Raw genomic sequence first — 57,671 nt, 5'->3', positions numbered from 1 at the left:
TTGCGCTATTTTAATACAGGAAAACCATCGCTAATGGATCAGCCCCTTTCCATCGACTATCGCCTTTTGGTGGATAACCTGACCACTGCTGTCATGCTGATTGATAGCAACCTGAATATCTATTATTTGAATACTGCCTGCGAGGCCATGTTCGATATCAGCTTGTTACGCGCATTTGGCACACCGGTATTAAATATACTGCAAGCCCCTACAGATGAGTTCAATACTGAAGAGTCGCTGTATAACACCCTGCATACTGGACAACCTTATACCCGCCGTGAAGCGACCATTATTGTCAATTTTAAGGACATTCATGTGGATTACACGGTTTCGCTACTGAATGCAGGCAAACCACATCACCCCTTATTACTGATTGAGCTGAATCAGCGTGACCGTATGCTGAAAATCTCGCGTGAAGAAAACTACATTCAGCAACATCAGGTGGCTCGCCAGCTGATCCGTGGTGTAGCACATGAGATCAAGAACCCTCTTGGCGGTATTCGTGGTGCAACTCAGCTTCTCGCACGTAGCCTGGATGATCCGAAATACAAAGAATTTACAGATATTATTATTAGTGAAGTGGATCGCCTGAGAAATCTGGCAGATAGTATGCTGGGTTCACGTCAATTGCCAAGCTATGAAATGGTCAACGTGCATGAGCCTTTAGAACGTGTCCGCTCACTGATTGTAAATCAGACCAAAAAGAAAATTAAAATTACCCGGGACTATGACCTGTCCCTGCCAGAAGTTTTAGCAGACCGCGATCAGCTGATTCAGGTCATGCTGAATATCTGTGTGAATGCGGTTCAGGCGATGACTGAAAACAAAGACTTCTTTGTCGAGCATCAGCCTGAACTGATTTTAAGAACCCGTATTCAGCGTCTATATACTATTAATGGTGTGATTCATCGTTCAGTGGTACGCATCGACATTGAAGATAATGGTCCGGGTGTACCAGACGATATTATTGAAGCCGTTTTCTACCCGCTTGTGACCAGCCGTGCCAAAGGAACCGGCCTGGGCCTCAGTATTGCTCAAAATATAATGCACCAACATAACGGAATGATTGAATGCCAGTCAGTTCCAGGAAAAACCGTATTTAGCTTATTTTTACCTTGGGAGTCAGATCATGTCGCGAAATAAAATATGGGTGATTGATGACGATCGTGCCATGCGTTGGGTACTCGAAAAAACATTCAAAGAAGAAGGTTTCGACGTTACCAGTTTTGAAGAAGCCCAGTCAGCACTTGATCAGCTGAATGTGGATGTACCAGATGTGATCCTGACCGATATCCGAATGCCGGGTATTGATGGTTTAACCTTTTTAGGTAAGGTCAAGAATACTAATCCTGATCTGCCTGTCATCATTATGACGGCGCACTCGGATCTGGAATCTGCAGTATCAAGTTATCAGACCGGTGCCTTCGAGTATCTGCCAAAGCCATTTGATATTGATGAAGCGCTGGCATTGGTGAATCGTGCCATCCTGCACATCACCAAGTTACAGCAACAGGAATCTGCAAAAGCGGCTCCAACAATTCAATCGACTGAAATTATCGGTGAATCTCCTGCAATGCAGGAAGTATTCCGCGCTATTGGCCGTCTATCTCAGTCGCATATTACCGTTTTGATTAATGGTGAATCCGGCACAGGTAAAGAATTGGTAGCACATGCTTTGCACCGCCATTCACCACGTAGTAATAAGCCATTTATCGCCCTGAACATGGCAGCGATTCCAAAAGACCTGATTGAGACTGAATTGTTCGGTCATGAAAAAGGTGCGTTTACGGGTGCCAATACTCAACGTCAAGGCCGTTTCGAACAGGCTAACGGCGGTACATTGTTCCTAGACGAAATTGGAGACATGCCATTTGAAACCCAGACCCGTTTACTCCGTGTTCTGGCAGATGGTGAATTTTACCGTGTAGGTGGTCATATTCCAGTTAAGGTCGATGTGCGTATCGTGGCAGCAACTCACCAGGATCTGGAAAAACTGGTACACGATGGCCGCTTCCGTGAAGACTTGTATCACCGTTTGAATGTAATTCGTATTCATATTCCTAAACTGGCACACCGTTCTGAAGATATTCCAATGCTGGCACAGCATTTCCTGGCACGTGCAGGCAAAGAGCTTGGTGTCAATCCGAAGATTCTGCGTCCTGAAACTCAGGAATATATGCAAAAGCTGCCTTGGCAAGGGAACGTGCGTCAGCTGGAAAATACCTGTCGCTGGTTAACAGTTATGATCACAGGTCGTGAAGTTTATCCAGAAGACTTGCCACCTGAACTGAAACAGATTCCTATCCAGCAGGACAACGGCGCACCAATTCCAAATCTGAATCAGGTTGCTCCGCACCATTGGGATGAATTACTGAACCAATGGGCAATTCAAAAGCTAAAAAATGGTGAGATGAAGATTCTCGACATCGCAACACCAATGTTTGAACGCACGCTGATTAATGCAGCCCTTCAGCAAACTCGTGGCCGTAAACGCCATGCTGCTGAGCTTTTAGGTTGGGGTCGAAATACATTGACGCGCAAACTTAAAGAGCTGGGTATGGACAGTGCAGATGATGATGTTGAAGAAGAAGTTGAAGGTTAATTTTTAAAGTTAGCCACAAAAAAGCGCCAATTGATTTGGCGCTTTTTTTCATTCTGAGATTTAAGCGGTAAGGCCAATATAACGTGAATAACCTTCCACACCCAGATCCGATTTTAAAATTATAAATTCCGGATAAGTACTAGTAGTCAACTCTGCGAACATATTGACCTGATCATCATTAGCATGTAAATCATCCACAGTATGTTGCATGGTCTGCTCAAACTCATCGGTAATGTATTCAAAACCAATATCCATGGCAATAAACAGAGTATGTTCACAAGGCTGGACATATTGCTCTTCTTGCCAGTTAATAATCTGTTGCTGGCAATGTAGGCAGGCAATATTGTCGGTCGCGTCTATATCCAGCTCAATTAACTGATAGCTCATATCTCAATTTCGTTTTTTAGTTCAACTTATATTAACAAAAATTACCTGCGAAATAATCTGTCTAGGGCCTGTCATCAATTAGCTTGAGAAAATCTAATCTGTCCTCATTATTTTTTCATGACTAAACGCTATGCATTAAGAGATGATCAGTGGGAATGGATCAAGGATCTGTTGCCTGGACGGCCGGGTACTGTTGGAGTAACCGCCAAAGACAACCGATTATTTGTTGAGGCAATACTCTATCGTTATCGTTCAGGTATTCCGTGGCGAGACTTACCCGAACGGTTCGGTGATTTTAGAGTCGTACATACCCGTTTTAGCCGTTGGGCTAAAACAGGCGTGTGGCAGAGAGTTTTTGAAGTGCTATCACATGACAGTGATAATGAATATGCCATGCTGGACTCAACCATTGTGCGCGCTCATCAACACAGTGCCGGAAAAAAAAGAACAGGCGATCGGACGCAGTAAAGGTCGCTTAAGTACCAAAATTCATGCCCGTACTGATGCTTTAGGCAACCCAACAGGATTTTATCTCACTGCCGGGCAGGCCCATGACTTGAACGGTGCCGATGTGTTACTGGACTTATCCTTAAGCCAAACATGGCTTATGGATAAAGCCTACAATTCCAGGGATCGAGTGATTGATCCGATTCATAAGATCAATGGTCAAGTCGTGATGCCATCCAAAAGTAACGCGATTGATCAGCGTGATTATGACCAACATCTTTATAAGGCAAGACATCTGATCGAGAATTTCTTCGCCAAGCTCAAGCAGTATCGAGGTATTGCTACGCGCTATGATAAATTGGCTCAAAACTTCCTGTCAGCGATCTACCTTGCCTCAATCATGATATGGCTTAATTGATGACACGCCCTAAATATCTTCAAATAAAAAAAAGCCGGCCATCAGACCGACTTTTTTCATAGATAGATTACTTAAATTAGTGCTTGTTTTGTGTCTTATAACGGGACAAAGCAGTGACTGCCACAGCAGAAATCACCACAGCCGGCAAGCTGGCCCACAGAATACCTGTTGTTCCTAAGCCCAATGCCAGAATCTTGCCAGATAATAGTGGACCAGTCATGGCGCCCAAACGCCCGAGTGAAATTGCACTTCCCACTCCCGTAACTTTACCTGCCCCTGAGTAGAAGATTGGAGAAATACCATACAGGATAGATTGGCCACCGGTAGAGAAAATTCCACCCATTAAACCGGCCAAGATCAGCAATGGAATTACTTTACTGGTAAAGAGTAAAATCAATGCAATTGCCAGGCCTACATAAATGATAGCAGCCACTTGCCAGAGTTTCAGGCGATCTAATAAATAACCTAGCCCTAAAGTACCAATTACAGCACCAACCTGGAAGATCAGCATGATACTAAAAGCTTCCTGCTTGGAAAGCCCTTGTTCCATTAGTAAATTTGGTAACCAGCTGATCAGGATATAGTTAATCATTAAGGTAAAGAAAAAGCCGAACCACAATGGCACAGTACGTTTATATTGTTCCTGTTTAAACAGTACTTCAGCCATATTGGGTACTGCGATCTGTTGCTCAGTCGTTTGAACTTTAACAGCACGCGGTTTGTCTTTTAAAATCATAGCCATGAAAGGCAGCAGAACCAAGGGGGTCAAACCACCGATCAGGAATAATGTTTGCCAGCTAATATCCTTAAAATAGATTGCCAGCCCGGCAACAAAAATCGCACCTACAGGCAAACCACAATACATTAAGCTGTTCAGCTTACCTCGATTACGTTCAGTCGCCTCATCCCCCACCACTGAAATCATGGTGGGCATTGCAGCCCCCAAACCCAAACCCGTCAGGAAACGTGCCGCATATAAAATTTCAATACTTGGCGCGATCGCCGTAAGTGCAAAGAACACCCCAAAAATAGCCACCGATAGCATTAAGACTCGTTTCTGACCTAAATAGTCCGCGATACGCCCACCAAAGAAAGCACCGAATAACATCCCAAAAACGCCGAGGCTAAATACATAGCCCATTTGCACCTGATCAAGTGCAAACGTTTCTGCAATACCTTTGGCAGCAATTCCAGGGGCTTGTAAATCAAAGCCTTCAAAAAATGCGACCCAGAAACACAAAAATAACACCAGAAATTTTTGTATTTTTTCCTTTTGTGTCAACATCATGATTCATCTTCCTCAATTCCAGGCTTTTTTTGGCTTAGCCCACTGCCTAATTGTTAATCTAATCCTTTCGAATAAATAGCACTACAATGGTAGGATTTGAAATGTAAGAGTTTGCTTTTTCACCTCCAAATAAGACTTAAAAACAATGACAGTGATTCTATTTTTAGATGAAAAATTATAAATATTATTATTTTTCAATTATTTATTTTATTATTAGCTTTTAACTATGGAATCATTCATCTAGGTGATTATTAACTTTTATTTATAAAAAAACCCGCATTTTGCGGGTTTTTTAACATCAAATCTTAGGCAGATTTTTTTGTTTGTGCATTCTTGCGAATCGTGATCATTACCAGTTGAACTGCAGCAGGGGTTACACCCGGAATACGGCTTGCTTGTGCAAGTGTTTCCGGACGAACATCTTTTAACTTCAAGGTAATTTCACGAGAAAGACCTGAAACGATGTCATAGTTAAAATCAGCAGGAATCTTGGTTTCTTCCAAACGCTTCATTTGCGCGACATCTTGATGCTGACGGTTAATATAGCCTTCGTATTTCACCGCAATCTCAATCTGGTCACCCACTTGAGCAGATACTTCAGAACCTGTCAGTTCTGCAATTTGAGCAAAGCTAATGTTCGGACGTTTTAACAAATCAATCGCAGAACATTCTTTAGAAAGGTCTGCACCTGTCATCTCAACGAATTTTTTACCCATTGGATTGTTTGGTGCTGCCCAAAGGTGTTGCAAACGACCTGTCTCACGCTCAACCGCTTCCATTTTCTCGCAGTAAGCCGCCCAACGCTCATCATCCACCAGACCCATTTCACGACCGATTGGTGTTAAACGTTGGTCTGCGTTGTCTTCACGCAGCATCAAACGATATTCCGCACGTGAAGTGAACATACGGTACGGTTCTTTGGTACCTAAAGTGATCAAGTCATCAACCAATACACCCATGTACGCTTCATCACGTTTTGGTGTCCATTGCTCTTGATCCCACGCACGACGTGCTGCGTTCAAACCTGCAAGTAAACCTTGCGCACCTGCTTCTTCATAACCTGTTGTACCGTTGATTTGACCTGCAAAGTACAAGTTATTAATCGCTTTGGTTTCCAAAGTGAATTTCAACGCTTGCGGGTTGAAGTAATCGTATTCAATCGCATACCCTGGACGCAGAATATGTGCATTCTCCATACCACGGATTGAGCGCACCAATTCAAACTGCACATCAAATGGCAGTGAAGTTGAAATACCGTTTGGATACAACTCATGCGTATCCAAACCTTCAGGCTCCAAGAACACTTGGTGAGAGTCTTTATCGGCAAAACGGTGAATCTTGTCTTCAATCGATGGGCAGTAACGTGGACCGACACCTTCAATCACACCCGTATACATCGGTGAACGATCTAAACCTCCACGGATAATGTCATGGGTTTTTTCATTGGTATGTGTAATCCAGCAGTTCACTTGTTCAGGGTGCATAGATGCATCACCCATGAATGACATGGTCGGAGATGGGAAATCACCCGGCTGTGGTGTCATCACAGAGAAGTCTACTGAACGTGCATCAATACGTGGTGGTGTACCTGTTTTTAGACGACCAACAGGAAGTTGAAGTTCACGTAAACGATGCGCCAATGAAATTGATGGTGGATCGCCTGCACGACCACCGCTTGATTTCTCAAGACCGACGTGAATCACACCACCTAAGAATGTACCTGCAGTTAACACCACAGTTTTCGCATCAAAGCGAATACCCATTTGGGTTACTACACCTTTAACGGTATCGCCTTCAACAATCAGGTCATCCGCTGCTTGTTGGAAAATATCAAGATTCGCTTGGTTTTCTAATGTTTCACGAATCGCAGCTTTATAACGTACACGGTCAGCCTGCGCGCGCGTCGCACGAACCGCAGCACCTTTACGTGAGTTTAAAATTCGGAATTGGATACCGCCTTTGTCAGCAGCAAGTGCCATTGCACCGCCCAAGGCATCAATTTCACGCACCAAATGCGATTTACCAATACCACCGATGGCTGGGTTACAGCTCATCTGCCCTAAAGTCTCAATATTGTGAGTTAAGAGTAAAGTCTGTCGACCCATACGCGCCGCAGCCAATGCTGCTTCCGTACCTGCGTGACCGCCACCGATCACAATGACATCGTATACTTTAGGATAGTGCATAGTGGTATTTGAGAGATTAAAAAAGGATAGCCGAAGATTATAGCAAAAATTGCAGAATAGTTGACAAATTCAGTGGAATTAATTCAAGGTCACCCTATCGTATTTTTATAAACCTTCTTAATTGTCACTTAATCTTTCATTTTTTAGCAAAACACCGATAAATCAATACATAGAGCTTGTATTTGTTACCTGATCGCAATTGTATGCAGCTGAGTATTTTCTAAGATGTAAATTTGACGCCACACGAAGAAAAAAGGTGAAATAAATGGATAAGAAAATATTATTTTCAATAATGCTCGGTGCACTATCAGTAACAGGTATGGCCACTGCAAATGATAAGGTTGCTAAAGTTTACAATCCAGATTTGTATCAGAAAGTCTGTAAAGGCAAATCAGCTGGTGATGCCGTAACTTTTGCTCATCGTGGCATTATCTGGAACGGAACCTGTGAACCACAGTTTTTTTCCAACTCCAAAACAGCCTTAATGGGTGATGAAGCTGAAATTTACAGTGCTTGCCAAGACGCTTCTGGAAACACCACAACCACCGTTAATGGTCAGGAAATTAGTGGTAAATGTGCCTTGGGCTTCACTCCTCCTCGACCTAAATAAAGCTCTTTAAAGTTATAAAAGAATAAATGGGCAAAATTGAGGTTTTGCCCATTTTCTATTGATTATTTAATAATTTACGTTAAACTGAATTTAAAAATGAAGATCCAATAATAAAAAGGACATTCTATGGATTCGGTATTTTTTGTTTTTTTATTGCCGGTACTGCTGGCAATTTTGATGATGGGGTTAGGACTTGAATTACGCGTCAAGGATTTTATTCGTGTACTCAACTATCCTAAGGTCATTTTTATTGCCTTATTTATCCAGCTGATCCTGTTGACCAGTCTGGCTTTTCTGATCTGTATCATATTGGATTTGCCGCCGCTACTGGCTGTGGGTTTAATGCTGCTGGCAGCCTCTCCGGGTGGACCAACGGCCAATCTGTTCAGCTACCTATATAAAGGTGATTTGGCACTTAACTTCACCCTGACTACAATTAATACTTTTATATCGATCTTCACCCTGCCTTTTATTATTAATTTATCCTTACATTTTTTCCTGGGCAGTGACGATACCATTACCATGCCAGCCATGAAGATGGTTCAGGTATTTTTTATCATATTACTTCCTGTTATCTTCGGTATGGCATTACGGGCTAAATTCCCAAGGCTCACAATCACTGTTAATCGCTCAATGCGTATTTTCGCAATTGGCTTCCTCATTGCATTATTTGTATTTGCAGTCGTACGCGAACGCCATAATCTGATGGAATATTTCAATAGCATCGGAATTGCGACCGTAATTTTTGGCTTTTCCAGCCTGTTTATTGGTTATTGCCTACCTTTACTGCTTGGTATTCCAGACCGTCAGGCACGTGCTTGTACCTTTGAGGTGGGCATTCATAATACCGCTGTTGCCATGACTATCGCTATTACCGTATTAGGCAATAATACTATTGCCATCCCTGCGGGTATCTATACTATTGTCATGTACACTCTTGCCACCTTTTTTGGCATTATCCTGAGCCGTCAACGCATCATTTATCAGAAATCCAAGCATCGTTTATCAGATTTGTAAACACACTATATAAACCATAATTTCCTCTGTATGCTGGACTTAAAAATAGATAAAAAAGACATTTAAATAAGGAGCATACAGATGGATTCTGGCTTTATTACCATATTGTTACCACTGGCTTTAGCGATCATTATGATGGGGCTTGGACTTGAACTTACCCCACGTGACTTTAGCCGAGTGACCCGCCATCCCAAAGCTGTACTCATCGCACTTTTCTGTCAGCTGATTATCCTGGTGGGAATCGCCTTTGTACTATGTAAACTACTAGCTTTACCACCACTGTTATCAGTCGGTTTGATGCTCTTGGCTGCTTCTCCAGGCGGTGCCACAGCCAACCTGTTTAGCTACCTATTCAAAGGTGATCTGGCGCTGAATATTACTTTGACAGCAATCAACTCAGTCATTGCTGCAATTACCCTTCCTTTAATTATTAACTTCTCGATCTTGCACTTCATGCAGGATAGCCAGCAAGTTGGCCTGCAATTTGGCAAAATTCTGCAGGTCTTTGCGATTATTCTGATTCCAGTTGGGATTGGCATGCTGATTCGTCATTATGCACCAGGTGTGACAGCAAAATTGAATCGACCACTGCGGATTTTTGCTATTACTTTTCTGGTTCTTATTATTGTCGCAACCATTGTGAAGGAACGTGCCAATATAAGTGAATATCTGACTCAAGTCGGACTGGCAACTGCCTTATTCTGTATCCTGAGCCTTGGCATCGGCTATCTGGTTCCACGACTCCTTAACATTAATAGCGCTCAAGCCCGCGCCAGTGCTTTTGAAATCGGCATTCATAACAGCACTCTTGCCATGACCATTGCCCTGACCGTGATTGGCAGCTCAGCAGTAGCAATGCCAGCGGCAGTTTATTCTATTTTTATGTATATATTTGCTGCAATTTTTGGCACTTTACTGAATCGACTTGCACCGCTTCAGGTACAAAAACCCCTGACAAATCTAGATTAGATAAAGTCTAAAACCTTCAGAAGGATGTCTCAGGCATCCTTTTTTTATTTACACCTGCACAGCAATCTAGCCGCACAAAAACCGGAACTTCCGTTACAATAGCTTTTTGAAAAGATATACATAAGGTTATTTCTGTGAAGTGGTTACAAATTCATATTACGGTTGATCAGGCTCAGGTTGATTTCACTGAAACATTACTCAGCTCGCTGGGTGCGGTGAGCGTGACGCTGGATGATGCTGAAAATCAGGATTTACTTGAACCACTTCCAGGTGAAACACCGTTGTGGAATAAAGTGATTGTTACCGGTATTTATGCACAAGAAGAAGGCGAAGAAATCGATGTCGATGCACTCGAAACCTTTATTCGTGCACAAATGCCTGAAGCGCCTATCCGTCATGAATTTCTGGAAGATCAAGCTTGGGAACGCACCTGGATGGATGCTTATGAACCAATTCAGATTTCTGACAAGTTCTGGATTGTGCCAGAATGGATGGAACCACCTGAAGCAGATGCAGTAAATATCAAGCTCGATCCTGGTCTGGCTTTTGGTACAGGCAATCATGCTTCTACTTTCCTCTGCCTGCAATGGCTGGGAAAAACAAATCTCAAAGACAAAATCGTCATCGACTATGGCTGTGGTTCAGGCATTTTGGCTGTTGCTGCCCTGCTACTTGGCGCGAAAAAAGCATATGCAACCGATATTGATCCACAAGCAGTCTTGGCCACCCAACAAAATGCTGAACTCAATGGTGTACTTGATCGGCTTTATGTAGGCTTACCGGAAGAATTTAACGAAGAGCTTGGTGCAATAAAGGCAGATGTTTTCGTTGCTAATATCTTGGCAGGTCCACTGATGATGCTTGAACCGCACTTTGCAGAATTGGTAAAAGCTGAGGGTGAATTCGCACTTGCGGGTGTTATTGAAGAACAAGTTACTGATGTTACTAGCATTTACTCTAATCATTTTGATATATTAGAAGTAGCGAAGCGTGATGAATACTGGTGTCGAATTTCTGGTAAACGCCATAAAAATTAAATAAGCGTGAATGTATGAGTGATAAACGAACCCTCTGCCCGACTTGTTCCACAATCTACAAAGTAACGGTTGCTCAGTTAACCATTGCTCAGGGTATGGTTTGTTGTCCCAAATGCACCACCTCATTTAATGCACTTTCTCATCTGGTGACCGAACCTCAGCCTTCGGCCACTGACCCCTCCCCTGAAGCTAATGTTGAGTCTCTTAGTCCAGCTCAAGCTGCATCACAATTTGATGCAGACTTATATAACAGCAAGATTTCTTCTCGCCTCAACAATCTTCTACATATTTTTGATGAAAAAGTTGAAAACTCGAATATTGATCTCAAAACCTATTTGAATAATCTGAACTATTTTAGTACCGAGCCCATTAGTGCCCTTCCAGCCATGAACTGGGAAGAAGATACAGATGAAAGAAGTCAGCGCTCTATCTTGCAATATATTGGCTGGACAGCAATAAATGTATTATTACTCGGCATATTGGTTTTTCAGTTCTTTTGGTTTAATCCACAGTACTTAAAGAATAGTCATGTGATGGGTACAGCGTTTAATGCTGTTTGTGATGTATTCAATTGTTCAAATATGGAAGAGCATTACGACCTGATTAATACCAGGAATGTTAAAGTCAGGGCATCAGATTCGAAGCAAACCCGATTTACAGGTGAGCTGATCAATTATCATGACCGTAGCCTGGCCATGCCAGTTTTGCGTCTCGACTTAAAAGATAATGGGGTGATTACTGCTTCCTATACGCTTTCACCTTCAGAATACCTGATTGAAAGTTTAGTGAGCATCCAGCGTATTCCAAAAAATAGTCCTTTTAAATTCGACTTTCAGGTTCCAGTCAAGCGAAAAAGTTTCGATAGCTATAGTTTAGAAATAATTCGTCCTTGATATTGAAAAAAACTATCAAAAAAGATAAAAAAACTAAAAAAAAATGCAGTTTTCTTGCTCACTTTTTTGTAGACAATGGTATTATACGCGCCACGAAAGCTATGTGCTGCCAACTCTTCGCTAATTTTTCACAACAAATACAGTCTTGCTAATGCGCTCTAACACTTATTGCGTATCGTGCAGATTTTTTTGTTTGATTTTTGGTCGGTAACAAAAATTTAACAATTGTTACGCTTATATTTCGACCAACTGGCTGAGATGTGTCAAGCTACATGCTCAATGTAATGACCATGTTTTAGAGCTTCTGTTTTAGGATCTAAAACAGAAGCTCATTTAATTTATAGACCACTTTTATATATCACTTTACCCAAGTGGTATTTGATTTTTCGGATTAATTCGCATGAATAGCAAATCTCCTATTTTTACTGCACAATCTGATGTCGCTCTTCGTATTCACGTAGATCGCGCAGTTCGCCACTATTTTGCACAACTGCAAGGCGAGCAACCTTCTCAGGTGTATGACATGGTGCTGGCAGAAATGGAGAAGCCTCTTCTATCTGTAGTTCTAGAATATACGCGTGGTAACCAGACCCGCGCTGCTGAAATTCTCGGCTTAAACCGCGGTACTTTGCGTAAAAAGTTAAAAGCACACGGTTTAATGAGTGAATAAATGATAAAATGCTTGCGTTAATCGCAGGCATTTTTTTTGACTGTAAATTAGCTATTTAGATTTAATCTGTTCCTTGGTAACTGTGACGAAGATCATGACTATTAAACGCGCTTTAATCTCTGTTTCCGACAAAACCGGTATTGTTGAGTTTGCACAAAACCTTGCTGCTCTAGGGGTAGAAATTTTATCTACTGGCGGTACATATAAATTGTTGAAAGACAATAATGTCGCTGTAGTTGAAGTTTCAGAGCACACTGGTTTCCCAGAGATGATGGACGGCCGTGTTAAAACACTACATCCAAAAATTCATGGCGGCATTCTGGCCCGTCGTGGTCTAGACGAAGCAGTGATGGCTGAACACAACATCGATGCGATCGATCTTGTTGTTGTTAACCTGTATCCATTTGCTGCGACTGTAGCAAAACCAAACTGTTCACTTGCTGATGCGATCGAAAATATCGACATCGGTGGTCCAACTATGGTTCGTGCTGCTGCAAAAAACCATGCTTCTGTCGGTATCGTAGTGAATGCATCTGACTACGCAACGGTAATTGCTGAGCTTAAAGCTGAGGGTGCTTTATCTTATGCAACCCGTTTTGACCTGGCAGTGAAAGCATTTGAACATACTGCGCAATACGACGGTATGATCGCATCTTACTTAGGCGCGCGCGTAGGTAAAGAAGAAGGCGAAGCTGACAATTTTGCTCGTACTTTCAATACACAATTGAACAAAGCTCAAGACTTACGTTACGGTGAAAATCCGCATCAGTCTGCTGCATTCTATGTAGATCCAGCTGCAACTGAAGCTTCTGTTTCAACTGCAAAACAGTTACAAGGTAAAGAACTCTCTTATAACAACATTGCGGACACAGACGCTGCACTTGAATGTGTTAAATCATTTGCGAAGCCTGCTTGTGTCATCGTTAAACATGCCAACCCATGTGGCGTTGCAGTATCTTTAGACGGTATCAAAACTGCCTATGACTTGGCTTATGCAACTGACCCCGAATCTGCATTCGGTGGCATTATTGCATTCAACCGTGAATTAGATGTTGAAACTGCTCAAGCAATTGTTGACCGTCAATTTGTTGAAGTAATCATCGCTCCTAGCGTTGCTGAAGGCGTGCTTGAAGTCACTGGTGCGAAGAAGAATGTACGCGTACTAGTATGTGGCGAACTTCCGAAGATTGACGAACGTGCTGCACAACTTGACTACAAACGCGTAAACGGCGGTTTGTTAGTTCAAGATCAAGACTTAGGCATGATTACGAAAGATGATCTTAAAGTTGTGACGAAGCGTGCACCAACTGAACAAGAAATTGACGACATGATCTTTGCCTGGAAAGTAGCGAAATACGTAAAGTCTAATGCAATTGTTTATGCGAAAAACCGTCAAACGATCGGTGTAGGCGCTGGCCAAATGAGCCGTGTGAACTCTGCTCGTATTGCTGTTATCAAAGCTGAACATGCAGGTTTAGTAGTTGAAGGTGCAGTCATGGCATCTGATGCATTCTTCCCATTCCGTGATGGGATCGATAACGCGGCTAAAGCCGGCATCAAATGCATTATCCAACCAGGTGGTTCAATGCGTGACGAAGAAACAATTGCAGCAGCTGATGAAGCTGGTATTGCAATGGTGTTCACTGGCATGCGTCATTTCCGCCACTAATTAACTAAATTAATTAGAAGTCGTATTTATTAATCCCCCTAAATCCCCCTTTGTAAAAAGGGGGACTTTTCGCATCATAGAACTGTGTTTTTATTTGCGATACCCCTCCCTTTTTAAAGGGAGGTTGGGAGGGATTCTATTCTTTGAGGGATTTTTAGATGAACATTTTAGTTTTGGGTAGTGGCGGTCGTGAGCATGCATTGGCGTGGAAAATCGCACAAGACGATCAAGTTACAAAAGTTTTTGTAGCGCCAGGTAATGCCGGTACTGCAACTGAAAATAAATGTGAAAATGTCGCTTTAGACATTCTCGACAACCCTGCCATTATTGATTTTGCCAAAAATAATGCAGTTGAACTGATTATAGTGGGTCCAGAAGCACCGCTTGTAAATGGTGTTGTGGATGCTTGTCGTGAAGCGGGTGTAAAAATTTGGGGTCCAACGCAATTTGCTGCACAACTGGAAGGCTCTAAAGCATTTGCGAAGCACTTCTTAAAACGCCACAACATTCCAACTGCTTTCTATGACGTGTTCACGGAAGTCGATGCGGCTAAAGCATTTGTCGAGAAAAATGGTGCGCCAATCGTAATCAAGGCTGACGGTCTTGCTGCAGGTAAAGGCGTAATTGTTGCCATGACCAATCAAGAAGCATTTGATGCGATTGATGACATGTTGGCTGGCAACAAATTTGGTGATGCAGGTTCTCGTGTTGTGATTGAGGAATTCCTTGCAGGTGAAGAGGCGTCATTCATTTGTATGATTGATGGCGACAACATTTTGCCAATGGCAACATCTCAAGACCACAAGCGTATTTTTGAAGGCGACCAAGGTCCAAACACTGGCGGTATGGGTGCTTACTCTCCTGCGCCTGTGGTGACTGCAGATGTATTTGAAAAAACCATGAATGAAGTGATGCGTCCTACCGTTGAAGGTATGAAAAAAGACGGTCACGTATATACAGGTTTCTTATACGCAGGCTTGATGATTGATGAACAAGGCCAACCAAAAGTGATCGAGTTTAACTGTCGTTTTGGCGACCCAGAAACCCAGCCGATTATGATGCGTTTAAAATCATCTTTGGTGGATTTGGTTCAAGCAGGCATCGAAGGTAACTTACCTGCTGAAGCTGAATGGGATGAGCGCAAAACTGTAGGGATCGTGCTTGCGTCACGTGGCTACCCTGAAACGTCTAGCAATGGCGATGTGATTTCAGGTTTAGACACTGAAATGGCAGATGCGAAAGTGTTCCATGCAGGTACGAAAGCACTTGAGAATGGTGACATCGTGACTGCTGGTGGTCGTGTACTTTGCGTAACTGCACTGGGTGATACGATTGGTGAAGCGCAAGCGAAAGCGTTAGAACTTTGCGAAAAAGTAACGTTTGATGGTGTGCAATACCGTAAAGATATTGGTTACCGTGCGATCGCTCGTGAAAATGCTTAATTCAGTTTGAGCATAAAAAACCCCGCTATGTGCGGGGTTTTTATTTCAGTAGCTAAATACAGATAATTGATGATGAAATTCTGGAAATTCAACTTTAAAAATTTGATTAATTTGGTTTGCTATTTCTGCCTCTCTATCATCATGCTTCCATAGCCCTAAATAATATTTTGCATCCAAAAACTCATGATATACAATCCACTCACCTGTTAATTGACCTCTTTCTCTTCTTAATTCATAATCATCGATAGTATGCTTTTTAAGAACGCTCCATACCAAGCTTAAATCACTATCACCTTTTTTCTTCGTCTTTTCTAAAGCCCGACATTCTTGCATCATTTTTTTCCACTTTTTATCCTTAATTAAAGGATCTAAATACATTATTTTTATGTTTTTTAAGTTGCCTAGATGAAAATGTTTATGCCAAAGACCTTTTAACGGTTCATATTTAAATTGAGTTTGTGTCTTGGTAAGTGTTGTATAAACTATAGACTCTTCTAAGCATTCAATTTCATTGATTATCTCAGCTACAAATTCATTCTTTATTTTTAATTTTACTAATCCTTCAATAAAATACCAATTGTATCTACATCCAACCAATTCACTCCATTTTCTTCTCTTTAAAAGCACTTGCACATCGTAAAAAGCTTTCTCAGTCTGCTTACACCCCAAATATCTAGGATTGACCAACAAACAAAAATCTTCAAATTCTAAGTTATAAATGTTAAGTTTTTGAATATTTGTCATTTTAATAGTCTTCTTCCTATACTTGAGCAATTAATTCAATAAAGGTGGAATTAATGAGAATATAATGAATAGAGCCGTACCGCCTACTGAATATTAAATACTAAACAAAATTCACTTTTCTTCAAACAATCAATTCAAAACCCTTCTATTATGACTATTCCTCTCCAAACCCCTCGCTTGATCCTCCGCCAATGGCAAGATTCCGACACTGCCCCATTTATCCAAATGTGCGCGGACGATGACGTCATGCGCTATTTCCTTAAAAAACTCGATGCTTCTGAAGCCACTGCATTTATGAATCGCCTACGTGATGCCATCGAAAAACGTGTTTGGGGTTTATACGCTGTCGAACTTAAAAGCACAGGTGAATTTATTGGCTTTATTGGACTGCACGTCCATCCACCTGAATTTGATATGGCAGATGCCCCTGAAATAGGCTGGCGCTTACTTCCGCAATATTGGAATCAAGGCTATGCCAGCGAAGCTGCAAAAGCTTTACTGAAATATGCCTTTAGAACCCTGCGTCTAGAGAAAGTCATTTCTTTTACTGCCTGCATCAACACGCCATCAGAACGTGTCATGCAAAACATTGGTTTAGAAAAAGTAGGAGAGTTTGATCATCCGCTTGTATCTGCCGATCATATCTTGTGTAGACATGTACTCTATGAAAAACAGCGTTCGGATTATCTGCATATCCCCTTCTGTTAAAACATGCTTGCAGTATCATGAACTAAGAAAACCAAGATCAGATCCTGCATCGCCTAGTGAGCATGAAGGAAAGATTTATCTTGTTAAGATAGAATTTTCTTAATTTCCCAAGAATTAGATATTTTTCTTATATTTATCTATATGCATTTTTATGCTTAATATCGGCAAAAATATTATAAAGATCATCTTTTCATCAAAATGAATATTAAATTCATTTAAAGTAAAAATAATATATTGTAATTATTAATATTTTTATGAATTAGCTATTCACTTAATCAGATAAGCAATCATTTTTTATTCACTATATTGAATAAACAATAATTGGTATGATTGCGCCCATCCAGAGCATCATTTACGACTATATCTTTAAATAATCTCTATTTACTTTCTCCAGATAGAAAAAGTATATAGCGTTTGGTGAACTCTAAACCGATCAAACTAATGTGAACTATTGCAGTACATTTGCATTTTCCCTGCCGAAGTCAAATGCAATATTGATCCAAAGTCTGAGGAAGAGATCATAAAACTCCTCTTTCACATGACCTTAAAATGCATATACTTTAGGCAACACGAGAATTAGGACATCTTTATGAAAAAGCTACTTGGCGTTTTACTCAGTGCATCTGTATTGACTTTAACAGCATGCGGAAAACAAGAAGCCCCTGCAACGGATGCAGCACAAAACAAAGATTCAGGTGAACTGCAAACAGTGACTATGGCTTCTACAGGTTCAGATGCAGATATCTGGCGCTACATTGCCACTTTACCTGAAACCGAGCAGGCCGGCATCAAGCTGGATGTAAAAAACTTCACCGACTATGTGTCGATGAACACTGCTGTTGCCAATAAAGAAATTGATGTTAACGCATTCCAGTCTTATGCCTATATGGTGGCTTATAATGACGCCAATACACAAAAGATTGCTCCGCTTTCTACCACTTATCTTGAGCCAATGGGGATTTACTCAAGCAAAGTGAAAAAAGTTGAAGAGTTTAAGCAAGGTGCAACAATTGCGATTCCTAACGACGGCGCGAATGAATCACGTGCATTGTTACTTTTACAATCCGCGGGTCTAGTAAAACTTAAACCAAACTTTGACTTGGTAAAAGGTACTCCTGCTGACATTACTGAAAACGCGAAACAGATCGTCATCAAGCCAATTCAAATGGCAACAGCAGTACGTGTAAAAGACGAAGTCGATGCGATTGTTCTGGGTAATACCCTGGCAATGGAAGGTGGTCTGAACGTACTGAAAGATGCGATTTACTATGAAGCCATTGATCAAAGCACCAAAATGAACGTGAACGTTTTAGCCGTTGCAGCCGATCGTCAAAATGATCCTGTACTTCAAAAAGTTGGCCAGTTGTATCATACTCCTGCTGTGAAAGCCTATGTTGATGAACACTTTGGCGGTACAAAGGTTGCGGTAAACAAACCGGTAACTTATTTGACCGAAGCAAAGTAATACAATAATCAATACTCAAAACAGGCAAGGATAACTTGCCTGTTTTTTTATTCGTGATGCAGTATTTGACACTATGATTGAATTTAAAGACATCTCCAAACAGTACGAGCTGAAAGGCCTGACCTTACATGCCCTGAACCGGATCAACCTGCAGATTCCGACTGGCAGTATCTTTGGCATTATTGGCTATAGTGGTGCCGGTAAAAGCACCCTGATTCGCCTGATTAACCTGCTGGAACGACCAACTTCGGGCCGGGTAATAATTAATGGTACAGATTTTACTGCTTTGGATGCCAAATCATTGCGTCAGGAACGTACCCAGATCGGCATGATTTTCCAGCATTTTAATTTGATGCAGACCAAAACTGTGGCTGCCAATATTGAAATGCCAATGAAACTGCTCGGCTGGAGTAAAGCTGAACGGGAAAAGCGTCTTGAAGAATTGCTGGACTTTATTGATTTAAAACATAAACGCAATGCTTTTCCAGATGAACTTTCTGGCGGTCAGAAGCAGCGTGTCGGGATTGCCCGTGCCTTAGCGAATCATCCAAAGATCTTGTTATGTGATGAAGCAACCTCAGCACTCGATCCGCAAACGACTAAATCTGTACTGCAACTGCTGAAACGCATTAATCAGGAACAAGGCATTACGATTGTGATGGTCACCCATGAAATGGATGTGATTGAAACTGTGTGTGATTATGTGGCAGTCATGGAAAAAGGTGATGTGATTGAAACTGGCTCTACCTTACAGATTTTCAGTCAGCCTCAGCATCCGACCACGAAAAACTTTATTCAAACCGTACTACAGCAAAACTTGCCCGTAAATATTCTGACGAATCTGGAAAATCAGAATCACCACAGTATTTATTGTTTAAAGTTCCTGGGTAGCTCAGCGCAGGAAACTGTGATTCAGGGCGTGATTAAACAGTTTGATATCAGTTTGAATATCCTGTTTGCCAATATGACTGAAATTAATGGTTCGGTGATTGGACAGATGTTTATCCAGCTTCTCGGTGATCCTGCACAAATTACAGCTGCAATACAATATCTCAGAGATCACGGCGTACAGGTAGATCAGGCAGGAGTACAGGAATGAGAGACTTATTTGTACAGTGGCTTACTACGATCACTGCGCCTTTCTGGAAAAGCTCGCTGTCGATGGACCAGTTCGTGACCGCACTGCAAGAAACTTTCCATATGGTGTTCTTCGCGATGCTGTTTGGTTGTATCTGGGGTTTTATTCAGGCGATTACTCTATTAGTTACTCGTCCAAATGGAATTTTGCCAAACCGGGTGATTTATCATGGTCTAAATCCGATTGTAAATGCACTGCGTTCCCTGCCATTCATTATCTTGTTGATCGCAGTGATTCCACTGACTAAATTTCTGGTCGGAACATCAATTGGTACTTGGGCAGCAATTGTGCCTTTGACCATTTATGTGGGGCCTTATATCGGCCGCTTGGTAGAAACCTCTCTGCTGGAAGTAAATGAGGGCATTATCGAATCTGCCCAAGCCATGGGTGCAACGCCAATGCAGATTATCTTTAAGTTTATTTTACCTGAAGCACGCAGTTCACTCATTCTAAACTTGACTACTGCTACCATCAGTTTGATTGGAGCAACGGCAATGGCCGGTGCTGTCGGTGCGGGTGGTATTGGTGACTTAGCGATTTCTTATGGTTATCAGCGTTTTGATACCTCTGTAGTCATCATGACGGTGATCGTATTGTTGATTCTGGTGCAGATTGTACAAAGCCTCGGTGACTGGTTATCCCGAATTCGTTAATCTAGTTCTTTAAATAAAGCCCTCTTTTTGAGGGTTTTATTTTCTACCCATAAAATATCTGTATCTTAAACATCGAAGCGAACACATGGATGCTGCCGTTGATCTGTCTTCCGTAAGCTTTACAACTTATTCAAGAGCCAAGAGGCACCATCAGATCTCTCATAAATTCTTAAAAAAGCATTAGCAATTTGAACCCTTATTGATAAAAAGCCCTATTAAAAAATCAAAAAAGTATTTGTTACATGTCACGGCGACAGGAAGTCGCCTGTTGACCTGTCTTCCGCAAGCTTTACAACTTATTCAAGAGCCAATAGGCACTATCATCTCTCTCATAAATTCTTAAAAAAGCATTAGCAATTTGAACCCTTATTGAAAAAAAGCCCTATTAAAAAATCAGAAAAGTATTTGTTACATGTCATGGCGACAGGGATGTCGCCTGTTGATCTGTGGTACAGGGATGTACCATCAGATCAACAAAGGGGTTTTGTTACTTTTGCCCCGTCAAAAGTAAAAGGAAATATCTCCAAACCTCTAGCCCATAATCAGTTTAAAAGAACAAATCCAAACTTGACCTAAAAGTTAGCCATTTCCCCTCAATTTCAAACTGAAACAATAAATCCCGTGCTAAACTATCGAGTGGTTTTTGCAGGGACTCATTTATGCACTTTGTTCATCTTGGTATTCATACAGAATTTTCGATTACTGAATCCATCGTACGGATACCGGACCTAGTCAAAGCTGCTGCTAATGACGAGATGCCAGCACTCGCGCTAACCGATTTGTCTAATCTGCATGCCGCGGTCAAATTCTATAAAAAATGCTTGGATAAAGGCATTAAACCGATTCTGGGTTCTGAAATCCGCCTGAATGATGCCGAACATCGTGTCACTCTGCTTTCCATGACCAACAAAGGCTGGCGCAACCTGACGGAACTGGTTTCTGAAGGTTATATTAGTGGCCAGCAGCTCGATATTCCCTGCGTACAAAAAGAATGGATCTTAAACCAGCACGATGACATGATCGTGTTATTGGGTATGCAATCTGATGTCGGCAAAATGCTGATTACCTCTAACCCTGATAAAGCCGAACCACTATTACAAGAATGGGTAGAGAAATTTGGTAATCGTGTTTATTTAGCCCTTACTCGTACTAGTCGTCCTAATGAAGACCTTTTCATTGAAGAGGCGGTCAAACTCGCCAAAAAATATAATATCGGTGTAGTCGCACATAATGACGTGCACTTTATTGCACGTGAAGACTTTGAAGCACACGAAGCACGTGTCTGTATTGCAGATGGTTATGTGCTGGGTGATAATCGCCGTCCTAAAACCTATAGTCCTGAACAATATTTTAAAAGCTCAACAGAAATGGGAGAGCTTTTCTCGGATATTCCAACCGCGATTGAAAACACGTTTCATATCGCAAGACGTTGTAATGTCACCTTGCGTTTAGGCTTTAATGACCTGCCAGACTATCCGATTCCGGAAGGTCATACCATTGGCAGTTATTTTACCCATTTGTGTGAAGTGGGTCTGGAAGAACGCCTAGACTTTCTGTATCCACCTGAACAACGTGGTGAGGACTGGCCGGAAATCCGTCAACCTTATGATGAACGTCTGGCCTTTGAAATCAAGATTATTCTGGACATGGGCTTCCCAGGTTACTTCCTGATCGTAATGGACTTCATTCAGTGGTCCAAAGGGAATGGTGTGCCGGTAGGTCCGGGCCGTGGTTCAGGTGCCGGTTCTCTTGTAGCCTACAGTTTAAAAATTACTGATCTTGATCCACTGCGTTATGACCTGCTATTCGAACGTTTCTTAAACCCGGAACGTGTTTCAATGCCCGACTTTGACGTCGATTTCTGTATTGCTGGTCGTGACCGCGTAATTGATTATGTCGCACGGACTTATGGTCGTGAAGCAGTCTCCCAGATTGCGACCTTCGGTACCATGGCGGCCAAAGGGGCAATTCGTGACGTGGCACGTGTCCTCGGTAAATCCTATGGTCTGGCTGATCGCATTTCCAAACTGATTCCCACCAAACCTTTGGGCTTAAGCCTGGAAGAGTCTCTGGAAGCCGAGCCACAACTGAAAGACATCGTTACCAATCCCTCCAATCCGGATTATGACGATGCTTCTGAAATCTGGGAAATGGCGCTCAAGCTTGAAGGTATTACCCGGAATACCGGTAAACATGCCGGTGGTGTAGTAATTGCACCAACCAAGCTGACTGACTACTCAGCTGTGATGTGTGATGCTGATGGTACTGCGCGTGTTGCCCAGTTCGATAAGGACGATGTCGAAGCAGCCGGCCTGGTGAAGTTCGACTTCCTGGGTCTGCGTAACCTGACCGTAATTGAAGATGCGGTTAAGAATATCAATAAGCGTATCCAGAGCGATAAACCGCTAGATATTGCTTATATCCCGCTAGACGACAAAGATGCTTATCTGGTCTTTGCCGAAGCCAATACCACCGCGGTCTTCCAGTTTGAATCCGTGGGCATGAAAAAGATGCTGAAAGAAGCTCGCCCAAGCAAATTTGAAGAGATTATCGCGTTCGTATCGTTGTACCGTCCGGGTCCAATGGACCTGATTCCGGACTTTATCCATCGTATGCACGGCGGTGAGTTTGAATATCTGCATCCCCTGCTTGAAGGCGTATTAGAGCCAACTTACGGGATTATGGTGTATCAGGAACAGGTCATGCAGGCTGCACAGTTCTGTGCCGGCTATACCCTCGGTGGCGCAGACTTGCTGCGTCGTGCCATGGGTAAGAAAAAGCCTGAGGAAATGGTCAAGCAGCGGAAGATCTTCATTGAAGGTGCTGCGAAAAAAGATATTGATGAAGCCACAGCTAACCATATCTTCGACTATATGGAAAAGTTTGCCGGTTATGGTTTTAACAAATCGCATGCGGCAGCTTATGCTCTTGTTGCTTACCAGACGGCGTGGCTGAAAGCCCATTATCCGGCTGAGTTCCTGGCAGCGGTGATGTCTTCGGAAATGCAGAATACAGATAACGTGGTATTCCTGATTGATGACTGCCGCAAGAATAATCTGGAAGTATTACCACCATCCGTCAATATGTCGATCTACCAGTTCCATGCTACTAATGAAAAAACCATTGTCTATGGCCTAGGAGCGATTAAAGGCGTTGGTGAAGCGGCTATGCAGTCGGTAATTGAATCCCGTCAGAAAGAAGGTCCCTATAAAGACCTGTTTGACTTTTGCCACCGTATTGACCTGAAAAAAATCAATAAACGGACTTTGGAAGCCTTGATTCGTGCCGGTGCTTTGGATTGCTTGGGCATCGAGCGTGCTGACCTGATGGCACAACTCCCTGAAGCGGTACAGGCTGCGGATCAGGCTCGCCAAAACCGTGAAACTGGTATTATGGACCTGTTTGGTGAAGTTGAAGAAGTTCAACGCAAACCCTCTAAGCCAGTCAAACCGTGGTCCGATGAAGTCCGCCTTAAAGGCGAAAAAGATACGCTTGGTCTATATCTGACTGGTCACCCGATTGATGTTTACCGTAATGAGCTGAAAGCTTTTGTACCGTGTCAGATCAATGAACTGACCCCAACCCGCCGTGGTGTGACGACGGTATTTGCAGGTCTGGTGGTGGATGTAGCCAACTTCCCGAACCGGATGATGGTGACGCTGGATGATGGTACGGCACGGATTGAAGTATCCACCAATCATGAACGTTTTAACCGCTTTAAAGACATCGTTCAGGTGGATCAGGTCGTGGTAATTGAAGGCGAAATTTATGAGCGCGAAGGTTTTGACCGTCCAATGGGACGTCTGACCAAAGCCTTTAGCCTGAACGAAATCCGCCAGAAACGAGCCAATAGCATCAAGATTACCCTGCAAGCGGAACATTACAGTAAAACCCTCAGCCGTGATCTGCAACAGATTTTAATGCCATATACCAATATGGATATGAGTACGCATATTCCAGTCATTCTTTATCTGGATTATGACTATGCAACGACTGAGCTGCATCTGGGCCTAAACTGGAAAGTTGCTCCGCTGGATGAACTACTGGTCAAATTACGGGACTACTTTGGTAAAGCTGCCTTGCATATTGAATATCAGGTTAAATCTAAAGCTGCCCGTGCGGTGTCTTATGAAGAAGCCAAGCCGATTGAAGTGCCGCCTCCTCCTGCAGATATGAGTATGGATGATGCCTTGGCGCAATATGAAGCCGAGTCTCAGCCGCAATATTCATAAATTCTGACCTTTAAAATATTTATATTGGAATCATCATGAGTCAAATTGACAATGCTGCTGTTTCAGCACATCTCTCCCATGTGCGTATTGTCATGGTTAATACCACCCTGCCTGCCAATATCGGTAGTGCTTTACGTGCCATGAAAACTATGGGCCTGTCCAAGCTGGTTCTGGTTGCACCAAAAACCTATCCACATCCGGATATTGATGCCTTGGCTGCAGGTGCGACCGATCTGATCGAGCAGATTGAAGTCGTCAAGACACTGGAAGACGCGATCAAGGATTGCCAGATCGTTTTTGGAACTAGTGCGCGTAGCCGCACGATTCCCTGGCCTCTTCTGGATGTGCGTCCTGCGGCTGAAAAAGCGCTGTCTGCGGTCGTGCAAGAGCAACAGGAAATTGCGATTCTGTTTGGTCGTGAAGACCGTGGCCTGACCAATGAAGAACTGGCAATGGCAAATTATCACCTTACTATTCCAGTGAATACTGACTACGGCGTACTCAATGTCGCACAAGCAATTCAGGTCATCTGCTATGAACTGCGTATGGCTGCATTGGATCAGGTAGAACATCCACGTGATGCTAAAGCCACCATGCAGGTCATTGATGGCATTGAAATGGAATGGGATGAACCGCTGGTGAATCATGAACAGATGGAACAGTTCTATCCTCATCTGGAAAAAATGCTGGCAGAAATTGAGTTTATGGATCCTAAAAATCCACGATTGCTACCTTTACGCTTGCGTCGCCTATTTGGACGTATACAATTAGATCGTATGGAATATCATTTACTCCGTGGTATTTTCAGCCGGGTTCAGGCCTTGAATAATGGCACCTGGAAGAAATCCCCACACACTACCCAACAGGACAAGGATCAAATCTAATGTTTAAACAGCTCAAAGAGGATATACAGGCTGTCTTCGCGCGCGATCCTGCTGCACGCAACACCCTGGAAGTCTTGACCACATATCCTGGTATTCACGCGCTGATGATGCATCGTGTGGCACATGAACTGTGGAACAAAGACTGTAAAGGTACAGCACGTGCTTTATCCTCATTCAGCCGTTTTGCTACAGGAATTGAAATCCATCCGGGTGCCAAGATTGGCCGCCGTTTCTTTATTGACCATGGTATGGGTGTGGTGATTGGTGAGACAGCTGAAATTGGTGATGATGTTACTCTTTATCACGGTGTGACCTTGGGGGGTACGACCTGGAATAAAGGCAAACGTCATCCAACCCTGGAAGATGGTGTGGTTGTGGGTGCCGGCGCAAAAATTCTCGGTCCGTTTACAGTTGGTAAAAATGCCAAGGTCGGTTCCAATGCTGTTGTAACCAAAGCCGTACCGGCCAATACCACAGCGGTCGGTAACCCTGCCCGGTTTATTACCAAAGACCAGCCGAAAGATGAAGCTGAAGCACGTCGTCGCGATTATGCAGAAAGTATTGGTTTCCAGCCATATGCAACCACACAAGATCAGTCTGATCCGATTATTGAAGGTATGCGGGTTCTACTTGACCGTATTCAACAAAATGAAAAACGCATGAATATGCTTTGTAACCGTTTATCTATGCTTGACCCTACTTTCAAGAAAAACCAGCTGAATGAACATCCACTCAGCAAGGAAGATCTAAAGATTCTGGAAGAAGCTCGCCGTGAGTGCGAAGCACAGACTTCTCAGTCTAAGGCCTGATCAAAAACGGTAACACGCCGTAACTTGCATGTTCGCTACAGTTTTCTTAGACTGACGAACATGCAATCTCACAATTTTTCAAAATAACATAAATGGATGTATATCATGACATTTAAGCCTTTGGCACTTGCCTGCTTCGCAGCGCTGGCATTGACCGCATGTTCAACTCCATCTTCAAAGCAAGACACACCTAAAAATGCAATGGTGTTCGCTGAGCCGGAACTGACCCCACCCTTTTATGCATTAAATCCATTCAATTATAACGAACCACCTCCATTTGAAGTGCACTTGCAGAAAGCTGCTGCTGCGCCTGTCACCAAAATGGTGGTGAACCGTGCTGATAACCCATCAGAAAAAATTACCCTTGATGTGAATCGTCTGATCATTCCAACCGTAAACAGCAATACGCGTTCTATGCGTTATGCGACTTTAGCTGGGCCGAATGAAATTGATATCACTGAGATTGATGATTTCTTGCAATTAGTTGAAGGTAAAGCACGACACTATCCACCACGTTTCAGTGACCGTCAGGAACGTAGAGGCTTTGAACTGAAACTGAAACGTGTCACTCAGGAACTCGATACTTTAGCTGCCAACAATAATGCCTCTTTTGATATTTTAATGCGTGCATTTAAAGCCAGCGTTATGGCGCGTAACCTGGACCTAGGTTCAGTCTATACTACTAAATCATTGGCTTATGCACAGCGTATTCTGAAATTGAACCAGGATGATGCTGAAGCCAACTTCTGGTTCGGTTTTGGTCTGTCTGAGGGTGGCGGTCAGCGTGAAGCGATTCCTTATCTGGAAAAAGCCATGAAAGCTGGTGTTCAGGAAGCCTATTTATCTGCGGCAAACAACTACATTGCCATGGAAAATAAAAAGAATGCAGTTCAGGTGCTGAAAAATTATAAGGTGAAATACCCACAAGAAGCACAAGTAGCAGATCAGCTGATTCAGGAAATTGAAAAGCAAGGTCGCTGGAATGTATGGCAAGTGCTGACACCCAAAAATTAAAGTGAAAATGCTCGTGATCTGAGTTACAAAATGGACTGCTTCGGCAGTCTTTTTTCTGATAAAAATAAGTAGAATACAAAACATTATTTCAATATTTAACTGAGCATTCAGATTTCATATGCACTATAAAATGAATAAAGCATTCGTCCTCTGTTCACTCTTATTCACCACAGTCCTGACCGGCTGTCAGGTGGTCAGTGTGAAAGAACAAGCCTTCAATGTCACCATCAGTAATGAACGTGACAGCATTTTAACTAGGGATAAACTGAGTGAAGCCAGCCTGAATGTTCTGTCCATGACTGGGCGTGAAGCACGCATCTGTACTGAACAACCGCAGGAATGCGTAGAGGCACTCAAGGAGATCCCGCAGATTCTGGACGAACAGCTTCTGTCTACTGCCAGTGAGTTGTATCTGGCCAAATCGCTGCAATTGGGTAAAGGTTCAGAATGCAAAAGCAGCGTTCTGACCAAGACCCAGTCTGAAGAAAAAAAGCAGCTACAAAAACAGAATATCCAGAAATGCCAGGATCAGCAGCTGGCGATGCTGGATCAAAGTATTCGTTATAGCTATGCCTATCTGTTCAAAACCCAGCGTGCGCCACAAGATCGTATCTTTGACAACCGTCAGGTACAGATTCGTGACTTTTATAACCTGGCGATCTCGCATTTGATCCATGTTTATTCCGAGCGTCATCAGGCCAAAGAAGGCAGCCGCAAGATTCAGGTCGGCAACAGCATTTATACAGTAGATTTCGAAAACTATCCTGAAATTAAGGACCAGCCTTTTGAGAAGCTCATGTCGACCTATAACATGAATTTCTCTGGTTTACGTTCAATTACCCGTCGAGACGGTTTTGGTTCGGAATTTGTAGTGGTCCTTCCCGAAGAAAAACGTATCACACCAAATAAAAAATATATTGTCGACCCACTGAATTTCAAATATGCAGAAGGCAGCAATCCGAATATTCATTCGGCGCGTTATCTGGCCACTACTATTACCGCAGTTCCTAAATCTGCGACCAGTATTGATCAGATTATTAACGGTCCGGAATTCCAGCTCAAACTGCATGATCCCTACAAACATGAAAAAGTAACCGTTGCAGGTAAACAATATGCGCTGGCTGCAAATTTCTCAGCACCCTATGGCCTATGGCTGGCTGAAAATAACTTAGGACGTGCTGCCTATCTGGTGCTGATTGACCGGGATGACAACCTGATCATGCCGCATCTTTATATGCTTGAACCCTACAATCCGAAGAAAAAAGTGATTGTCCTAATCCATGGCTTGGCCAGCAGTCCTGAAGCCTGGATCCGTCTCACCAATGACATCATGGGTGATCCGGTACTGCGGGAAAATTTCCAGGTCTGGCAGGTATTCTATTCAACCAATATGCCAATTCTGGAGAGTCGTTATCAGATCAATGCCCTGATCCAGCAAGGCTTCCAACGCATCAATCCGCAGGATCCTGCCAAGAAAGATGCCGTACTGGTTGGTCATAGTATGGGTGGGGTGATCGCCCGCCTCTTGGTGAGTGATGCCAATCTGATTCCACGTATTGAAGAGTTGATTAATAATAACCGTCGTATCGAACGGTTCCGCAATAATCCATTATTTAAAGCACGTTTGCAGCTTAAACCGATTCCAAACTTTAGCCGGGGGATTTTTTTGGCTACCCCACATCGCGGAACTGATTATGCAGATCGCTGGTTTACCTTGGCGGCCCGTAAAATTATCCGTTTACCGGGCGCATTTCTGGGCGCATTTGCAGATACCTTACAAGGTGATATTGGACTGGATGATTTCATCAAGGAAGTTGGCCATGACATGATTCAGAACGGTCCAAGCGATTTATCCAAAAATTCGAAATTCAATGCCCTGACCCGTGATGTCGTGCCATACAAAGGCTTTAAGTTTCACAACATCATAGGCAATACGACAGATAGTACCGATAAATCAGTGATGACAGATGATGTGGTTCCCTATCAAAGTGCCGAGCTAAAAGGTGCAATTTCTGAGGAAATTATTAAAGGTGGTCATTCGATTCAGGAAACGCCTGAAGCTGTACTCGAGTTACGTCGTATCTTAAGGTTGCACCTGACTGAACTCGGTTTATATCAGCCGCAAAAAGTACTGAAATAAGTATAAAAAACCGAAGTTAAAACTTCGGTTTTTTATTTTCTCTCTTGCGAAATAGCTATAAATCTAAAGTTACTTAATTTAAGAGCATGTAAATTGATAAGCACTTCTAAGAGATGATAAAGATAGTTAGGCAATCAAATTACTTTTTTATGATATATATGAAATATAATTTTTTTATACATAAAAGGATATTTCTTGAGCAGGATACTTTATCTGTGCTATCAATAGTTTAACCGTTCGATACAATCTACAGTATCAGTAGTTAAATGACTTTATTTGCTTAGTAATGGTACTTTATGAAATTAGCTGGCTCTAAACAGATTAGCCATGAAAAAGTAAATGAGCTGATTGCACATGGACTGAACTATGTGTATTTCAGAAAAGAACTCGAGCCAATCTATCGCCAGCAATACCGTGACGAAGCTGCTTATGAATTTCGTTTTCGGGGCAGCATTATTCTGGTTCTGTATTTTGTGCTCAGTTACGGGATTTTTCAGACCATTTCAATCGATGAAAAACTGATTCATTGGCTTTCTCTGTATGCCTGGGTTGGGGTAATTACCATCGCAGTTTGGTTAATGTCGTTTAGCAAGCCGTTTAATCGTTTCTTTGACCTGTATACCACGTTAGGTGCGACCAGTGCGGTCGCGATTTCTTTTGTGATTATTCCCGTGATTGGCCAGGATATTGATAATGATGCCCTGCTGCACGTGGCCATGATGTATGCAGTCGTCATTAACTATAGCTTTGTCGGTATGCGCTTTTATTCAGCACTCATTGCGGGTTGGGGCGGTGGACTGATTGGTTATCTGGTCACGGTTTCTCTCAACTACAATATTGACTGGACCTTTTTACATCGTACCTATACGTTTAGCAGTCTCCTTGGGATGATTATTGCCTATGCGATTGACCGCCAGCATCGTGAGAACTATTTGCAGAATTGTATTATCGAACTGCATAAAGAGGAACTGACCCAACAGGCACAAGAACTGGAACGGCTGACCCAACTTGATGCGCTCACTGGCCTTGCTAATCGACGTTATCTGACAGAATATCTGGACACACAATGGCGCCACGCACTACGACATCAAGCGCCTTTGAGTATCATGATGGTGGATATCGATTATTTTAAAAACTATAACGACCATTTTGGACATATTGCCGGTGATGCATGTCTACAATTGGTAGCCCAACAGTTACAAGGCATTTCTTCCCGCAGTATGGAACTGGCAGCACGTTATGGTGGAGAAGAATTTTTACTGGTCTATCCTTATATCGATGAAGTAGAAATACAGAAAATTGCCCAGGAGCTGATCCAACGCATCAATGCTTTGCAGCTGTTTCATCCTGCCAGTCAGGTATCGGGTCATGTCACGGTGAGTATTGGCTGTGCCAGTATCAAGCCTCAGGAAAATGATCGCCTTGCTGATTTTATTGCTCAGGCTGATGAAGCGCTGTATGCTGCAAAAGCAGAGGGTCGTAATCGGTTTAAGATCGCTCCTCGTCAGTCTAAAAACAATGTATATATGATTTAGACCTGACTCCGATCCATATTTTTCGTGTTTAAAACCGGCAATCTTTCATTAGACTCGATAGAAGTCATCGAATCCATTTCTTTCTAAAAATTAATTTTGCTAGACTTAGCTCAATACACATTTTGCATGGCTGTTTTGATGGTTTCTGCTTTGGTAAATCAATAGTGAATATATTGCCTTCAGCTCATCAGCCTTAACCAGTCTGCCCATTATTTTTTAAAGGATTTCTTCTTAATGACCAGTTCAGAACTCATGGCTGATCTTTCTACCCTAACACCTATGATGCAGCAATATATGTCTGTGAAGATGCAGCATCCGCATTCATTGATGTTCTATCGCATGGGTGATTTCTACGAACTGTTCTTTGAAGATGCCCATAAAGCAGCCAAAATTCTTGGCATTACCCTAACCCATCGCGGTAAGGCCAATGGTCAGCCGATTCCAATGGCAGGTGTGCCTTTCCATGCGGCAGAAGGATATTTGGCCCGTCTGGTAAAAAAAGGCGAAACGGTAGTAATCTGCGAGCAGATTGGAGAGGTCACAGGTAAAGGTCCGGTTGAACGTGGTGTGGTTCGGATTATTACTCCGGGCACATTAACCGATGATGCCCTGCTGGGTGCACATCAAACTTCTAATCTGGTTGCGCTATGCATTCAGCAAAATAAAATTGGTATCGCTCTACTGGATTTAAGCGCCGGTATTTTCAAAGTTCAACAGATTGATTATGACCTGAACCAGCTGGCAATTGAGCTGGCACGTCTGATGCCAAGCGAAATTGTCGTAGATGAGAATCTGCAAGAGCAGGATCTGGTTGAACATTTGAAACGCCAACTGGATGTACCAGTCAGCAAACGCCCAAATGTCGACTTTAACCTGAACAATGCCCAAAAGACTTTATGTGACCAGTTTGCTGTCAGTACACTGGCAGGTTTTGGGATTGATCATCTGCCACTCGCCAAAGCTGCTGCAGCCGCATTGATTCACTATGCCAAAGAAACCCAGAAAACTGCGCTGCCGCATATTCGTACCATTCAGCTAGAACAAAGTTCAGACTTTATTGCGCTAGATCCAGTGACTAGACGCAATTTAGAGTTGATTGAACCATTATTTGAACATGGTACTTCGCTGTTCCAGTTAATCAATGATTGTCAAACAGCAATGGGTAGCCGCCTGCTGAGTCGCACCTTGATGCAGCCCTTACGCGATACTGCCATTCTGGATGAGCGTCTGGATGCTACTCAAGTATTATTAGACGGCTTTCATGAATCGCCAGTACGTCTGGTCTTAAAAGAAATCAGTGATATTGAACGTGTATTAAGCCGTATTGCATTGGGCAGTGCACGTCCACGGGATCTGGTTCAGCTGCGTCAGGCCTGTGCTCAGATCCCGTTCCTACGCCATGCACTACAACCGATGGTCAGCCAGCAGCAGTCCAAATTACTTATTCAAGTGAATGAAGAGCTTGGTGATTTCCATGGTCTGCATGAACGTTTGATGTCAGCCATTGTGGAAAATCCACCAGTTCTGTTACGTGATGGGAATGTTATTGCCGAAGGCTTCGATGCAGAACTGGATGAGTTACGCAAAATTCGCGATCATGCCGGGAAATTCCTAATTGATCTGGAAATCAAGGAACGTGAGCAGAGTGGTATTCCAACCCTGAAAATCGGCTATAACCGTGTTAGTGGATACTATATTGAATTGACCCGAGCACAGGCTGAACAGGCACCGGAACATTATATTCGTCGCCAGACCTTAAAAAATGCTGAACGTTACATCACACCAGAGCTGAAAGCCTTTGAAGATAAAGTCCTCTCAAGCGAATCCCGTGCACTGGCGCGTGAGAAATTGCTCTTTGAAATGCTGCTGGATGAATTGCGTGAGGACATTGGCAACCTACAAATGATGAGCAGCGCCATCGCACAGATTGATCTACTGTGTAACTTTGCGCATCAGGCACGCCTACGCAACTGGTCACGCCCGAAATATAGTCCGGAAATTGGCTTGAAAATCCAGGCAGGTCGTCATCCTGTTGTGGAAGCTTTAAGCAAAACTGCCTTCACTCCGAATGATACGCAACTCGATTATCAGCACCGGATGGCCATTATCACTGGTCCAAACATGGGCGGTAAATCTACCTTTATGCGTCAGACTGCACTGATTGCCCTGCTGGCCTATTGTGGTAGTTATGTTCCGGCGCAGGCTGTAACCTTGGGGCCAATTGACCGCATTTTTACCCGGATCGGTTCGGCAGATGACCTGTCTACAGGTAAATCCACCTTCATGGTAGAAATGACTGAAACTTCGCAGATTCTGCATCATGCGACTAGTCAATCACTCGTGCTGATGGATGAAGTGGGTCGTGGTACCAGCACTTATGATGGTCTGTCTCTAGCTTGGGCATGCGTACTGGATCTCACCCGACGTATTCAATGTTTATGTCTGTTTGCTACGCATTATTTTGAGTTAACTGAACTGGCCAGCGAATCAGGTATTGATAACTATCATGTGACTGCCCGTGAAGTGAATGGTAACCTGATTTTGCTGCATAAAGTGCAACAAGGTCCAGCCAGCCAGAGTCATGGCCTACAGGTCGCCAAACTTGCCGGTATTCCAGCAAGCGTAATCCGGGAAGCACAAAACCGACTGCGTATTCTGGAAAAGCAGCACCATACCAAGCCTCAAAGTCCACAACCTGATCTGTTTGCGATTGAACAGGTCGAAACAGTCGTTGAGCGGATTATTGAGGTGGAAAAACCATCGGCTGCACTTGAACTGCTGGAAGACATTGATGTCGACAGCCTCAGTCCGCGTGAAGCCTTACAGCAGCTTTATGCACTGAAAGATCTACTGAAACTACCAGGCTAAAATCCTCAACCGCCTCATCCAGTATGAGGCGGTTTTGTTTAAGGGAGCTATAATCTCTGAATTTGATATCTGCATCGGTTTTTTTGCAAAAATAACAGCCCTATATATAACAAATATCAATAAAAGGAATTGTTAGTTGCTGCAGTTTTTGCCTAAAATACACATTAGTTATTAGAACCATATTTTTTAGGTAGCTGTCGCCATGACCTTCGTTGTCACTGAAAATTGTATTAAATGTAAATATCAAGACTGTGTTGAAGTTTGCCCTGTAGATTGTTTCTATGAAGGTCCGAACTTCCTTGTAATTAACCCGGACGAATGTATCGACTGCGCGTTATGTGAACCAGAATGTCCTGCAAATGCAATTTTCTCTGAAGATGAGTTACCTGAGGGTCAGGAAGTATTCATCGAATTGAATGCTGAGCTGTCTCAAAAATGGCCGAATATCACCCAAATTGGTGATCAGCCAGCTGACCGTGAAGAATGGAACGGTAAAGCAGACAAACTGCAATATCTTGAAAAGTAATTTTCAAATCCCCAAAAAAGATCAGCATAGTCTGATCTTTTTTTGTACCTGATGCACACATTTCATTGCAATTTATCCTGAATTTCTTCGCAAAAGTGGACTAAAATAGCGCTATTTTATAAATACCTGATTTCTAATAATGAAGCATTTTTACAAGGGATTATTGGGTCTCAGCATGATCCCTTTTGTCATGGTGGGCTGTACCACCGCGACAAAGAAACCAATGACCTTGCCAGATGGAAAACGGATTTACATTCCTCAGGAACAGGTTAAGGTTGACCGTAAGGTGCTGCCTAAGAGTATTCCTTTTGCCTATACCAACTGGGCAGCCGTAGCAAATAACCTCTCTCGTGTACGCGAATATGAAGTATTTTTAGAACGTAATTCGGTAGGCAATATCATTCCAAGTTTTGAATTGATGCGTACCGCACGTGACTGGTCGCGTTGTGGTGGACCGCAGTATATGGTGCCGAGCCGTGAGCTGTGGAGCAATCAGTTACCAACGTTACGTGTATTTAAATATCTGGTTGCAGCCAATGTCCTCAATGATTTCGAAGTGACCTCAGTTTATCGTGATCTGCCACTCAATAAATGTGCTGGTGGTGCTAACTCTTCACGTCACCTGTATAACTCTGCGATTGATTTCCGTATTGGCCCGGAATTCCCGCAGCCAGAAGATTATGCCTATATTGAGAATACCAAGTTCAAACTCTGCCAGTTCTGGATACAGCATGGTCAAAGCCTGAATATGGGCTTAGGTCTATATGCTTCAGGTCAGATCCATATTGATACCCAAGGTTACCGCACCTGGGGCCCGGATTTAAGCCGTAGATCTTCAATGTGTAATTACTAAGTCATTCCAACTACAATACAGAATCTGTAAATCGTTCTGTATTGTTCATTTTCAAAGCAAATATAAAACAATAAATTGCGCTCTACTGCGAAAGGTTTAAAATGCCTGCATCGCAACAAAGGTGCTCAAGCTATGCAACAAATGTGGACAGATCTCGACAATTATATTGATTCACATTTAATTCCAGATGATTCTATTCTGAAACAGACTCTTGAAAATACAGCTGCGCATGGATTTCCTGATCATCTGGCGGTAGCTGCCAATCAGGGCATGCTGTTACAGATGCTGATTCAGATGAATGGCTGCAAGCGTGTACTTGAACTGGGAACTTTTGCTGCATATAGCACCATGTGGTTGGCACGTGCCCTGCCTAAAGATGGTTATATCCTGACCATTGAAGGTCGTGATACGCATGCCGCAATGGGTCAGGAAAATATCGAGCGTGCCAACCTTAAACAGACAGTCGAACTTAAATGTGGCCGTGCAGCAGATATTCTAAAAGCTCTACCGGAAGATACAGAACCATTCGATTTTATCTTTATTGATGCGGATAAACAGAGCTATCCTGAATATCTGGAGCTCAGCCTGAAACTATCTCGTTCAGGTACAGTAATCTTTTTAGACAATGTTATTCGTGCTGGGGCAATTATTGATTTGGACAATAATAAGCCAAGTATTGAAGGTATTCGCAGCATGTTTGAAGCAATGCAGAATCACCCGCGCCTACTTTCCAGTACCGCTCTACAGACCGTGGGCAGCAAAGGTCATGACGGTTTTGCACTGGCTATTGTCAAATAACAGTCTGAGAGCAAAAAACACCCAATAAAGTATTTTAAATATATAACAATAACTTATGGAATGTAACCACAGAGTTATCCACAATATATGAGGATAACTCTGATTATTTTTAAATCAAACTGTAACAATTTCCAAGTTCAAGCTTTTTAATTTCGTGGAATTGTTATTTTAACTTTATAACGCTTTTTCCAATATTTTCCTTTACTTGGCAACCAGAAGCGGTACTTTGGAATTGCGGAAGATGGTGGTCGCGATACTACCCAGGAAAAACTGGTGGATTTTGCTGTGACTGAATGCACCCAGCACAATCAGCTGAATTCCCTGCTCCTGCTGATAAGACAGAATGTTCTCTGCCACATCACCATAGCGGTATTCAGGAACAACATCCAGTCCAGCTTCTTTCAGATAGTTCAACGGTTCATTCAGGATTTCAGCATGATCTCCGACATACAACAAATGACACTGTAGCAGTTTCAGCAAATCACTTTCTGCAATGCGTCTCATCATCTGGATACAGGTTGGTGAATATTCATAGGCAAAGATAAAGCGTGTTGGCGGTTTAAAGTTTTCACCCACTGTCATTACCGTACAATTGGCACCACGGATAAAGTTTTCCACATTGGTGCCCATCGGCTTGTTTTTCTCAGCCGAGCGCTCACCCAAACGTCCAATGACGACAATATCATCAGGTCTGAGTAACTGAAAACTTTGTTCCAGGAAATCCCCTTTTTCCTGAATATGGATGGTGTTGATATTGTGTTTTTCTTTGATCTGGTCAGAAATATGCCGCAGCAGATTATTGCTATAGTCTAAAGCCAGTTCACTCTGTTTCTGTTCAAGTTCAGCCAGTTCTTTTAATAGCATGGCATTGCTTTCAAAACCAATCACACCACTAATTTCCCCCAAATGATAACTTGCAGGGTAATAATCCAAAACTTGCAATAACACCAGTTCGCGATGGGTCTGCTTGGCAATCCATGCAGCCGCTTCTGCGAGGGCATTAATGCATGGAGAAGAATCAATGCAGGCAATGACACGTTTCATGTTTAGCCTCTCTCATTATAATAAAAGTTCTTAGATATTTTTAAGTTAGCATAGCCTTCGGCAAATGTGCAGCGAATTCTGTAGCACAGGATTTGAATTATGTTATTTTTTATGTGACGTTCTAGTGGCTTATACATTTTTGAACTACCAGAACAATCCTTGTATCGTCTGAAACTCTAATCACGTATTAATCCCGGTAGCGAATCAGTTTGGCCGGGTTACCTGCAACGATCATGCGTTCATCCAAATCTTTGGTCACCATACTGTTCATACCAACAATGGCCTGATCCGCAATTTTCACTCCGTCTTTAATGCCGACATGAGCACCCAGCCAGACATCACGGCCAATTTCAATCCCTTTGGAACGCACCGGCTGTTTATAAATGGGCTGTTCCAGCTCCATCCCATGATCAAAAGCGTACAGGTGACAATAGGCCGCCATACGCACCTGATCATGTAACTTAATTCCTACCCGTCCACCATCCAGAATACAGTGGTGATTAATCGCGACTTCATTGCCAATTTCTAGTGGCCCATGCAAGGTACAGTCCGCTGCGATAAAACTATGATCACCAATCACGATTTTTCGGCCCGGTTCAGCGAAGATATGGGCCAGTGGTGAAATAAAGCAGTTCTCACCAATCTCGACTGTTTCCATTTCACGCAGATAGTCCTGATATTCGCGCTGCCACTGTTCTGCCCAGCCCCGGTTTTTAGGCTTGAGTGACCAGTATAGCCACGGCATATAATTAAGACGATGCTTATGCTGCTCGCGGTATTTCAGTAGAGGGTCCTGCTGCTCAGTCATCTTGGGGCTCATCTATAATTTTTAAGGCTTCACGTCCGCGGCTGACATCCTGAATCTTCAAGGCAAATGGCTCAATCTGATGTTTCTGCATTTGCGCAATAACCTCGACGCCTTCTGCGGTATAATCTTCCTGATAGTCAATCTGTTGCTGATTCAGCTCATACTGAAAAATAGCCCATTCACTAAAATTACAACGAAAGGACACTTTCTTCTTTTCAATCAGTTCAATCTTTTCAGCTAAGATTAGGCATTGCCCCGCACAGCCCCCATAAGCACGAACCAAACCACCCGTACCTAGCTTGATTCCTCCATACCAGCGATTTACCAGCACCAATACATTGGTCAGCTCATTGCCTTCAATGGTCGCTAAAATCGGTCGACCTGCGGTGCCAGAAGGCTCGCCATCATCATTAAAACGCACATTATGTCCAATTTTCCATGCCCAGCACTGATGCGTCGTGGTGGTGTCACGATAAGCTTCCAGAAAATCCTTTACATCCTGTTCGGATTCCACCGGCGTGGCAAAGGCCTGAAAGCGGCTTTTCTTGATCTCTTCTTCAAAACTGACAAGGTTGGCAATGGTAAAAGACATTGGATTCAAACAATAACATCACTGTGTTGCAGTATAACGTGTTTGCTGGCACAAACAAAAAAGCCCCTATACATAGAGGCTTGATTTTGTACAACTACTATGAAGGATTAGCGTTCGCGTAATGCTTCTTTAGCCTTATTAAACGGTTTAACCAAATAATCCAGTACGGTTTTTTCACCCGTACGGATATCCACGGTTGCTACCATACCCGGCGTGATATTAAATTCCTGTCCGGCTTTATTGTTCAGCTTGTCATTTTCGGTACGGATATAAACGCGGTAGTAAAACTGATCCTGCTTGACTTCATCACGTAGAGTATCGGGTGAAATCACAGTGACTTTACCTTTCAAGCCGCCATAAATCGAGTAATCATAAGCGGTGATTTTGACCAGCGCTTCCTGATCCGGACGGATAAAGGCAATATCACGTGGTGAAATACGTGCCTCGACCAGCAATTTTTCATCCAGCGGTACAATCGTCATCAACTTGCCGTTTTGTGGAATGACGCCTCCCAAGGTCATGACATCAATTTCCTTCACCACGCCACGTACTGGCGATTTGAAAATAGTCCGGTTCAGCGTATCGGATTTACCACGTACCACCTGTTGCTGAGTTTCCACATCCGTATTGGCTTTGGCAAGTTCTTCACGCGCTTTCACAAAATACTGGTTCCGCACATCATTCATCTGGTTTTGCAGGTCATTGGCTTCACGCTTTAAACGCAGAACTTCCACTTCGCTTGCAGCCCCTTTTGCAACTAATGGTTCAGTCATCGCCAGTTCTTGCTGTACCAGTACCAAGGCCTGCTGTAACCCTGCTAAAGATTGTTCCAGATTAGCACGACGCGATTTATATAATGCAGTTTCCTCTGCCACCAGTTTTGGCTCTTTCAGCACCTCTGGCGGGAAGGACAACGGCGCACCAGTGACTTCAGCACGTAAGCGTGCCGCAGTTGCACGCGAAGAAATTAACAGAGAAGCCGATTCACCCACATTGGATTCAAAACGGGTGGGATCCAGCTGCGCCAATACCTGACCCTGCTCGACAATTTCACCTTCTTTGACGTTCAGCTTGGTGAGGATACCACCTTCTAAAGACTGAATAACCTGTTCCTTGGAAGAGGGAATCACTTTACCGGTGCCTGTCGAAACTTCTTCCAGCTTGAACAGCCATGCCCACGTCAGCAGAATCAGTAAACCTATGCCAATGATCCAGATGATCACACTTGATTTTGGCAAAGATGGTTCCTGAAAGCTGACTTTGGTTGAACGCTTGATTTCCTGTTGTGCACTCATGCGCTTGCTCCCGTAACACGCTTCGCTCCACCTTGTGATTGATTCAGGATCTGGTCCCGCGGACCATCCATCACAATCTTGCCGTCATTTACGACAATGATGCGATCTACCAATTCAAGTACCGCACGACGATGTGTAGCCACCACCATGGTTCGGCCAATCAGATAAGTCTTTAAATTATCAATCAGCTGTTTCTCAGAAACATCATCAATGGCAGCAGTGGGTTCATCCAGCAATAAAATTCGTGGTTGGCGAATCAGTAAACGAGAAAGTAACAAGGCTTGACGCTGCCCCCCAGAGAAGCCCACACCACCTTCGAGAATGATATGGTCCAGGCCTTCTTTTTTCTCCTGAACAAAGCCCAATGCACCTGTAAGTTGCAAAGCTTCCAGGATTTGCTGGTCAGTTGCCAGTGGTGCACCCAGTGTCAGATTTTCACGAATGCTGCCATAAAATAACTGTGAATTTTGATTCAGTAGGCCCATATCACGGCGCACATCTGCCGGGTCAATCAGGTTCAGATCAATCCCATCAAGTTTAACCTTGCCCTGTAACGGCGTTTGCATACCGGATAACAACTGCAATAAGGTTGATTTACCGGCACCATTACGGCCCAAAATCGCAATCTTCTCACCAGGCTTGATGTCTAGTTTTGGAATGACTAGAGTCGGTTTAGGGTCATCTTCACCATATTTGAATACTGCCCCGCTCAGTTCATACTGACCTTCTAGCAATGGGCGGTGAATCAGATGAGAATAGTCCGGCTGATCTACCGGCTTTTTCATCAGTTCATCTAAACCGTTTTTCGCGACTTTCGCCTGCTGTAAACGACCCAGTACGCCAGTAATTTGTGATATCGGCGCCAGCATACGCGAAGACAGGATTGAACAGGCAACCAGTGCACCTGTGGTCATTTCACCTTCCATAACGGCAAAACAGCCCACTAACACGACGATGGCAAATGTCAGGCCTTGAATCTTTTGCGTCCAGGCGGTCATCAAACCAACGATTTTACGTTGCTGCATGCTGACATCGGCGGACACTTCATTCATATGGTTCCACTGGTTCTGGAAACGCGATTCAGCACGCAGTAGCTTGATGTCTTCAATTCCTTGTACTGCTTCCACCAGCAATGCATTACGGATTGCAGATTCACGCATGCCCATTTGTGCCAGCTCACCCAGTTTTTTCTGTGCCAGAATCCCCGGTAGAATCATTATGGGTACGACTAACAGCATCACCCAGAACAGGTTTCCGCCAATGAGCCAGAAAATCCCTAGGAAGAGGAAGAAAAATGGCAGGTCGGCAATTGCAGTCACCGTAGTAGAAGTCACCAGTTCACGGACGCCTTCCAGTTCACGAATCTGTGAAATAAAAGTACCGGTAGATTTTGAACGCTCTTTATTTTTAATGCGTAAGGCATGACCAAAAACCTGGTCAGAAATACGTAAATCAGCGCGCTTGCCGATAATATCAGACAGATAGATCCGGGAGACGCGTAAGGTAAATTCGAAGATTGCCGCAATCAATACACCGCCTGCCAGTACCCATAAGGTCGGGATAGACTGTGAAGGAATGACCCGGTCATACACGTTCATGGAAAAGACAATGGTAGCCAGTGCGAGGATGTTCGCGATTAAAGAAGCAAACATCACATCGATATAACGCTTCCAGTCATTCAGGACAATTGACCAGAACCAGTTCTTTTCGAAAGGCTTGATATATTCATCGACCCGGGCATCAGGTACTGAAGACTCAGGACGTAAGATATAAAGGCTTTTAGCACCCTGCTTCAGATGGTCCAGGTCAAAGACCTGAGACAGCCCCTGATCGCCACTGAGCTGTACACTAGCATTGCCTTCACTATCAATGCGCTCGATGACACCCACTTCGCCATTTTCAAATTCCACCAATATTGGCAATTTCCATGGACTGAGCAGACTGGCATCAAACTTGTTTTTACGTACATTTAAACCGATCTGACGCGTGACAACTTTGAGCAGCTCATCTACATCATGATGCTGGTTCCAGTCGAGTTGTAAGCGGATTCTTTCCTCAGATGGCTCGATGCGATAATGCTTGGCGATATTAAGTATCGCCTGAAGCCACGGCTGATAATTTATTGTATTACTCATGGCTGTACTTCAAACCCCTGAATAGAAATACGGTTAAGGTCATAAAGATCGCGTGTACGACCAGTGACCTGAATGTACTGAACAATAGCGGTATAAATATCGTAACGCGCAGTTTCGATTTCTTGGGCTGCGCTGTGAATTGCCTGCTCTGCATTAAGCAGATCGACTACGGTTCGAGTACCGAGTTTATATTGTTCCTGATACAGCTCTCTGGTGCGCACAGTGGTTGCACGGCGCTGTGCCAGAATGTCCATTTGTCGCTGTTTATTTTCAATCTGTTCGCGAATCAAGCGGACCTGATCGACTACATCCAGATAGGCAGTATTGACCTGAGCACGTGCTGCTTCTTCAGCAAAACTGGCTGCACGGGTCTGTGATCTGGTCGCCCCACCTTGATAGAAATTACTGGTGGCTTCAATCATCACAGAGTTATAAAAGCCATCATCTTCATTATTATTCGGATTGCGACCATTAATGGCCTGACTCATACTCCCTTTGATATTAATGGTAGGATAAGTATTTAGCTTGGCCTGCTCTTTTTGCGAACGTGCCACTTCCACGCCAGCATGTGCCAACATCAACGTCGGAATACTGGTAAATTCAGGCTCCTGGTAAAGTCCGGCCTGTTGAATCAGACTATCTGGAATTTCCCACTCTACATTGGATATATCAAAGCCGAGTAAAGTGCGCAGTTTTTGTTGATACTGACGTAACTGGGTTTGTTGCACAATCAGGTTATTCTCTGCAGCTTCCAGATTGGATTGGGCCTGAATCGGATCGGCCTGACTGCTGATCCCGGCTTTGGCTCGCAGATTGGCAATTTCCGCAATTCGTGCAATCCCTTGTTTCTGCTGCTCGGCAATCTTGGTGATTTCCTGATAGCGCTTGATATTGACAATGGCATCTGCCACTTCAAGTGCAATCTGATCCAAACTGACTAAAACCCGTGCCTGCGCTTCGGCAAGCTTAGCTTCTTCAGTGGTTACGCTGGATTTTACCTTGCCAAAATCATATAGCATTTGGGTCGCATTCAGAGAAACTACCTGACGACCGCGCTCACCCTTGGTTAAATCTGCTGTTCCAAATCCACCCGAAATCTGTGGATAATATTGTGCCTTTGCGACATCAATATTGGCAGCCTGAGAGGACAGCGAAGATATACTTTGTGAAATCTCGGGACGACGCTGAACTGCTGTAAGTACAGCATCCTTGAGATCAATGCGTCTGGGAATGCCCATGGCTGGAATACTATTCTGGGAACGAGTACCATTCTGAAAGCCGCCTACTTGGGGCAACTCCTGAACACGTGAGGTATCCAGCTGATAATTACTCAAATCCCGCAGATCAACCGTATGTGAGGATTTCACAGGTTCAGGGGAGAATAGTTTACTGACCCCTTGTTTGAATCCCTGAAAATATCCCTTTTCCGTATCTGCCGCATAAACCTGAGACATTTGCAAAGGCAATAAAAGGGCGATCAATACCCTTTTTTTTCCCTGTAAATTACCCCGAAGTTTATTAATTTTTTTTGCTTGCAATAGCATGATTATTGGTGTCGTTTTTAAACTAACTATATACCAAAAATATTTTAAAATTGATGATACTAAAATATTTTCGACGAAAAAATCCCACACAACAACGTTAAAGTTGACTGTGTGGGCTTGATTAAGGTAATAAAGCCGAATTACACGGTAAAGTCATCACCCAGATACACTTTTCTAACAGTTTCATTATTCAGGATTTCTTGTGGTGTACCTTCTGCAATCACTGCACCTTCACTGACAATATACGCATGCTCACAGATTGCCAAAGTTTCACGCACATTATGATCAGTAATTAATACCCCAATACCGCGATCTTTCAAGGTTGTGATAATGTCTTTAATATCTCCGACAGAAATCGGATCGACCCCGGCAAAAGGTTCATCAAGTAGCATGAATTTTGGATCAGCTGCCAGCGCACGGGCAATTTCCGCACGACGACGCTCACCACCAGAGACACTCATGCCCAGAGAATCTTTGATATGGGTAATCTTAAAGTCTGCCAGCAATTCTGCCAGGCGCTGCTGACGCTGGGCTTTGGTCAATTCCTTACGGGTTTCAAGAATCGCCATGATATTTTCAGCAATGGTCAGCTTCCGGAAAATAGAAGCTTCCTGCGGCAGATAACCAATCCCTTTGCGGGCACGTTCATGCATGGCCAAATCTGAGAGATCCAGATTATCCAGATATATTTCACCTTTATCCATACGCACCAGACCAACCACCATATAGAAGCTGGTGGTCTTACCTGCACCATTCGGACCAAGCAAACCAACGATCTGACCACTTTCCATACTGAAGGATACATCCTTCACCACCCAACGTTTACTATAGTTTTTCGCCAGATGTTTAATGGTTAAGGTTTGAACCTTTGATTCAGCCATTAGTCACGTGCTCCCGGGAAGGATTTAGAACTGGATGGTGGAATCACAATCTGTACACGACCTGAAGAGGAACCGGTTTTATTTGGCGTACCGACAGCTTCAATATCCCCCTTATTCATACTATATCGAAGCGTATTACCACGGATACTGGCTCCATCCTGTTCCAGGAAGGCATTACCTGTCAGGGTAATAATACCGGTATCAGCATTGTAGACAATCTTCTGTGCCTGACCTTTCGCGATTCCTTTAGCAGCATCGATTTGTTGCTGGAAACGTGCAGGACTGCCATTTGCTGTAATCGTGCTGATTTGCTTCTTGCTGTTCAGGTTTGCCACAATTGAGTTTGCCTGAAGTTTCATAGTCCCTTGCTCAATAATGACATTACCGGTATAAGTCGTGATACCGGTACGCTCATTAAAAGTTGCACGGTCAGCTACCAGCGAAATAGGCTGCTGACGGTCTGAAGGAATTGCAAGCGCTGCGAGTGAAGTAAACCCGAGCACAGCAGCAAGCGCAGTACGCTTCAGGAAAGTAGTCGTCATTTTAGGTTTAAGAATTTGGTTCATACTTTCCTCGAATATTAAAAAATTCGTATTGACCGTCATTTAGATTTGCCTTCAAGCCCTGACTGATAAACTCAGCTTGTGGAGTCGTTACTTCTACAGCTTTATCCGTTTCAATTTCTCGTGTTTTAGGGAAACCTGTTAACTCTTCTGTCTTGAACTGAAGCTGACCATCTTGCAGAATCTTGGTTGCTACCACCTGCTGAGAAAGGATCACTTTAGTATTATCCTCATAGCCATTCACAAGTTTGGCATAAAAAGTAGAATCTACTTTGCCATCCTTGTACATAGAAGCATTCATATTTTCCAGCTTCGAGGTTTTTTTCTGCATATCCTGCTCGAGTCGATCGACTTGAGCACGAACAGCCAGCTCACCTTTTTCATCGGTTTGCGTCAAATTAATATTTTCAGCCGTGGATTTCATACTGCGTGCAGCATCTACCTGAAGCTTATTGCCACTTCCACTGAAATAATAATAACCACCACTTATGGCTGCGAGAATAATCGCGGTTACGTATAAAACTTTAGTATCCATAAGCGGTGTACTTAATCCAGAACGTATAGTTGATTAATATGGCGCACGAGTAAACTTTTCAAGTAATTCTTGGTAAACACCTTTAGACATTAAAAGCATGTCACAGATCTCACGCACCGCACCACGGCCACCCATCGCCTGAGTCACCAGATCGGCACGACGACGTACTTCGACATGACCATTTGGAACTGTCACTTTCATGCCAGCAATGGCAAAAGCTGACAGGTCGGGCCAGTCATCGCCCATATACAGGCAATCTTCAGGATCGATATTCAACTGAGCGCAAGCTTCTTTGAGGGCAACGCCTTTGTCTTCACGCCCCTGATAGACTAGGTCTACCCCTAAATCAGACATACGCTTTTCTACAATATTACTTTGACGTCCAGTGATGATAATCACTTTAATTCCAGCTTGCTGAACCAGCTTCATACCCAGACCGTCACGAATATCAAAGGACTTGATCTCATCACCCGTATTGGTTAGCGTGACAAAACCGTCACTTAGAATCCCATCTACATCAAGCACCAGTGCTGCAATATGACGTGCCTGCTCTAATAATACATAAGATGCCATCTATTAATTTACCCCAGCCTGAATCAGGTCATGCATACTAATTACACCAATGACTTTATTGGCATCATCAACAACTACAAATTGATTAATTTTACGTTCATTCATACGTTCTAGCGCTACTACAGCACGTGCTTCCTGAGAAATCGTCAGAGGATTTTTGATCATCACTTCTTGAATCGGCAGATTGACATCAAAACCTTGCTGCTTATCAATCAATCGGCGCAAGTCCCCATCCGTGAAAATACCCAGCAGAACATCATTTTGATCGACAATTGTGGTTAAACCTAGGCGTTTATTTGAAATTTCGTATAAAACTTGATTCATCGGTGTATCTGGTGACACTTTCGGCAGTTCTGCACCAGTATGCATCAGGTGTTTAACATGCAGCAATAAGCGTTTACCCAAGGCACCTGCTGGATGTGACAAGGCAAAATCGTCAGCAGTAAAACCACGTGCATCTAAAAGAGCGACAGCCAGTGCATCGCCTAACACCAGAGTCGCTGTAGTACTTGAAGTTGGCGCCAGACCAAGCGGACAAGCCTCTTGAAGATTACCCAAAGTTAAAGCGACATCGGCATTTTGTGGCATAGGGCCTTTGTCGTCACCACTAATGGTAATTAAAGGAATTTCCAGACGCTTGATCAAAGGCATCAGCATCATGATTTCATCACTCTTGCCTGAGTTTGAAATGGCAATCAGTACATCACCCGGTACCAGCATGCCGAGATCTCCATGTCCCGCCTCACCTGGATGCATAAAGAATGAAGGCGTACCTGTAGAGGCAAAAGTCGCGGCCATTTTGCGGCCAATATGCCCGGATTTCCCCATCCCGGTAATCACCAGACGCCCCTTACACTGCAGGATAATTTCACATGCCTGACTAAAACGCTCATCGATTTGGGCAGCTAAAATCTGTAATGCATGTTCTTCGATACGCAGTGTTTCAAGTGCAACTTTCTGGAAGTCTATTTGATTTGGCATATTTGGTGGGTTCAAAGTAGGTTTACCTTAACTCTATACAGAGTTGACTCAGTCTAGTAAAAATAATTTTCGCAATTTTATCATATCTATGCAAATTACAGGTTTCAAAATGTATGGCTTTTCATAAAACTTAAACTGAATGTTTTGAAATCTCCCTGACCGAAAGCTCTTCATTATTCAGAATTTCATTATGTAAATCAGTTCTGGTTGTCCTTTTTATTTTGCATAGGCAATAAAAAACCCCAATCTTCCGATCAGGGTTTTTTGAATTTTGGAGCGGGAAACGAGACTCGAACTCGCGACCCCAACCTTGGCAAGGTTGTGCTCTACCAACTGAGCTATTCCCGCAATATGGGAGTGGATTATAAAGAGTTTCTGCTAACTGTCAACTCTCTATCGTTTCAACTGTCGAATTAATCAGCACGACGCCATACCGTACCTTGACGGGTATCTTCCAATACCACTCCTTGGTCTAATAAAGACTGGCGGATTTCATCAGCACGAGTAAAGTTTTTCTCTTTCTTGGCATCCTTACGTTGCTGGATCAGGTCTTCAATCTGCGCTTCAGACAAGCCTAACGCTTCCTGACCAATATCAGACTTCAAGAATTCGTCGACATTGTGCTGTACCAGACCCAGAATATTGGTGAGATGACGCAAAGTAGAATAATAAACAGCGGCCTGTTCCTGATTCTGATCTTTTACTGCACGGTTTAGCTCTTTATTCAATTCAAACAATACAGCAATCGCTTCTGGAGTATTAAAGTCATCACGCATGGCTGCATTGAAACGCTCAACAAAACTTTGATCGAGTGTGTCAACAACTTGCTCACCATATACCGCTTGATAAGCTTTGAAAGAATTATAGAAACGCATTAGCGTATTTTTCGCTTCTTTTAATGCTACATCAGAATAGTTCACTGGGCTGCGATAGTGTGAAGATACGATAAAGTAACGCACCACTTCTGGATGGAATTTTTCAATCACATCACGGATGGTGAAGAAGTTACCCAAAGACTTCGACATTTTTTCGCCATCAACATTGATAAAGCCCGCATGCATCCAGTAGTTCACATACTGTTCGCCAGTGGCTGCTTCTGACTGTGCAATCTCGTTTTCATGATGCGGGAAGCTTAAGTCAGCACCACCGCCATGAATATCAAAATGATTGCCTAGGCAGCAAGTTGACATCGCAGAGCATTCAATATGCCAGCCTGGACGACCATTGCCCCATGGTGAAGCCCAAGAAGGTTCATTTTCTTTGGCATGTTTCCACAACACAAAATCGAATGGGTGTTTTTTCTCAACTTCGACGTCTACACGTTCAGAAGCACCGGCCTGCATATCTTCCAGTTTACGACCTGAGAGACGACCGTATTTGGCAAATTTTTCAACTTCGAAATAGACATCGCCATTATTTGCCGGATATGCAGTTCCTTTTTCCACTAGCGTACCAATCATGTTTTGCATTTGATCGATGTAATCAGTGGCTTTTGGTGCTTCATCCGGTGCAAGACAGCCTAACTTGGCGAAGTCTTCATTCATGGCATCAATAAAACGACTGGTCAGTGATGAAATGCTTTCCCCATTTTCATTGGCACGTTTAATGATTTTATCGTCAATGTCGGTGATATTGCGTATATATTTTACTTTCCAGCCCTGACTACGCAGGAAACGGATAATATAGTCAAATGCAACCACTGTACGCGCATGTCCTATATGACAATAGTCATAGACCGTCATCCCACAAACATACAAATCAATCTGACCTTCTTTACGAGGCACAAATTCTACTTTTTTACGTTGCTCTGAGTTATATAGAACAAATGGTTGCATAGGTCTTCTAGAATGCTTTTACAAATGATGGCTCATCTTAACCTAAGCATTATTTTTCATAAAGTTTTAAGATATGTTTTTATAAAATTAGCAAATTCATTAATGAATTTAAGAATTAAAAAAAAAGACTAGTATCTAACTAGTCTTTTTTCACTCGTAGTTTTAGTGAGTTTTAGAACTAAGTTTCACTTTTGCATTGGACCAGTGCTTCTTTAGTTTTTGGACCAAAATGATTTACGATGCCCGTGCTACGTACGTTGATCCAGTTCTGTTCACCTTTCTTATAAAAGTCGACATCAAAACCTGTGTATGCAACCGTAAATTGATACTGCGAACTATCACTTGCTTTTCTGCCCTGGCGTACAAATTTCTTTTCAAATGCGCCCAACTTTTTCTTCGCAGAAATCAAACGCAAAATGCTTTTATCTCCGACTACATAAGATAAGTTGTTGGCTTTTTGCACTGAACAATCAAGGGCGTATCGACCTTGAAAATCACCTAAATTTGCTGATGTTTTTGTTTCCGTATTTGCATTTGCTAGAGTGAATGATGCTGTAAGGAGTAATACAGACAATAATGCTTTTTTCATGTTTGACTCGATATTTGTAAATGACAGTTCATCAGGAGAAAGTGATTCCACTTTCTCCTGATCGATGAATTAACCAATAAGTTGTTGATTTGCGATTAATTGATTGAGTAAATCCAGCTGAGCTTGCTGCGTAGCAACAGTTTGATTCTCTAGTACCAATAGATCGGTTTTTTGGAACTCATCTGCCTTACCATCACGGTCAATTTGAACGATAGCTTTACCATCTGCAGTTTTTCCGATCGAGACAAATTCTTTCAGATCATCACCTTGCTCATAACCTACTAACAAGGAACTTACATCGATTTTGTCGGCATTTTCATCTGTTAATGATGTTGTTAAGTGGAAGTCAGTCCAAGTATCTATGCCGTTACCACCATTATTATGAGACAAATCTAAAACATCAAAAATTACAGTGTCAGAGCCTGAGCTTAAAGTATATATATCATTAGAAGCTGAACTTTCAACTAGATTATTAAATTCATTCCCTTGAATAACTTTAGCAACACTAAATTCTATCGCTGCTTTATCAGACTCGCCTGTTGGAGAAATAATTTCATAGTCGAAATACTCTCTACCACCACCAAGACCGTTTGGCGTGAATACGTAACTACCATCTGATTTTACTACAAGATCACCATAACTACCGTAAACTGTGATTTCTTGAACTTCATTAGAACCTAAATAAAGATATTTATTTCCAAATTTCACGATAGCTTGATCTTTTAGACCAAGCGCGAATTTATCGTTAGAAAGGAAATTACCTATAACCTGGCCAGCTAGATAATCGGCATCTTTGCCAGTAGAGGTCCATGAATCATGGTAGTTATATGTTTGAGAGAAATTGAAACCATAATCCATTCCTGTACCATTATGGCCATCGATGGAATATTTCACTGTATAAGTACCAGATTTTAAATTCTCCCAAGTATGTGAGAGCGTATCTTTTTGCACATCTTTAAGTGAAATTGTATCTCCTACTTTAGAATACGTAACCTCTCCAGTTTGGGCATTTTTAACAATTTTATATAGCTCAAAATGCAAACCTGTCTTGTAAAGACCTTTAATATCCAAATCAACATTTAATGAGAATGTTAAATCTGTCGTCATATATGGCGTATTTACAATCTCAATAACTTTTGATTCCTTGTCCTTAATTTCATCCCATATTGGTAAACGGAGTCCTGTCTTTTCATCAATAATGACTTGTTCGACTTTATTCACCATTGGTGCAGCAATATCAATTTCCTTTTTTTCTGAATCAAATTGCTTATCTTGATTTGCATCAACAGTAGATAATTTGACATTTAGGATTGAAGATACAACTTCACCATTCGCTTCTTTATACGAATAGCTAAATGTATCGATCATGCCAAACTGCGGTATTTGATAAGTAGCATCGACGAAATACTCATAAGTACCATCTGCATGGTACGTTAATGTTCCATATGTGCCCTTCACTACAGTCGATTCCAGACTTTCGACTTTTTTTCCATTTAAAGTATAGATTTTTCCATCAACTGGAATATCTAACTTACCTGAAACCTCACCTTTATACACTACTGGATTATTGTAGTCTTCAACCGAAATTTCTTTAACTTCCAGTGTTGTACCACCAATAGCACCGATACCACCAGTGCTATTTAACAATGCCACATACTCGCCTTCAGGGAAATCAAGATTAATTGGATCTCCAATATGAATACCACCTAAAGGAATGACCAATGTTACTGGAAGAACGACGTAGTTCGGCTTGGTGTAAAACAATTCAAGCTGACCATTATCAAGTTTTTTATAAACCTGTAAGTCAAATATGCTTGCTACAGATACAGCCTGATAAGCACTTGCATGGAATTTAATATTCGCCAATTCTCCCGATTTGACACTTATATTAATACTATTATCAGCAGAGATAATTCCCGCATCTACAACGTCGCCTAATGATATTTCAGCCACACTAAATGCTGTCGCATTAATCTTACCTTTCGTTATGGTATTGAGATTAACATCCTCAAGTTCTACCTTCTCAACTAAAGTTTTAACCGTCGGCTCAATCTCTAACAAAGCAACTACTGTCGATAAGCCATTCTCTGTATTTGAGAAGTCTAAAGTAATTTTAAGTTGTGCATTATCAGATTGACCAGAAATTGGGTCATAAATCGTATATGTAAATTCTTCTACATCACCATAGTTAAAGTTTTTACTGTTAAAGGCTTCATAACTATAAGTACCATCTGCTGAAATGGTTAACTGGCCATATTTACCTTGAACTGTCACTGCATCAGTAATTTGATCAGTTTTAACTGATACCACAACACCTTTAGCATCTATTACCTGCGTAATAAATGAACTCTCAATATTTGGCCCTACATCCTGCCCTTTTGCTTGTAAATCAATGTCATTAATTAAGTTACCTTTAGCAATACCTGAAACAGAAATTGGATTAGCATAGTTCAACACTTTATTCTGTGTTGCTTCAAGTGTATAGCCGTATAGTGCATTTACACCACTTGTAGGCTCTAAAACTGCATAATATTGGCCTTCGTCAAACGTATACGTAACAGGTTGTTTAGAAGCACCACCTAAGAGTGCTACGCCAAACCAGTTCTCTTTTAACTCGACTAATTCCAATTTATTCGTTTTTTCATTTAATTTATAAACATACAAATTGTAATTAGTGAGAACCTGAACACCTCCAGATTTTCCGTTAAAAGTAATGACCTGTTCCGTTAACGGATCAACTTTAAACTGCAGTGAATTTTTAGGTGTTAAAGCCCCAAGATCAAGTACACTGCCTAAACCAATATAGGCAACGTTCACTGTTGTTTTAGAATAGTGCTCTTGAAGTTCATCCTTCGTCATGAATTTTTCAGAAGGAGCTACATTTAGATTTAGATCAACATTATTGTCTATAGCAAGTAACTCTTGAGTTGCCTTTGAAAGATTGATTGTTAATGTTTCAGAACCAACGTTATTAACAGTATATTTAAAGGTCTCAATCAAGCCAGAATTTGCAAACTCTGGACTAACTGTATATTCATATTCTCCATTTGGCTGAATAATCAATTTACCGTATTTACCATTAATTACTGTAGAACCATTAACTTCCGTTACTACAGGTTCACTATCTTCATTTGATGATGACTTATCTGTTGTAACCTCAACTTCTTTCACGACAATATTATCTAAAGCATCATTTTTAATAACGTTGCCTACCACCTTATAGAAGCTTGTTGAAGGACTTACAGTGACTGTCGTTTCTTGTAGAACGCTGACTAAGTTATTCACAAGATTACCGACAACAATATCAATTGCTTCGTCAAGGGCTGACACAAGTGGTTTCAGTAAAGATGTACCAATTACTTTATCGACTAATGCTGATATCGGGAATGTGATGAGATTAACTGTATTTAAAATAGCAGTTAAATAATCAATTAAAGTTGCACCTGCTACCGAGTCTTTACCTAAAATCAGTTTCAATTCTTTAATTAAGGCATCTTGATTATCTTTACCTAGTAAATACCCCCCCTGACCCAAATTAGCCAACTCGATATCACTGATCAATTTTTTCAGTTCACTCTGGTCTGCATATGTTGCGATTCGATACTGACCTGGCTCCAAACCACTAAATGTGACAGAAGCGCTATTGTTATCAATCGCTCCTAACGCATATTGAGTTCCTAATGATGCAACAACACCATTTTGACCCATTGGTGCAGAAATGAGATTAACCCACTCACCTGTTTCAACATTCTTTTGCTGTAAAACAACGCCATATGCCTTTGCAACAGATAATAATGAACTAGTATCTAAACTTACCTTAACTGAATGATTACCTGCATATTCATCAGCTTCAAAGTTAAATACTGTTCCTGCCTTAATCTCATTTTGCGTGCTATTCGTCACATTGAATAAATTAAGAAAATCACGTCCTGAAGCAACTAAAGTGTCTTGATTAACAGATGTTGGCACACCTGAAATATTATTAAAATCAGACACCAATCCACTCAATAACGAGTCATTAGATAAAATACCAGTATTAAATTCTGAACTACCATTGCCAGCATCATCTTGAATCGCATTTTTATCTTTCAAGTCTTTATCTACATAAGAAACCTGAACTTTATCGGATTGATAAATCGGCTTCACAGTTGTGATAACAACTTGCTGATCAACGATTTCAACCCCTTGAATCTCAACAACCTCATCCGTATTTTTGATAATCACAAAGGAGTCGAATGTAGGAGGATTATCGTTATCAAGCAATTCATCAAATTCTAGAACGATCTTTCCATCCTCATTAATATAACTATTCGTATATTTAGGAGCTTTTAAATCTATAGCATATGGAGCATTTGCTGTTTTATTCGATTCATTACCCGCTTTATCTTTGAATGTTACTTCAGCAACAACCTCACCCGCCACATCTCCAAATGACGAACCTGATAATACCGCAGTCCACGTACCTGATTGTGCATCTATAATCGCATTAACTGTTTCATTACCCACTGTAACTTGAATTATAGTTTCAATGCTATCAGCAGGAATTGATGTTAATTGACCAACAATCGTAACTTTATCTTGAGATTCTGCAATATTCACAATGCCATCTTCTGCAACAGTTTCGATTGTGAAGATTACGCCGTCCAACGCTGGTGGGGTGATATCAGATTCAAATCCACCATTGGCTTTATCCAAGACTTTTTCTGAACCCGGGTTACCCGCAAGATCAGTATAAGAGCCTTCTTTAAGTATAAGACTTGGTTGATCTGTACCTTCTTGTACAAACTCTAAAGTCCATACCGTTTTGTCTGTTGCAGATTGTTGGAGTTTGTCAATTTTACCGCCTACTGCGACAAAATCATTAATGTCGAGATCTTTAACTTCTTCACTAAATTTAATGGTAATGGTTACTTTTTCACCCTCAGCTAAAAGCGTATCCGATGCTGTGATACTCTCAACTTTCGGCGCAGTTGTATCTACCTGGTAGTTCGCAATAGTTGAGATTGTTGAACTATTACCGGCAGCATTTTTTAAAGTAGCTTCAGCAAAAATCTGAATGCCTTTTAAGAAGTGCTCACCCGCAATATTTGCTGTCCATTCACCAGTCTCTAAGTTAACAATTTGTGCTTCAACAACTTGACCACCTACTGTAACTTTAATTGCTGTAAGCGTACTGTCTGATGGAATTAAGCTTAACTTACCAACAATAGGAACATTTAAAGACGTTGATTCTACGGCATTGACAATACCGTCAGTAGCAATACTTACAATGTTGAAAATTACATCACCTAATGCTGGTGGTGTGATGTCCGATTCAAATCCACCATTGGCTTTATCCAAGACTTTCTCTGAACCCGGGTTGCCTGCAAGGTCTGTATACGACACTTCCTTTAGTTTAAGACTTGGTTGATCTGTACCCGCCTGTTTAAAGCTTAAAGTCCAGACTGTTTTATCATCTGCAGACTGTTGAAGACCTGAAATCAAGCCACCTTTCGCTTCGAAGTCAGCAAGTTCAAGGCCTTTAACCTCTTCATTAAAGGTAATCGTAATTGTGACAACTTCATCTTTAGCCAAAACTTTATCTGCAGGCTCAATACTTGTAACTTCAGGCTTACTTAGGTCTACTTCATAATTTGAAGCTGTACTCTTGGTGGAGGTATTACCCGCTTGATCCTTAAAGGTTACTGTCGCATTAACTTCTTTAGCTTGATTCGCAACATTAATGAATGATGAACCGGATAATACCGCAGCCCAAGTACCGGACTGGGCATCTGTAATAGTCGCATCGACTGTTTCACTACCCACCGTAACTTGAATTACAGTTTCAATGCTATCAGCAGGAATTGATGTTAATTGACCAACAATCGTAACTTTATCTTGAGATTCTGCAATATTCACAATGCCATCTTCTGCAACAGTTTCGATTGTGAAGATTACGCCGTCCAACGCTGGTGGGGTGATATCAGATTCAAATCCACCATTGGCTTTATCCAAGACTTTCTCTGAACCCGGGTTACCCGCAAGATCAGTATAAGAGCCTTCTTTAAGTATAAGACTTGGTTGATCTGCACCTTCTTGTACAAACTCTAAAGTCCATACCGTTTTGTCTGTTGCAGATTGTTGAAGGTTATTAACACTACCACCTACTGGGACAAAATCATTAATGTCGAGGCCTTTAACTTCTTCGCTAAACTTGACAGTAATAATTACTTTTTCGCCTTTAGCCAAAAGCGTATCCGATGCTGTGATACTCTCAACTTTCGGTGCAGTTGTATCTACAGTGTAGTTCTCAACCGTTGTCTTAGCTGAAGTGTTTCCTGCCGCATCCTTAAACGTCGCTTCAGCCAAAACTTGAGTATTATTGAGGAAATGTTTACCTTCAATATTCGCTGTCCACTCACCTGTTTCCAAGTTAACAATTTGTGCTTCAACAACTTGATCACCTACTGTAACTTTAATTGCTGTAAGCGTACTGTCTGATGGAATTGAGCTTAACTTACCAACAATAGGAACATTTAAAGACGCTGATTCTACGGCATTGACAATACCGTCAGTAGCAATACTTACAATGTTGAAAATTACATCACCTAATGCTGGTGGTGTGATGTCCGATTCAAATCCACCATTGGCTTTATCCAAGACTTTCTCTGAACCCGGGTTGCCTGCAAGGTCTGTGTACGACCCTTCTTTTAGTTTAAGACTTGGTTGATCTGTACCTGCCTGTTTAAAGCTTAAAGTCCAGACTGTTTTATCATCTGCAAACTGTTGAAGACCTGAAATCAAGCCACCTTTCGCTTCGAAGTCAGAAAGCTCAAGGCCCTTAATCTCTTCATTAAAGGTAATCGTAATTGTGACAACTTCATCTTTGGCTAGAACTTTATCTGCAGGTTCAATACTTTTAACTTCAGGCTTACTTAGGTCTACTTCATAATTTGAAGCTGTACTCTTGGTGGAAGTATTACCCGCTTGATCCTTAAAGGTTACTGTCGCATTAACTTCACCAGCTACATTACCAAATGATGCCCCTTGAAGTTGTGCCGACCAAATACCATTTTTAAAATCAAAAATAATGGCATCAACAGTCTCTTCACCTACCGTAACTTGAATCTTAGTTGCGATGCTATCTTTAGGTATCGAGGTCAATTGACCAATTACAATAACTTTGTCGTTTGATTCCTCAATATTAATTACACCATCTTGCGCAATTCTATCAATTTTAAGGATCACATCATCTACTATCGGCGGGGTGAGATCTATAATCGCTGACTCTGTAACACTGTCAGAAACATTGCCTGCTTTATCTTTAATTTCTACAGTAACATCAAATTTACCTTCAGTTTTTCCCTCTAAAGGTACATTAACTACAATTTTACCTGCTTCAACATCTTCTTGTGTAAGTGCATGCTCTTCACCATTTACGATCACTTTATCCTGATCTGTTAAGCCTGTAGGTAAGTCTATAGTGACTTCAACCTTATCATCTTGAACTTCTTCTTTATTGATAAATGAATCACCATTACCGATGATAACATCCTGAGGCTTTTTCACTTTTGTTACTGCTTCTGATGATCCGCCACCCCCACTACCTCCTGCCGCACCCGCAATTAGACCAATTCCACCAAGCGCTAAACCAACAAATGGCCAAACACTTACAAATGAACTTTCTGACTGCCCATATAATAATGGTTCAATCTTATCTATAGGGTTATAAGTAACTGTTTTAAAATCAAATAAAAACAATTCTGCTTGCTCATTTCTAAAAACTAGCGAGCTTTCTTCTATATTAAAATTATCAACTGCTATTTTTTCACCGTTCTTTAAAGTGATTACTGCCTGATTATTTAAATATTCAATCTTTTCTATATCTTCAACTTTTACATCTATTAAGACAATGGAGCTATCAGTTAATTTAATTTTATGTAAATAATTTTTTATTAAACTATTACTACCATTTTCTTTTGCTATAACTTGAACCTGCATAGGAGCCCCTAAAAAAACCAACCAAAATAATCAGAATTAATTAAACGTTTATTTTGCTTATTTTTCAAGTATTTAATTTTTTCAAAATTATCTTACAAATTAAATTAATAATCCCAATTGATTTAACTTAACAACATGAAATCATTATGATTTTATCCATTCCAATTTTACTAAATTATAAAAAATTAATAATTATTATCTTTTATTTATATAAAGATCTTTATTTTAATAAAAATAATAGACTTAAGTCTAAATCCATTTATTATCTTAAGATAATCTTAAAATTTAATTCAATATAGTAAATTAAACATTAA

The 57,671-nt window shown here is 42.1% G+C and carries 42 protein-coding genes, 1 tRNA gene and 1 pseudogene; 25 read left to right on the top strand and 19 right to left on the bottom strand.

Features of this window, described 5'->3' with window-relative positions:
• Positions 1 to 33 precede the first annotated feature (33 nt).
• Both glnL and glnG read left to right on the top strand, forming a co-directional pair.
• Entirely contained in the window at positions 34 to 1,143 is a 1,110-nt protein-coding gene (gene glnL / locus B3D47_RS10750) for a nitrogen regulation protein NR(II) (protein ID WP_004812645.1), read from the top strand.
• Entirely contained in the window at positions 1,130 to 2,602 is a 1,473-nt protein-coding gene (gene glnG / locus B3D47_RS10745) for a nitrogen regulation protein NR(I) (RefSeq protein WP_253169552.1), read from the top strand. Before glnL ends, glnG begins: the two co-directional genes overlap by 14 nt.
• 60 nt (positions 2,603 to 2,662) lie before the next feature.
• Here the strand turns inward: glnG and B3D47_RS10740 are convergent, their stop codons facing one another.
• Positions 2,663 to 2,989, bottom strand: a complete 327-nt coding sequence (locus B3D47_RS10740; protein WP_005221747.1) for a hypothetical protein — start codon at positions 2,987 to 2,989, stop codon at positions 2,663 to 2,665.
• Positions 2,990 to 3,106: 117 nt separating this feature from the next.
• Here B3D47_RS10740 and B3D47_RS10735 point away from each other — a divergent pair.
• Positions 3,107 to 3,854 (top strand): annotated as a pseudogene (locus B3D47_RS10735) (IS5 family transposase).
• Between the two features lie 76 nt (positions 3,855 to 3,930).
• On the opposite strand, the gene mhpT reads toward B3D47_RS10735, so the two are convergent.
• Together mhpT and mnmG are read right to left on the bottom strand one after the other, a co-directional pair.
• Complete coding sequence (mhpT, locus tag B3D47_RS10730) at positions 3,931 to 5,142, bottom strand: 3-(3-hydroxy-phenyl)propionate transporter MhpT (protein ID WP_286861977.1); 1,212 nt, start codon at positions 5,140 to 5,142, stop codon at positions 3,931 to 3,933.
• A 305-nt stretch (positions 5,143 to 5,447) separates the two neighbouring features.
• On the bottom strand, positions 5,448 to 7,328 hold the full coding sequence (gene mnmG / locus B3D47_RS10725; protein WP_286861975.1) for a tRNA uridine-5-carboxymethylaminomethyl(34) synthesis enzyme MnmG: 1,881 nt from the start codon (positions 7,326 to 7,328) through the stop codon (positions 5,448 to 5,450).
• Positions 7,329 to 7,593: 265 nt separating this feature from the next.
• On the opposite strand from mnmG, the gene B3D47_RS10720 reads away from it, so the two are divergent.
• From B3D47_RS10720 to purD, 8 genes are all read left to right on the top strand, one after another.
• Positions 7,594 to 7,938 (top strand): hypothetical protein, encoded by a 345-nt coding sequence (locus tag B3D47_RS10720; RefSeq protein ID WP_004894381.1) that lies wholly within the window; start codon positions 7,594 to 7,596, stop codon positions 7,936 to 7,938.
• A gap of 126 nt (positions 7,939 to 8,064) precedes the next feature.
• Positions 8,065 to 8,955, top strand: a complete 891-nt coding sequence (locus tag B3D47_RS10715; protein WP_005221743.1) for a bile acid:sodium symporter family protein — start codon at positions 8,065 to 8,067, stop codon at positions 8,953 to 8,955.
• An 81-nt stretch (positions 8,956 to 9,036) separates the two neighbouring features.
• Positions 9,037 to 9,924, top strand: coding sequence for a bile acid:sodium symporter family protein (locus B3D47_RS10710; protein WP_005221741.1), 888 nt, complete (start codon positions 9,037 to 9,039; stop codon positions 9,922 to 9,924).
• A gap of 134 nt (positions 9,925 to 10,058) precedes the next feature.
• On the top strand, positions 10,059 to 10,961 hold the full coding sequence (prmA, locus tag B3D47_RS10705; RefSeq protein ID WP_180184211.1) for a 50S ribosomal protein L11 methyltransferase: 903 nt from the start codon (positions 10,059 to 10,061) through the stop codon (positions 10,959 to 10,961).
• Between the two features lie 14 nt (positions 10,962 to 10,975).
• On the top strand, positions 10,976 to 11,854 hold the full coding sequence (locus tag B3D47_RS10700; protein ID WP_286861972.1) for a DUF3426 domain-containing protein: 879 nt from the start codon (positions 10,976 to 10,978) through the stop codon (positions 11,852 to 11,854).
• A 400-nt stretch (positions 11,855 to 12,254) separates the two neighbouring features.
• On the top strand, positions 12,255 to 12,524 hold the full coding sequence (gene fis, locus B3D47_RS10695) for a DNA-binding transcriptional regulator Fis (protein WP_001086304.1): 270 nt from the start codon (positions 12,255 to 12,257) through the stop codon (positions 12,522 to 12,524).
• 94 nt (positions 12,525 to 12,618) lie between these two features.
• Positions 12,619 to 14,193: a bifunctional phosphoribosylaminoimidazolecarboxamide formyltransferase/IMP cyclohydrolase gene (gene purH / locus B3D47_RS10690; RefSeq protein WP_286861970.1), complete on the top strand. Its 1,575-nt coding sequence runs from the start codon at positions 12,619 to 12,621 to the stop codon at positions 14,191 to 14,193.
• Between the two features lie 158 nt (positions 14,194 to 14,351).
• Positions 14,352 to 15,635, top strand: a complete 1,284-nt coding sequence (gene purD, locus B3D47_RS10685; protein ID WP_286861968.1) for a phosphoribosylamine--glycine ligase — start codon at positions 14,352 to 14,354, stop codon at positions 15,633 to 15,635.
• 45 nt (positions 15,636 to 15,680) lie between these two features.
• Here purD and B3D47_RS10680 read toward each other — a convergent pair whose 3' ends face one another.
• The gene (locus tag B3D47_RS10680) at positions 15,681 to 16,379 is read right to left on the bottom strand and encodes a hypothetical protein (RefSeq protein ID WP_286861966.1); all 699 of its coding nucleotides are present in this window, start codon (positions 16,377 to 16,379) and stop codon (positions 15,681 to 15,683) included.
• 150 nt (positions 16,380 to 16,529) lie between these two features.
• On the opposite strand from B3D47_RS10680, the gene B3D47_RS10675 reads away from it, so the two are divergent.
• From B3D47_RS10675 to B3D47_RS10610, 14 genes are all read left to right on the top strand, one after another.
• Positions 16,530 to 17,087, top strand: coding sequence for a GNAT family N-acetyltransferase (locus B3D47_RS10675; protein WP_286861964.1), 558 nt, complete (start codon positions 16,530 to 16,532; stop codon positions 17,085 to 17,087).
• Positions 17,088 to 17,676: 589 nt separating this feature from the next.
• Entirely contained in the window at positions 17,677 to 18,552 is an 876-nt protein-coding gene (locus tag B3D47_RS10670; RefSeq protein WP_286861963.1) for a MetQ/NlpA family ABC transporter substrate-binding protein, read from the top strand.
• Positions 18,553 to 18,625: 73 nt separating this feature from the next.
• Positions 18,626 to 19,651: a methionine ABC transporter ATP-binding protein gene (locus tag B3D47_RS10665; RefSeq protein ID WP_286861961.1), complete on the top strand. Its 1,026-nt coding sequence runs from the start codon at positions 18,626 to 18,628 to the stop codon at positions 19,649 to 19,651.
• Positions 19,648 to 20,343 (top strand): methionine ABC transporter permease, encoded by a 696-nt coding sequence (locus B3D47_RS10660; RefSeq protein ID WP_005221724.1) that lies wholly within the window; start codon positions 19,648 to 19,650, stop codon positions 20,341 to 20,343. The genes B3D47_RS10665 and B3D47_RS10660 overlap by 4 nt, the downstream gene beginning before the upstream one ends.
• Before the next feature lie 659 nt (positions 20,344 to 21,002).
• Complete coding sequence (gene dnaE, locus B3D47_RS10655) at positions 21,003 to 24,575, top strand: DNA polymerase III subunit alpha (RefSeq protein ID WP_286861959.1); 3,573 nt, start codon at positions 21,003 to 21,005, stop codon at positions 24,573 to 24,575.
• Between the two features lie 35 nt (positions 24,576 to 24,610).
• Positions 24,611 to 25,459 (top strand): RNA methyltransferase, encoded by an 849-nt coding sequence (locus B3D47_RS10650; RefSeq protein ID WP_286861957.1) that lies wholly within the window; start codon positions 24,611 to 24,613, stop codon positions 25,457 to 25,459.
• Positions 25,459 to 26,268 carry a serine O-acetyltransferase gene (gene cysE / locus B3D47_RS10645; protein WP_004894357.1) on the top strand — a complete coding sequence of 270 codons (810 nt, stop codon included), beginning with the start codon at positions 25,459 to 25,461 and terminating at the stop codon, positions 26,266 to 26,268. Before B3D47_RS10650 ends, cysE begins: the two co-directional genes overlap by 1 nt.
• 105 nt (positions 26,269 to 26,373) lie before the next feature.
• Positions 26,374 to 27,282 (top strand): ABUW_2363 family tetratricopeptide repeat lipoprotein, encoded by a 909-nt coding sequence (locus B3D47_RS10640; RefSeq protein WP_004812606.1) that lies wholly within the window; start codon positions 26,374 to 26,376, stop codon positions 27,280 to 27,282.
• Between the two features lie 118 nt (positions 27,283 to 27,400).
• Positions 27,401 to 29,422 carry an esterase/lipase family protein gene (locus B3D47_RS10635; RefSeq protein WP_376747596.1) on the top strand — a complete coding sequence of 674 codons (2,022 nt, stop codon included), beginning with the start codon at positions 27,401 to 27,403 and terminating at the stop codon, positions 29,420 to 29,422.
• Between the two features lie 296 nt (positions 29,423 to 29,718).
• Positions 29,719 to 30,957, top strand: a complete 1,239-nt coding sequence (locus B3D47_RS10630; RefSeq protein ID WP_071321088.1) for a GGDEF domain-containing protein — start codon at positions 29,719 to 29,721, stop codon at positions 30,955 to 30,957.
• 234 nt (positions 30,958 to 31,191) lie between these two features.
• A complete protein-coding gene (gene mutS, locus B3D47_RS10625) occupies positions 31,192 to 33,825 on the top strand; it encodes a DNA mismatch repair protein MutS (RefSeq protein ID WP_286861952.1) in 2,634 nt (877 codons plus the stop codon).
• Between the two features lie 202 nt (positions 33,826 to 34,027).
• Positions 34,028 to 34,351, top strand: coding sequence for a ferredoxin FdxA (gene fdxA / locus B3D47_RS10620; protein WP_004812595.1), 324 nt, complete (start codon positions 34,028 to 34,030; stop codon positions 34,349 to 34,351).
• Positions 34,352 to 34,490: 139 nt separating this feature from the next.
• Positions 34,491 to 35,204: a D-Ala-D-Ala carboxypeptidase family metallohydrolase gene (locus B3D47_RS10615; protein ID WP_004812593.1), complete on the top strand. Its 714-nt coding sequence runs from the start codon at positions 34,491 to 34,493 to the stop codon at positions 35,202 to 35,204.
• A 132-nt stretch (positions 35,205 to 35,336) separates the two neighbouring features.
• Entirely contained in the window at positions 35,337 to 36,002 is a 666-nt protein-coding gene (locus B3D47_RS10610; protein ID WP_286861950.1) for an O-methyltransferase, read from the top strand.
• A 201-nt stretch (positions 36,003 to 36,203) separates the two neighbouring features.
• On the opposite strand, the gene B3D47_RS10605 is transcribed toward B3D47_RS10610, so the two are convergent.
• From B3D47_RS10605 to B3D47_RS10535, 15 genes are all read right to left on the bottom strand, one after another.
• Positions 36,204 to 37,046, bottom strand: coding sequence for a universal stress protein (locus B3D47_RS10605; RefSeq protein WP_071321085.1), 843 nt, complete (start codon positions 37,044 to 37,046; stop codon positions 36,204 to 36,206).
• A 187-nt stretch (positions 37,047 to 37,233) separates the two neighbouring features.
• Positions 37,234 to 37,854, bottom strand: coding sequence for an acyltransferase (locus B3D47_RS10600; RefSeq protein ID WP_004894343.1), 621 nt, complete (start codon positions 37,852 to 37,854; stop codon positions 37,234 to 37,236).
• On the bottom strand, positions 37,847 to 38,446 hold the full coding sequence (locus B3D47_RS10595; protein ID WP_286861947.1) for an IMPACT family protein: 600 nt from the start codon (positions 38,444 to 38,446) through the stop codon (positions 37,847 to 37,849). The genes B3D47_RS10600 and B3D47_RS10595 overlap by 8 nt, the downstream gene beginning before the upstream one ends.
• A 107-nt stretch (positions 38,447 to 38,553) precedes the next feature.
• Positions 38,554 to 39,741, bottom strand: coding sequence for an HlyD family efflux transporter periplasmic adaptor subunit (locus B3D47_RS10590; protein WP_286861945.1), 1,188 nt, complete (start codon positions 39,739 to 39,741; stop codon positions 38,554 to 38,556).
• The gene (locus tag B3D47_RS10585; RefSeq protein WP_163171447.1) at positions 39,738 to 41,876 is read right to left on the bottom strand and encodes a type I secretion system permease/ATPase; all 2,139 of its coding nucleotides are present in this window, start codon (positions 41,874 to 41,876) and stop codon (positions 39,738 to 39,740) included. The genes B3D47_RS10590 and B3D47_RS10585 overlap by 4 nt, the downstream gene beginning before the upstream one ends.
• On the bottom strand, positions 41,873 to 43,420 hold the full coding sequence (locus B3D47_RS10580) for a TolC family outer membrane protein (RefSeq protein WP_286861943.1): 1,548 nt from the start codon (positions 43,418 to 43,420) through the stop codon (positions 41,873 to 41,875). The genes B3D47_RS10585 and B3D47_RS10580 overlap by 4 nt, the downstream gene beginning before the upstream one ends.
• A 140-nt stretch (positions 43,421 to 43,560) precedes the next feature.
• A complete protein-coding gene (gene lptB / locus B3D47_RS10575; protein ID WP_286861941.1) occupies positions 43,561 to 44,301 on the bottom strand; it encodes an LPS export ABC transporter ATP-binding protein in 741 nt (246 codons plus the stop codon).
• The gene (gene lptA, locus B3D47_RS10570) at positions 44,301 to 44,867 is read right to left on the bottom strand and encodes a lipopolysaccharide transport periplasmic protein LptA (protein ID WP_004812577.1); all 567 of its coding nucleotides are present in this window, start codon (positions 44,865 to 44,867) and stop codon (positions 44,301 to 44,303) included. Before lptA ends, lptB begins: the two co-directional genes overlap by 1 nt.
• On the bottom strand, positions 44,851 to 45,399 hold the full coding sequence (gene lptC / locus B3D47_RS10565) for an LPS export ABC transporter periplasmic protein LptC (RefSeq protein ID WP_004894330.1): 549 nt from the start codon (positions 45,397 to 45,399) through the stop codon (positions 44,851 to 44,853). The genes lptA and lptC overlap by 17 nt, the downstream gene beginning before the upstream one ends.
• 33 nt (positions 45,400 to 45,432) lie before the next feature.
• Complete coding sequence (locus B3D47_RS10560) at positions 45,433 to 45,972, bottom strand: KdsC family phosphatase (RefSeq protein WP_004894328.1); 540 nt, start codon at positions 45,970 to 45,972, stop codon at positions 45,433 to 45,435.
• Between the two features lie 3 nt (positions 45,973 to 45,975).
• The gene (locus B3D47_RS10555; protein ID WP_005221710.1) at positions 45,976 to 46,953 is read right to left on the bottom strand and encodes a KpsF/GutQ family sugar-phosphate isomerase; all 978 of its coding nucleotides are present in this window, start codon (positions 46,951 to 46,953) and stop codon (positions 45,976 to 45,978) included.
• Positions 46,954 to 47,225: 272 nt separating this feature from the next.
• A tRNA-Gly gene (locus B3D47_RS10550) sits at positions 47,226 to 47,301 on the bottom strand.
• Positions 47,302 to 47,366: 65 nt separating this feature from the next.
• Positions 47,367 to 48,788 carry a cysteine--tRNA ligase gene (cysS, locus tag B3D47_RS10545; protein ID WP_286861938.1) on the bottom strand — a complete coding sequence of 474 codons (1,422 nt, stop codon included), beginning with the start codon at positions 48,786 to 48,788 and terminating at the stop codon, positions 47,367 to 47,369.
• Positions 48,789 to 48,966: 178 nt separating this feature from the next.
• Positions 48,967 to 49,377: a hypothetical protein gene (locus tag B3D47_RS10540; RefSeq protein WP_286861936.1), complete on the bottom strand. Its 411-nt coding sequence runs from the start codon at positions 49,375 to 49,377 to the stop codon at positions 48,967 to 48,969.
• 69 nt (positions 49,378 to 49,446) lie between these two features.
• Positions 49,447 to 57,357 (bottom strand): BapA/Bap/LapF family large adhesin, encoded by a 7,911-nt coding sequence (locus B3D47_RS10535; protein ID WP_286861934.1) that lies wholly within the window; start codon positions 57,355 to 57,357, stop codon positions 49,447 to 49,449.
• Positions 57,358 to 57,671 lie beyond the last annotated feature (314 nt).

It is taken from the genome of Acinetobacter sp. UBA3461, from assembly GCF_002381195.1.
GTDB classification, from domain to species: domain Bacteria; phylum Pseudomonadota; class Gammaproteobacteria; order Pseudomonadales; family Moraxellaceae; genus Acinetobacter; species Acinetobacter schindleri.
Note: the sequence above shows the minus strand (reverse complement) of the source record. Positions and strands in the feature narration are given on the sequence as shown.

What these genes read in the sequence shown, in the direction of transcription:
- glnL (WP_004812645.1), top strand. Translation starts at nt 34, where the DNA reads ATGGATCAGCCCCTTTCCATCGACTATCGCCTTTTGGTGGATAACCTG.
- glnG (WP_253169552.1), top strand. Translation starts at nt 1,130, where the DNA reads ATGTCGCGAAATAAAATATGGGTGATTGATGACGATCGTGCCATGCGT.
- B3D47_RS10740 (WP_005221747.1), bottom strand. Translation starts at nt 2,989, where the DNA reads ATGAGCTATCAGTTAATTGAGCTGGATATAGACGCGACCGACAATATT.
- mhpT (WP_286861977.1), bottom strand. Translation starts at nt 5,142, where the DNA reads ATGATGTTGACACAAAAGGAAAAAATACAAAAATTTCTGGTGTTATTT.
- mnmG (WP_286861975.1), bottom strand. Translation starts at nt 7,328, where the DNA reads ATGCACTATCCTAAAGTATACGATGTCATTGTGATCGGTGGCGGTCAC.
- B3D47_RS10720 (WP_004894381.1), top strand. Translation starts at nt 7,594, where the DNA reads ATGGATAAGAAAATATTATTTTCAATAATGCTCGGTGCACTATCAGTA.
- B3D47_RS10715 (WP_005221743.1), top strand. Translation starts at nt 8,065, where the DNA reads ATGGATTCGGTATTTTTTGTTTTTTTATTGCCGGTACTGCTGGCAATT.
- B3D47_RS10710 (WP_005221741.1), top strand. Translation starts at nt 9,037, where the DNA reads ATGGATTCTGGCTTTATTACCATATTGTTACCACTGGCTTTAGCGATC.
- B3D47_RS10700 (WP_286861972.1), top strand. Translation starts at nt 10,976, where the DNA reads ATGAGTGATAAACGAACCCTCTGCCCGACTTGTTCCACAATCTACAAA.
- fis (WP_001086304.1), top strand. Translation starts at nt 12,255, where the DNA reads ATGAATAGCAAATCTCCTATTTTTACTGCACAATCTGATGTCGCTCTT.
- purH (WP_286861970.1), top strand. Translation starts at nt 12,619, where the DNA reads ATGACTATTAAACGCGCTTTAATCTCTGTTTCCGACAAAACCGGTATT.
- purD (WP_286861968.1), top strand. Translation starts at nt 14,352, where the DNA reads ATGAACATTTTAGTTTTGGGTAGTGGCGGTCGTGAGCATGCATTGGCG.
- B3D47_RS10680 (WP_286861966.1), bottom strand. Translation starts at nt 16,379, where the DNA reads ATGACAAATATTCAAAAACTTAACATTTATAACTTAGAATTTGAAGAT.
- B3D47_RS10675 (WP_286861964.1), top strand. Translation starts at nt 16,530, where the DNA reads ATGACTATTCCTCTCCAAACCCCTCGCTTGATCCTCCGCCAATGGCAA.
- B3D47_RS10670 (WP_286861963.1), top strand. Translation starts at nt 17,677, where the DNA reads ATGAAAAAGCTACTTGGCGTTTTACTCAGTGCATCTGTATTGACTTTA.
- B3D47_RS10665 (WP_286861961.1), top strand. Translation starts at nt 18,626, where the DNA reads ATGATTGAATTTAAAGACATCTCCAAACAGTACGAGCTGAAAGGCCTG.
- B3D47_RS10660 (WP_005221724.1), top strand. Translation starts at nt 19,648, where the DNA reads ATGAGAGACTTATTTGTACAGTGGCTTACTACGATCACTGCGCCTTTC.
- dnaE (WP_286861959.1), top strand. Translation starts at nt 21,003, where the DNA reads ATGCACTTTGTTCATCTTGGTATTCATACAGAATTTTCGATTACTGAA.
- B3D47_RS10650 (WP_286861957.1), top strand. Translation starts at nt 24,611, where the DNA reads ATGAGTCAAATTGACAATGCTGCTGTTTCAGCACATCTCTCCCATGTG.
- cysE (WP_004894357.1), top strand. Translation starts at nt 25,459, where the DNA reads ATGTTTAAACAGCTCAAAGAGGATATACAGGCTGTCTTCGCGCGCGAT.
- B3D47_RS10640 (WP_004812606.1), top strand. Translation starts at nt 26,374, where the DNA reads ATGACATTTAAGCCTTTGGCACTTGCCTGCTTCGCAGCGCTGGCATTG.
- B3D47_RS10635 (WP_376747596.1), top strand. Translation starts at nt 27,401, where the DNA reads ATGCACTATAAAATGAATAAAGCATTCGTCCTCTGTTCACTCTTATTC.
- B3D47_RS10630 (WP_071321088.1), top strand. Translation starts at nt 29,719, where the DNA reads ATGAAATTAGCTGGCTCTAAACAGATTAGCCATGAAAAAGTAAATGAG.
- mutS (WP_286861952.1), top strand. Translation starts at nt 31,192, where the DNA reads ATGACCAGTTCAGAACTCATGGCTGATCTTTCTACCCTAACACCTATG.
- fdxA (WP_004812595.1), top strand. Translation starts at nt 34,028, where the DNA reads ATGACCTTCGTTGTCACTGAAAATTGTATTAAATGTAAATATCAAGAC.
- B3D47_RS10615 (WP_004812593.1), top strand. Translation starts at nt 34,491, where the DNA reads ATGAAGCATTTTTACAAGGGATTATTGGGTCTCAGCATGATCCCTTTT.
- B3D47_RS10610 (WP_286861950.1), top strand. Translation starts at nt 35,337, where the DNA reads ATGCAACAAATGTGGACAGATCTCGACAATTATATTGATTCACATTTA.
- B3D47_RS10605 (WP_071321085.1), bottom strand. Translation starts at nt 37,046, where the DNA reads ATGAAACGTGTCATTGCCTGCATTGATTCTTCTCCATGCATTAATGCC.
- B3D47_RS10600 (WP_004894343.1), bottom strand. Translation starts at nt 37,854, where the DNA reads ATGACTGAGCAGCAGGACCCTCTACTGAAATACCGCGAGCAGCATAAG.
- B3D47_RS10595 (WP_286861947.1), bottom strand. Translation starts at nt 38,446, where the DNA reads ATGTCTTTTACCATTGCCAACCTTGTCAGTTTTGAAGAAGAGATCAAG.
- B3D47_RS10590 (WP_286861945.1), bottom strand. Translation starts at nt 39,741, where the DNA reads ATGAGTGCACAACAGGAAATCAAGCGTTCAACCAAAGTCAGCTTTCAG.
- B3D47_RS10585 (WP_163171447.1), bottom strand. Translation starts at nt 41,876, where the DNA reads ATGAGTAATACAATAAATTATCAGCCGTGGCTTCAGGCGATACTTAAT.
- B3D47_RS10580 (WP_286861943.1), bottom strand. Translation starts at nt 43,420, where the DNA reads ATGCTATTGCAAGCAAAAAAAATTAATAAACTTCGGGGTAATTTACAG.
- lptB (WP_286861941.1), bottom strand. Translation starts at nt 44,301, where the DNA reads ATGGCTGAATCAAAGGTTCAAACCTTAACCATTAAACATCTGGCGAAA.
- lptA (WP_004812577.1), bottom strand. Translation starts at nt 44,867, where the DNA reads ATGAACCAAATTCTTAAACCTAAAATGACGACTACTTTCCTGAAGCGT.
- lptC (WP_004894330.1), bottom strand. Translation starts at nt 45,399, where the DNA reads ATGGATACTAAAGTTTTATACGTAACCGCGATTATTCTCGCAGCCATA.
- B3D47_RS10560 (WP_004894328.1), bottom strand. Translation starts at nt 45,972, where the DNA reads ATGGCATCTTATGTATTATTAGAGCAGGCACGTCATATTGCAGCACTG.
- B3D47_RS10555 (WP_005221710.1), bottom strand. Translation starts at nt 46,953, where the DNA reads ATGCCAAATCAAATAGACTTCCAGAAAGTTGCACTTGAAACACTGCGT.
- cysS (WP_286861938.1), bottom strand. Translation starts at nt 48,788, where the DNA reads ATGCAACCATTTGTTCTATATAACTCAGAGCAACGTAAAAAAGTAGAA.
- B3D47_RS10540 (WP_286861936.1), bottom strand. Translation starts at nt 49,377, where the DNA reads ATGAAAAAAGCATTATTGTCTGTATTACTCCTTACAGCATCATTCACT.
- B3D47_RS10535 (WP_286861934.1), bottom strand. Translation starts at nt 57,357, where the DNA reads ATGCAGGTTCAAGTTATAGCAAAAGAAAATGGTAGTAATAGTTTAATA.